37 protein-coding genes (1 of these 37 cut by a window edge) are annotated in these 49,496 nt (G+C 35.5%); 20 read left to right on the top strand and 17 right to left on the bottom strand.

Annotation, left to right across the window (positions count from 1 at the left end; all coding sequences use genetic code 11):
* From fbpC to GQR44_RS03925, 6 genes are all read right to left on the bottom strand, one after another.
* Positions 1–544: the 5' portion of a ferric ABC transporter ATP-binding protein gene (gene fbpC, locus GQR44_RS03900; protein WP_205962954.1), read on the bottom strand. Its footprint begins 530 nt before the window's first position; only the first 544 of its 1,074 coding nucleotides appear in the window; it begins with the start codon at positions 542–544; the stop codon falls past the left edge of the window.
* A gap of 18 nt (positions 545–562) precedes the next feature.
* Entirely contained in the window at positions 563–2,659 is a 2,097-nt protein-coding gene (locus tag GQR44_RS03905; RefSeq protein ID WP_166369451.1) for an iron ABC transporter permease, read from the bottom strand.
* Between the two features lie 167 nt (positions 2,660–2,826).
* Positions 2,827–3,864 carry an ABC transporter substrate-binding protein gene (locus GQR44_RS03910; protein ID WP_028870172.1) on the bottom strand — a complete coding sequence of 346 codons (1,038 nt, stop codon included), beginning with the start codon at positions 3,862–3,864 and terminating at the stop codon, positions 2,827–2,829.
* Between the two features lie 184 nt (positions 3,865–4,048).
* A complete protein-coding gene (locus GQR44_RS03915) occupies positions 4,049–5,377 on the bottom strand; it encodes an MFS transporter (RefSeq protein WP_166369453.1) in 1,329 nt (442 codons plus the stop codon).
* A 189-nt stretch (positions 5,378–5,566) separates the two neighbouring features.
* The gene (locus GQR44_RS03920) at positions 5,567–7,261 is read right to left on the bottom strand and encodes an MASE1 domain-containing protein (RefSeq protein ID WP_166369455.1); all 1,695 of its coding nucleotides are present in this window, start codon (positions 7,259–7,261) and stop codon (positions 5,567–5,569) included.
* Between the two features lie 4 nt (positions 7,262–7,265).
* Entirely contained in the window at positions 7,266–7,892 is a 627-nt protein-coding gene (locus GQR44_RS03925; protein WP_166369457.1) for a response regulator, read from the bottom strand.
* Between the two features lie 447 nt (positions 7,893–8,339).
* Here GQR44_RS03925 and GQR44_RS03930 point away from each other — a divergent pair, with 447 nt between their 5' ends.
* Entirely contained in the window at positions 8,340–9,209 is an 870-nt protein-coding gene (locus GQR44_RS03930; protein WP_166369459.1) for an ROK family protein, read from the top strand.
* Between the two features lie 94 nt (positions 9,210–9,303).
* On the opposite strand, the gene GQR44_RS03935 is transcribed toward GQR44_RS03930, so the two are convergent.
* From GQR44_RS03935 to GQR44_RS03945, 3 genes are all read right to left on the bottom strand, one after another.
* Positions 9,304–11,031 (bottom strand): 5'-nucleotidase C-terminal domain-containing protein, encoded by a 1,728-nt coding sequence (locus GQR44_RS03935; protein WP_166369461.1) that lies wholly within the window; start codon positions 11,029–11,031, stop codon positions 9,304–9,306.
* Positions 11,032–11,517: 486 nt separating this feature from the next.
* Complete coding sequence (locus tag GQR44_RS03940; protein WP_166369463.1) at positions 11,518–12,066, bottom strand: carboxymuconolactone decarboxylase family protein; 549 nt, start codon at positions 12,064–12,066, stop codon at positions 11,518–11,520.
* A 446-nt stretch (positions 12,067–12,512) separates the two neighbouring features.
* The gene (locus tag GQR44_RS03945; protein ID WP_166369465.1) at positions 12,513–13,103 is read right to left on the bottom strand and encodes a TetR/AcrR family transcriptional regulator; all 591 of its coding nucleotides are present in this window, start codon (positions 13,101–13,103) and stop codon (positions 12,513–12,515) included.
* A gap of 483 nt (positions 13,104–13,586) precedes the next feature.
* On the opposite strand from GQR44_RS03945, the gene GQR44_RS03950 reads away from it, so the two are divergent.
* A complete protein-coding gene (locus tag GQR44_RS03950; protein WP_166369467.1) occupies positions 13,587–14,669 on the top strand; it encodes an alpha/beta hydrolase in 1,083 nt (360 codons plus the stop codon).
* Positions 14,670–14,795: 126 nt separating this feature from the next.
* Here GQR44_RS03950 and GQR44_RS03955 read toward each other — a convergent pair whose 3' ends face one another.
* The 3 genes from GQR44_RS03955 to GQR44_RS03965 form a co-directional block, all read right to left on the bottom strand.
* A complete protein-coding gene (locus GQR44_RS03955; protein ID WP_166369469.1) occupies positions 14,796–15,185 on the bottom strand; it encodes a hypothetical protein in 390 nt (129 codons plus the stop codon).
* A gap of 10 nt (positions 15,186–15,195) precedes the next feature.
* A complete protein-coding gene (locus GQR44_RS03960; protein ID WP_166369471.1) occupies positions 15,196–16,149 on the bottom strand; it encodes a DUF808 domain-containing protein in 954 nt (317 codons plus the stop codon).
* 349 nt (positions 16,150–16,498) lie between these two features.
* Positions 16,499–17,344, bottom strand: a complete 846-nt coding sequence (locus GQR44_RS03965; protein ID WP_166369473.1) for an ADP-ribosylglycohydrolase family protein — start codon at positions 17,342–17,344, stop codon at positions 16,499–16,501.
* Between the two features lie 758 nt (positions 17,345–18,102).
* On the opposite strand from GQR44_RS03965, the gene GQR44_RS03970 reads away from it, so the two are divergent.
* From GQR44_RS03970 to GQR44_RS03985, 4 genes are all read left to right on the top strand, one after another.
* Positions 18,103–20,172: a GGDEF and EAL domain-containing protein gene (locus tag GQR44_RS03970; protein ID WP_166369475.1), complete on the top strand. Its 2,070-nt coding sequence runs from the start codon at positions 18,103–18,105 to the stop codon at positions 20,170–20,172.
* A 270-nt stretch (positions 20,173–20,442) separates the two neighbouring features.
* Entirely contained in the window at positions 20,443–20,691 is a 249-nt protein-coding gene (locus tag GQR44_RS03975) for a DUF3297 family protein (RefSeq protein WP_166369477.1), read from the top strand.
* A 467-nt stretch (positions 20,692–21,158) separates the two neighbouring features.
* Complete coding sequence (locus GQR44_RS03980; RefSeq protein WP_166369479.1) at positions 21,159–22,316, top strand: crosslink repair DNA glycosylase YcaQ family protein; 1,158 nt, start codon at positions 21,159–21,161, stop codon at positions 22,314–22,316.
* 475 nt (positions 22,317–22,791) lie between these two features.
* The gene (locus GQR44_RS03985; protein WP_166369481.1) at positions 22,792–23,718 is read left to right on the top strand and encodes a glutaminase; all 927 of its coding nucleotides are present in this window, start codon (positions 22,792–22,794) and stop codon (positions 23,716–23,718) included.
* 406 nt (positions 23,719–24,124) lie between these two features.
* On the opposite strand, the gene GQR44_RS03990 is transcribed toward GQR44_RS03985, so the two are convergent.
* Complete coding sequence (locus GQR44_RS03990) at positions 24,125–24,907, bottom strand: hypothetical protein (RefSeq protein ID WP_166369483.1); 783 nt, start codon at positions 24,905–24,907, stop codon at positions 24,125–24,127.
* 740 nt (positions 24,908–25,647) lie between these two features.
* Here GQR44_RS03990 and GQR44_RS03995 point away from each other — a divergent pair.
* Positions 25,648–26,091 (top strand): hypothetical protein, encoded by a 444-nt coding sequence (locus GQR44_RS03995; protein WP_166369485.1) that lies wholly within the window; start codon positions 25,648–25,650, stop codon positions 26,089–26,091.
* Between the two features lie 343 nt (positions 26,092–26,434).
* Here GQR44_RS03995 and GQR44_RS04000 read toward each other — a convergent pair whose 3' ends face one another.
* Positions 26,435–27,010: a porin family protein gene (locus tag GQR44_RS04000; RefSeq protein ID WP_166369487.1), complete on the bottom strand. Its 576-nt coding sequence runs from the start codon at positions 27,008–27,010 to the stop codon at positions 26,435–26,437.
* A gap of 939 nt (positions 27,011–27,949) precedes the next feature.
* Here GQR44_RS04000 and GQR44_RS04005 point away from each other — a divergent pair.
* From GQR44_RS04005 to GQR44_RS04030, 7 genes are all read left to right on the top strand, one after another.
* Positions 27,950–29,104: a DUF2235 domain-containing protein gene (locus GQR44_RS04005; protein ID WP_166369489.1), complete on the top strand. Its 1,155-nt coding sequence runs from the start codon at positions 27,950–27,952 to the stop codon at positions 29,102–29,104.
* Between the two features lie 369 nt (positions 29,105–29,473).
* Positions 29,474–29,770 carry a hypothetical protein gene (locus tag GQR44_RS04010; protein ID WP_166369491.1) on the top strand — a complete coding sequence of 99 codons (297 nt, stop codon included), beginning with the start codon at positions 29,474–29,476 and terminating at the stop codon, positions 29,768–29,770.
* 107 nt (positions 29,771–29,877) lie between these two features.
* On the top strand, positions 29,878–30,519 hold the full coding sequence (locus GQR44_RS04015) for a hypothetical protein (RefSeq protein WP_166369493.1): 642 nt from the start codon (positions 29,878–29,880) through the stop codon (positions 30,517–30,519).
* Positions 30,520–30,726: 207 nt separating this feature from the next.
* Positions 30,727–31,563, top strand: a complete 837-nt coding sequence (locus GQR44_RS19725) for a transposase (protein ID WP_240923545.1) — start codon at positions 30,727–30,729, stop codon at positions 31,561–31,563.
* Positions 31,564–31,582: 19 nt separating this feature from the next.
* On the top strand, positions 31,583–32,233 hold the full coding sequence (locus GQR44_RS19730) for a transposase (RefSeq protein ID WP_240923546.1): 651 nt from the start codon (positions 31,583–31,585) through the stop codon (positions 32,231–32,233).
* A gap of 222 nt (positions 32,234–32,455) precedes the next feature.
* Positions 32,456–33,355: a hypothetical protein gene (locus tag GQR44_RS04025; protein WP_166369495.1), complete on the top strand. Its 900-nt coding sequence runs from the start codon at positions 32,456–32,458 to the stop codon at positions 33,353–33,355.
* 132 nt (positions 33,356–33,487) lie between these two features.
* Positions 33,488–34,249 carry a hypothetical protein gene (locus GQR44_RS04030; RefSeq protein ID WP_166369497.1) on the top strand — a complete coding sequence of 254 codons (762 nt, stop codon included), beginning with the start codon at positions 33,488–33,490 and terminating at the stop codon, positions 34,247–34,249.
* 3,830 nt (positions 34,250–38,079) lie between these two features.
* Here the strand turns inward: GQR44_RS04030 and GQR44_RS04035 are convergent.
* Positions 38,080–39,339: a Y-family DNA polymerase gene (locus tag GQR44_RS04035; RefSeq protein ID WP_166369499.1), complete on the bottom strand. Its 1,260-nt coding sequence runs from the start codon at positions 39,337–39,339 to the stop codon at positions 38,080–38,082.
* On the bottom strand, positions 39,339–39,749 hold the full coding sequence (umuD, locus tag GQR44_RS04040) for a translesion error-prone DNA polymerase V autoproteolytic subunit (protein ID WP_166369501.1): 411 nt from the start codon (positions 39,747–39,749) through the stop codon (positions 39,339–39,341). The genes GQR44_RS04035 and umuD overlap by 1 nt, the downstream gene beginning before the upstream one ends.
* A gap of 261 nt (positions 39,750–40,010) precedes the next feature.
* Between umuD and GQR44_RS04045 the strand changes: the two genes are divergently transcribed.
* Complete coding sequence (locus GQR44_RS04045; RefSeq protein WP_166369503.1) at positions 40,011–40,379, top strand: ribosome recycling factor family protein; 369 nt, start codon at positions 40,011–40,013, stop codon at positions 40,377–40,379.
* 186 nt (positions 40,380–40,565) lie between these two features.
* On the opposite strand, the gene GQR44_RS04050 is transcribed toward GQR44_RS04045, so the two are convergent.
* A complete protein-coding gene (locus tag GQR44_RS04050) occupies positions 40,566–41,936 on the bottom strand; it encodes a formimidoylglutamate deiminase (protein ID WP_166369505.1) in 1,371 nt (456 codons plus the stop codon).
* A gap of 202 nt (positions 41,937–42,138) precedes the next feature.
* On the opposite strand from GQR44_RS04050, the gene hutC reads away from it, so the two are divergent.
* The 5 genes from hutC to GQR44_RS04075 all read left to right on the top strand — a co-directional run bounded on the left by hutC (position 42,139) and on the right by GQR44_RS04075 (position 49,432).
* On the top strand, positions 42,139–42,897 hold the full coding sequence (hutC, locus tag GQR44_RS04055) for a histidine utilization repressor (protein ID WP_166369507.1): 759 nt from the start codon (positions 42,139–42,141) through the stop codon (positions 42,895–42,897).
* Positions 42,898–43,596: 699 nt separating this feature from the next.
* Complete coding sequence (hutH, locus tag GQR44_RS04060) at positions 43,597–45,129, top strand: histidine ammonia-lyase (protein WP_166369509.1); 1,533 nt, start codon at positions 43,597–43,599, stop codon at positions 45,127–45,129.
* A gap of 142 nt (positions 45,130–45,271) precedes the next feature.
* On the top strand, positions 45,272–46,495 hold the full coding sequence (hutI, locus tag GQR44_RS04065) for an imidazolonepropionase (protein WP_166369511.1): 1,224 nt from the start codon (positions 45,272–45,274) through the stop codon (positions 46,493–46,495).
* A complete protein-coding gene (hutG, locus tag GQR44_RS04070; RefSeq protein ID WP_205962955.1) occupies positions 46,488–47,435 on the top strand; it encodes an N-formylglutamate deformylase in 948 nt (315 codons plus the stop codon). The genes hutI and hutG overlap by 8 nt, the downstream gene beginning before the upstream one ends.
* Complete coding sequence (locus tag GQR44_RS04075; protein WP_166369513.1) at positions 47,435–49,432, top strand: urocanate hydratase; 1,998 nt, start codon at positions 47,435–47,437, stop codon at positions 49,430–49,432. The genes hutG and GQR44_RS04075 overlap by 1 nt, the downstream gene beginning before the upstream one ends.
* Positions 49,433–49,496 lie beyond the last annotated feature (64 nt).

Below are 49,496 nucleotides of genomic sequence, written 5' to 3' on the forward strand. Positions count from 1 at the left end.
CTCGCATGCTACGGCGTAAATTTGCATCTAAATTACTGAGAGGTTCATCAAACAACAACACTTTTGGTTTTAATACTAGCGCACGGGCTAGTGCCACACGTTGTTGTTGACCACCGGATATTTGATCCACATAACGCTCCCCAAAGCCTTCTAAATCTACTAATTTTAATGCTTCATCAACACGTTGTTTAGTTTCAGCTTTAGAGATGCCTAGCATCTTTAATCCATAGGCAACGTTTTGGTGTAATGATAAGTGAGGAAATAGTGCATAGGACTGAAATACCATACAGATATCACGCTGTTGAATCGAAGTATTGGTGACATCCTCACCATCAATAAATATTTGACCGCTGGTGGGCTTTTCCAATCCAGCCACTAAACGCAATACTGTTGTTTTCCCACAACCAGAAGGACCTAATAATGTAACTAAACTGCCTTTTTTGATCTCTAAGTCTAAGTTGCCTATGACTTCTTTATCGTCAAACTTTTTGCAGATATTTTTTAATACTACGAAGTTTTCATTTTCCATTTTACTGTTTTCCATTAATCGTTACTCCAGTCATTATTCTTGGTTGGTTGCTTTAGAACGAGATACACGGGTATCACCAACAAGGAAGTCAAAAATCAAAATAATTGCTAACATCACCACGATCAGGACTGATCCGTAGGAAATAGCGATACCGTATTCACCATCTTCAACACGATTCAAAATATAAGAAGTGGCAACACGCGTTTCCGGTGTAACTAAGAATATAATGGCACTTACTGTGGTCATTGCACGCACAAAGCTATAAATCAGTGTCGATAAAATAGCTGGTTTTAATAACGGAAGTAGAATATGGATAATCGTTTTTAAAGAATTAGCGCGTAAACTTAATGAAGCTTCATCCAATGATTTATCCAATTGTCCCAGTCCTGCTATACCAGAGCGTATCCCAACGGGCACATTCCTCATCACCATTGATATCACCACAATCGCGGCCGTTCCCGTTAGATAAATTGGCGCATCATTAAAGGCTAGTATGTACGACACACCTGCAACTGTTCCAGGTACAGCAAAACAAAGCATGGTTGAGAACTCAATGACTTTTTTGCCACGGAATTGTTGTCTAACCACTATGTAAGCAATCAATAAACCGAAGAAAGCAGTTATTGGTGCGGCAATACCAGCATAAGTCATGGTAGTGATTAAAGAAGGCCAAGCTCCCTCACTCATTCCCATACCAAATAGGTTGATGTAGTTATTAAATGTCAGGCTGTAATCAACACCCCAGTTAACCGTAAAGCTGCCATAAAAGATGCTACCGTAAAGAAGCACATTAAAGGCCATCCAAAAATATAGAAGACCCGATACACCTAGTTTCAACGATGGTGGTAGTGGTTGAACATCACCACGGTAAGACTTACCTGAAATAGTCACGTATGAACGTTTACCAATCCATAGATACTGCACTACAAAAATAGCTAAAGAGAATAACAGTAGCACTGCACCTAAAGTACTTGCCGAAGCATAATCAAGTTGAGCACCCGCAATGTAGAAATAAATCTGTGTTGCTAATACATCAAAACTACCACCCAGTACCAATGGATTACTGAAGTCAGCAAGAGATTGTACGAAGATGATTAAAAAGGAATTAGCCAATGCAGGTTTTAATAATGGCATCACAATTTGAAAGAAGGTTTGGTAACGGTTAGCACGTAATGTATATGACGCTTCTTCTAATGAAGGATGTAAAGATTTCATTGCACCGTCAATAATCATGAAAGACATAGGTGCAAAAGCGAGTACTTGAGCCATCCAAATACCAGTAAAACCATATAACCAGTTAGTTTGTTCTAAACCGAACCAATCGGCCATTAATTCAGTAATATAACCTGAACGACCTAACATTAATGTGACGCCTAAACCCACAACAAAGGGTGGAGTTACAATCGGTAGAATAGAAAATATGCGCGCAATAAATGCAGAACGTTTTGCAATACGCGTAGTATAAATGGCAAAAATGAGACCAAAAAAAGTGGCTCCGATACCAACTGATGTGCCTAACATAACCGAGTTTAATATAATTTGTATAATGTGCGATTTGGTGAGTATTTCAAGGAACTGGAACAGTACAAAATTGCCAGCATCATCCTGAAACATCGGTACAAAAATAGCAATACTTGGATAAATGATAAAAGTAGAGATTAATATAATGATGGAAATGAGTGATGCAATAATAAACACATCACCACCAAGGTATTCCATTCTTGAAAAGGCGAGTGTCATTACTGCGCCAAGGGCAATGAATAGAACAATCGTGGAGTAACCTAAACCTTGTTCAGTATACCAAGATGAAAGTAGCGTTATAAACATACAGAAAATAGAAAAAACAATATCGAACCAATGTTGTTTTTTGGCGTATTTGTTTTGTATTTTACGAGGGCGAATTAATAAACCGAGCGGTAAGATAAACCATAGCCAAGAAATATTAGCTGAGCTCCAGCCCATAGCCATGTTAATTTCTTCAAAAGTGGAATCGAACACCCCATAATCGAGTGAAAAACTGGGGAGGAATATAAAGCCGGCAAGTAACACTAAAACCCAATAAAAAATAGGATCTCGATGTTCAGGAGTAGGCCGGTGACGAGTAGATGATTTATCTGTTATATCATTCATTGTAAAATACCGAGTTAATAAAAAGTTATTTTTAATCAATTTGTTAGATTAAGTATTCCCGAACTGCAGCAAGTGGAAATGTAATTTGTAATCGTGATTGATAATAGAATTAAAATAAAATATTAAGGGGAAATGAGCAGTACTAATACTGCTCATCTAAGTGAAGGTTATTCACCCATTTTTACTTGGTTTACCCATTTATCGATTAAACGTTTACGCTCACTAGATGATCCGTACTTATTCATATCGTAATTAATTAAGGTTAGTTTTTTAGGGTCCAGCGCATTAGGTGATTGCTCTGCGGTTGTGTTGGTTAAAATTTGGAACGATTGACCTTTGTTCCAAGCTAACTCTTGGCCTTCTTTTGATAATACATAATCAACAAAAAGTTTTGCATTATCTAAGTTACGAGCACCTTTAATAATACTCACACCACCAATTTCATAACCGGTTCCTTCACAAGGAGAAATAAGCTCCAATGGTGCACCTTTAGATTGTTCAAGTGAATAGTCATGTAAGAAGCCTACACCGATTGCGATTTCACCACGTGCAGAGTTACGAGATGGTGTTACACCTGATTTAGTGTATTGAGAGATGTTTTTATCTAATGCTTTGAAGTAATCAAACGCTTTATCTTCAGTCCAAAGTTGGATGAAGGTTGCTAATGCAGTGTATGCAGTGCCTGAACTTTGTGGGTCAGAAATTTGAATTTCATCTTTGTATTCTGGTTTAGTCAGGTCACTCCAACAACGTGGGATTTCTAACCCTTTCTCTGCAAGGCGTTCAGTATTCACACCAAAACCAAGAATGCCCATATAAACGGCAGATGAGTAATTACCTTTACGCTTAGCTGGATCTTTGTATTGATCCATAATGAATTCAAGCTGAGGAGACTTATAAGGTTGCAGTAAATCCATTTCACCCGCTTGAGATTGTGGATCTAGCGTACCGCCATACCAAACATCGGCACGAGGGTTCTTTTTCTCTGCTTCAATTTTAGCAAACGTGCTACCAGATCCGTTACGTACAAATGAAGTTTTGACATCATATTTTTCAGAGAATGCTTTAGTTTCTGCAGAACACATTGCATTGGTTGCACTGCAGTAAACAACAAGTCGACCTTCAGCAACGGCTTGTGGTGCAATGGTCATTGTGGAGCCTAGAACACAAGCGGCTAATAAAGTACGTTGAGTGCTAATTTTCATATTCTTTCCCTTCCTTTTTTTGATAAAAAACTAATATTTCACTGTGTGAATAAATAATGCCAAAGCATTTAGTCTCGTTATTCCGTTCAACTATTCTGCTAATACAAATATGAATAATGGTGTTAAAACATTCTAAATTTTCTTTTCAAGAAAACACAAGCGTTAGCAAGTAACAACAATACGGCTACCCATTCGCGTTATCTCGCACATCCTGTGCTTTTACAAAAGGTAAGATTAGTAAACCAATACAAGCTGCAGATAAAGTAATGACACTGAAAAAACCTTCCCAATTAAATCGTTCAATAATTAAAGCAAGTGGGTAGCTAGCAAGTGCTGCGCCTAAATACCCAAATAATCCTACAAACCCAGTTGCTGTCCCTGCTACATTCTTGTGTGAACATTCAGCGGCTGCCATTCCAATCATCATTTGAGGGCCAAATACAAAGAAACCAATGGAAAAAAAGCAACCCGATAGCACCACAAAATTATCTACAGGTGTTAACCACAGGGCAGAAACAGAAGCGAAAATACCCAAAGCAAAAATCAAAATCATTGGAGCGCGGTTACCACGGAAAAATCGGTCTGATCCCCAACCTCCAAATAATGACCCAAGAAAACCGCCTATTTCGAACATGGAAACAGCCGCATTGGCTGAAAAAAGTTCAAATCCATGTCGTTGCATTAAATAAAGGTTTCCCCAATCATTAATAGCGGTACGTACGATATACACCAAAAAATAAGAGCTACATAAAATCCATATATACTTATTACCTAATACATAAACAGTCAGGATTTTTTTAAAACTTAATCCTTTACCTTCTTGTTCGTGTTGCTTTTCAAGTGCATCATTTCGCCACTCGCCGACACTAGGTAGACCTAAACTAGTTGGTTTGTCCTGCATTCTGAAACATAAAACAATGCCAACTAATATTGCCGCAACTCCTGGCATAATGAATCCATAACGCCAGCCCCAAGAGACCGCTATAAAACCAATGACAATAGGGATCAACGCGCCACTTAAATTGTGGCATGTATTCCAAATAGACCACCAAAAACCACGTTCAGAACGAGAATACCAAGTAGTTAATAGCTTGGCACAAGGTGGCCATCCCCAACCTTGAAAAAAGGCGTTCGCTACCCACAATGTGGCAAACATAAATAACGATGAACTCAAACCAAAGGCAATATTTATAATGCCCGTTGCTATCAACCCCAATCCCATAAAATAACTAGGTTTTGATTGATCGCTGACCATCCCGGAAAAAAATTTGGATAGGCCGTAAGTAATATAAAAAAGTGTACCTAAAAAGCCGATATCGGAATGCGCTAACCCAAGGTCGGAAAGTAAAGCTGGCATCGCAAAGTTCAAACTTTTACGCGTAAAATAAAACATGCCGTAACCAAGATACATAGATAACATTAAGTGCAATCGCCAGTATTGATAAGTGGCATTAATCTGTACTTGATTAGTTATCGTTTTAGCGGGTTGCTCAGAGGTTAAAAAACCCATCATGTGTAAATTCTCCTAACTGAAAACGATGGTACTGAATGGTGTTGGTGAAAGAGTGAGACTAATTTCTAAATGACTAAGAAAAATTCCTAGTTTTACTGTGTAAGGCCCAGAGTTGTGGGTTAGGTAACATAATACTTTCCTACTTAACTACCTATTAGATCATTATTAATGGCTTTAGTTGTTGTCATTTTAGTCTGCGCTGGAAAAGGCTTTTACGGGTAAATGAATGGTTATTAGGGTGCCGGGGTAAGAGGTCTTCAAGTTTGTTAACCTTGTTGCCGATTGCTGATGCTGGTCTGCTTGTACTTCTCGGGTTTGTATTCTTATTTTTCCACCCAATGCACTGGTCCGTTCTTTGATCCCCTTAAGCCCTTGCCCCTTATTTTGCCATTGTTCAGGCAATCCGATCCCATTGTCTCGTAATTCTAAGGTAAACACTTCACCGGGTAATAAACTTAATTGCACTTCACTTGCCTGCGCATGTTTACTGACATTGTTTAATAATTCCTGCACAATTCGATATAGCGTAACAGCGGTAATATCATCAAGTTTAGTGGCAGATAAACCAAAATTTAGTTTAAAATCAATACGTCTATCGGCAAAGCGCATTTCTGCACTTAGTTGTCTAATGGCATCTTCTAAGCCTAATTCATCAAGGGAATGAGGGCGCAACTGAGTTAATAGTTGCCGAGTAGAGCTGTGAATTCTTAATGCTAATGTGTTAATCGTGGTTGCGATATCTTGACTATTTTTATCCTGGCTTACTTTGCCTGCAAGCATTGCTTGGATTTGAATCGCTGTAATATTTTGGCCGATTTCATCATGTAATTCACGAGCCACAGACTTGCGAATATTTTCTTCCGCTTGAACTAGTTGCTGTGTTAACTGTTGCTTATTAGAAAGCTCCATTGCTAAATCACAGTTCACCCGTTGTAGTTGTTCAGATAATAAATACTGTCTGCTGATGGCGATCCCTAAACCTAATCCAACTAGCGCTTGGCTAGTCATAAAAATTTGTAATTCTTGATCCGACTCAAAGGTGCCTGTGATTTGTCTCGCGGTAGTTAACAGTATGCTGTTAATCACACCCGCTAATACACCACCTTGCCAACCGTATTTGTAGGCCATAAAAATGTTTGGTAATAATATAATTAACAGTACCAAGGGTTTCATTGTTTCTAATAGCGTTAATTCTGCAACCAGGCCGATACTAAAAAAGCCTATTCCCCAGATGATGGCAGAGGGGCGCAAGCGGATCTCTTGATGGATCAGAATAGGACTTAAAGGTAACCACAATTTATGTTGAAGATAGTCATAAAGCAGGTATAAAAACGGGGCTAACAAAATCCCGCCTGTTAATGCGGAAATGGTCGCTGAAAATACATAACTAAAGGGCAAGTTTAAGGGTTTCGCAAGTAGTAAAAGGGCTAAGCCACAAACTAAACTGTAAAGGATAGTAACGGCAGATAGCGCAAGCAACTTTTGCCAATAGGTCTCTAAATGCTTCCAATAGTGACTAAACGGTATGGCAATAATATAGGGTAAAAAAACAAACATGAATAATAAGTTTTCGTGTTCACTTTCTCCCAAGAGATAAAGTAAACTAGCAACAATAAACAATTCACTCATCATAAAAAGATGCCACAAACTACGCGGCGCGAGGGTGAATGTGATTAATTTTAACCCTGTAGGTAGCAATAAACCCGCTAATAAAATATCTGGCGATAAATAACGGCTAATGTTCCATAAACAAAACCAGCTAATGCTATAAATTAAAAAGCTAAATATATAAACAAAAGCGAGCTTAGAGAGGCTGTGTTCACCAATGATGTAATTGTTGAACACATCTTGATTGGTCTCAGTTAGAGGGGACTTAATCGCCATTTACTTATTCTGCCAATAGTTTATGCCGAAGTGCAAAACGAATTAGATCAACATTATTTTGAAGGTCTAGCTTACTAAGAATATTCGCTCTATGTACGTGTATAGTTTTGTGGCTAATGAAAAGCTCATTTCCAATATTTTTTACATCTTTACCTTGAATCAGGTGATTAAATACTTCTGTTTCGCGCTTTGTTAACGCATTCAATGGTGATGGTGTTGCTGCGGCATTACTTAAGTTAAATAATGCATCCGCGCATAAATAACGATCACCTTTAGCCACGGTTCGGATCGCCGCAACTAATTCTCCTGGTCCACAACGTTTCGATAAATATCCGCTGGCACCAGCTTCAATAGCTTGGCTAACAAAGGAAGCTGAGTCATAAATAGATAAAATAATGGCTTTAAAATTTGGTTGTACTTTGCGTAACTTACCCAATAGCACTAGGCCACTTTCGTCGGGCATTGAAATATCAATAACAGCAACATCTAATGTAGTATTCGCGAGTGCTTGGTAAGCATCTAAAGCACAACCATATTGGCTATGTACTTGTATATCTGGTTCAACACTCAATAATTGGGCAAAGCCAGAACGTACCATAATATGATCATCAACTAACGCGACGGAAATCATCTAAAACCCTTGTAATAAAAACATCTAAAGTGCGTAGGTTACTGCAAGCTTATTGATCCAGCCTAAGCTTGTAGTACCACGGGAGTTTGTTAATGCAATCAGTTGTAAATTAAGGAATAGTAACTGATATTATTTTTTCAGAGTTTAACCTAACTACAGATTAGTTAAGTGATGTTTCATCATAGAAATTAAATTTTTAATGCTAATTTTTTATTGTTAGCCATAAAAAATCAAAGTTATTGCGCTCATAATAGTTGCAGTACTCATAATAGTTACTCTGCTTAGATTACAATGCTAAGAATAAGTGCAAGACTCAAGTTTAGCTGCAATGTTAGATGACTGTCCAAAGCGTCTGTGTTTCAATATTCACAAAACATTAAATATAAAAAGTAAAAACAAAGACAAGCTAAATAGAAATTAAATTGATACATAACAGAAGAGGTTGCCATGAAGTTATTTGGTGCAATAGAAGCAGGTGGTACAAAATTTGTTTGTGCAATAGGTACTGAACAAGGCAACATTTTAGAAAAAGTAATTATTCCAACATCCACTCCAGATGAGACCCTTGCGCAAGTGATCGCTTTTTTTAAAGATAAACCTATTCAAGCATTAGGTGTTGGCTCTTTTGGTCCAATTGACCCTAACCTTGATTCACCCACCTATGGATACATTACAAAAACACCCAAGCCAAATTGGAGCGACTACAACTTAATAGGCGTATTGAAACAACACTTTGATTTACCCATCGGCTTCGATACCGACGTTAATGGTGCCGCGCTTGGTGAGCTAAATTGGGGTGCAGCAAAAGGGTTATCATCTTCATTGTACATTACTGTTGGTACAGGGATTGGTGCTGGCGCGGTGATCGAAGGTAACAGGGTGCATGGTTTATTACATCCTGAAATGGGCCATATTTCTGTGAGAAGACATCCTGATGATAATTATCAAGGTACTTGTCCATTTCACGGTGATTGTCTTGAGGGATTAGCAGCAGGGCCCGCTATAGAAAAGCGTTGGGGTGAGTTAGCAAATACATTACCCGTTGAACATCAAGCTTGGGAAATGGAGGCTTATTACTTAGCACAAGCGCTGGTTAATTATATTCTCATCCTCTCCCCAGAAAAGATAATTATGGGGGGTGGAGTAATGAAGCAAACCCATTTATTCCCTTTAATCAGACAAAAAGTGAAAGAAATGTTGAACGGTTATGTTAGTAAAGCAGAAATTTTGACGCATATTGATCAATATATAGTACCTCCACTATTGGGTGATAATGCTGGTATATGCGGCGGTATTGCACTTGCAATTAAAGCTTAAATATTTTTGACTGAAGTTAGCCATGTAAATAATTAAGCCTTAAATTGCTAAGCAAGCATTAAAAAGAGAGTTAATCTTCTTTTATTTCCGCTCTTTACTGATCTTTTGCTGCAGACTTAAGGATCAGACTGTTTGCGCTATTTTTAATAAAATGGATAAAGCAGTCTGCCATTGAATGTTGAGTAATAATTCCTTCACCTTCCATCATAGTCAATGCATCGTAGCCTTCTTTACCTTTCATGGTATAAGCGGAAGAACTGCCATAATAAAAGCTTTCATGGTCAATCTGTTGCCAACCGTTAGCTTTTGTATAGATAAACAGTTTAGCAATACGTTGACCCGTAGGCCGTTCATTATAATAGCGAAAACTCAGGTTATGAGTATAAGGATAACTTCCAGACCCGCTTCCCATGACTCCATTATTGGTCGCATTATTAATTGCACCCTCTAAAGCCTGCGCAATATATTTCCCCTTGATACGATAAACACCAGTAGGCACAACAAAAGGCAGCAACTTACCTGCAATATCTGCTACTGAAATATTACCGCTGTTTAAAGATGACCTTACGCCACCCGCATTATGGATTGCAAAATCAACTTGATGCCCATTATGATTCATCATATGAACAAATGACTCTGCAACTAGAGGCGCAATATCGCTTCCTCCTTGCACATCTGGTATACGAATATGCCGCATATTCTCAGCGATGGTTGCAATCACGGTACTTTGTAACTCACGGACTCTGGGGATATATTTATCAAGTAGCAAACTTTGCAGTTGTAGATCTTTTTTACACACGACCACATTTTTATGTTGCGCAAGGTAAAGGCTGGCTTTGTTATAGAGTTGATCCTCATGAGTGCTTAACAGGGTTTTATCAGTACATAACCGGCGACCTATTAATAACTCATTTTTTCCATTAAAAGCAGTGACTGAACCATCGGCGGCAAAGTCAATTTCACAATGGCCAAGCGCCTGTGAATGGCATCCTGCTTGAACAATATAAGTATCATTAATTTTTAAACCGTACTCAGACTCTTTTTTAAACCCTAAATCACTTAAATCGCCCTGCAGAACATGAGTATGACCTCCGACTATTAAACTAATACCATCTACTTTGTCTGCTAAATCACAATCACCCTGAAAACCTAGATGGCTTAATAATATTATTTTATTAATGCCCGTTGCTTGAATTGATTTAATAGTATTAATGGCTGTTTGGTAAGAATCAATAAAGGGTGTGTCTAAGTCTACATTTGCGATATCAGCCATCTTGTCGATTGAAAGCCCAAATATTGCAATCGGCTCGCCATCTACAATACGCGTGATCCACTGTGCAGTCTTATCCTTAGGTTGATAAGAGAGTAAGTTTGAACGACCATTTAACCGATGAGACTTAGTGCTTAATTCGTTCGATAAATCCCAGTTACCCGCTAACAACGGAAACGTGATCCGATCCAAAAAGGTCGCAACTGGTTCGTTACCCATATCTAATTCATGGTTGCCAATCGTCATCATATCAATACCTAATGCATTGAGCATTTCGGCATTCGCTTTGCCTTTAAACAAAGAAAAATACAATGTGCCTTGAAAACAATCGCCAGCATGCACAAATAAAAAATCTCGATTATGTGCTAATGCGTTAGTTTTAAGTTGTTTAACCCGCGTCGCGATCCGCGAAAAGCCACCATTACTAACATACGGAGAGATCTTTTCCCCGTCGATATTAAGTTGTAACTGTAATGCCTGGGGTTCAAAGTAAGAGTGCGTATCATTGATATGTGCCAATGTTATTCTCACTGGCTTATTGTTTTTTATCATAAACCTTCATTTTTATAATTTAAATCTAAGTACTGTTTCATTTGATAGTAACGTATTAATCGTGACAATATTATTAATATGTTTTTACTGTATGTTTTTTGCTTAACCTATATTTAATTAAATCACACTCTACCAATAATAATAAACTAATCAATTGAATAGGTAGCACTAAGCTTATATTGGCAAAATATACATGGGTTTTACATTGTAAATTTTTATGCGTGATGTGTTTTATATGAGGGGGATATTAACTAAAGTAGAGGGGGTTACTGGTTTAAGTGCGAGGGGGCGAAAAACCAATTATTATCCACTTACTTACAGTGTAGATATTGTATCGATATTGGTGAACAGCAAGGAACGGTATTATTTAGAGTCTAATAAAATCCCCATTTATATCTGGCTATAAAAAAGGGTACTTGTTGATAACAACAAGTACCCTAAAACTAAAGCAATAGTTTGCTAAGTTTCAAACCGTTAACGTTGTAATTACTTCTTCCAAGCAAATGACTCAAACATTGGATCGACTGGCGTTTCTGCAACATGGTTGACATAGTTACTGATCACTTTTTGAGATAAACCAAGTATAACTTCTAATACTTGTTGCTGACCGTAACCTGCTGAGAAGAATGCTTCCATTGCAGCTGCTGGCACATTACCACGGTCACGTACCATGCTTAATGTGAAGTCTTTTAATGCTTGTAGTTTTGCAGTTGGCAAAGCAGTGTCATTACGTAAAGCGTCTGTAATGGCTGCATCTACTTTCATTGAATGCGCGATTGCTGTGTGTGCAGGAACACAGTAATGACATTCATGTTCTACATTGATTGTTTGCCATACAACCGTTAGCTCTTCTGCATTAAAAGAAGTGTTTGTAAATAATTCATTAAGCTGAGTGTAGGCTTTTAAAAGATTTGGAGATTCAGCCATTGTGCCAAAAAGATTAGGCACAACGCCCATTTGTTTAACTGCACCTTCAAGAATTGCTTTACTGTCTGCTGGAGCCGTTTCTACTGTATGGATTTTAAATTCGCTCATTCTTTTACTCTCTCTAGTGATGAATCATTATCGAAATTAGTTTTTAATGAGAAGTTCATTCTCTTAAGTGAGACTACTATAAACGCTCATGAACGATTGTTCAAGCCGGTTCTGAACAATCGTTCAAATTAAGGGGGCAAAACATACTTATTTATCGTTTTATTTGCATTTTAATTCGCATCCATATTGTAATAAGTATAAAAATGCTAATTGGTTCGAGATAAATACGTTGGGGTTTAAGTTATGAGCTTAAGTAAAATGCAGTGGGGATTAGTTCGCTAATGTAGTTTAAGGCATCTTAATATTATTTAAGGTAGTTGATATAGTTAAATATAGTTGAATATAGTTAAATGTATTGGGAGTACTTAAAAAATAAGTGCTGTAGTGTAAAAAGCCCGTTTAATTACTAAACAGGCTTTAATGAACTTTAAAAGTTTATGCGCATATTAATGGAAAGGTGCACCCACAAATATTTGATCAATAAACTTGTTAACTATTTCTTTGTTATTGTTTAACCGAGCATAAGTTCTTAACCCGATGATTTGTACTTGCAGATAGCTTGCGAGTTCCATTGCATCTTTGCTTTGGTCTAACTCATCGGCATCAATAGCATCTGTAATAATGCCAGCCAGTCTATTTTCTATATTAGAGAGTATTTTTTTTACTTCATCTAAAAGCTCTTTGTTATCACTTTCAGTTAATTCAGACAGCGACTTTACAATCATGCACATACAACTAGGTTTACCATCTAGATTATCTATAATAAGTTTCTTAATAAATAATTTTAGACCTGTTAATGGCGTTGCAGATTGATCTAAACAATCTTGTAATAAGTTACCTGTTTGTGCAGCGTAGTGATTTATTGCTTCTTTGAATAAATTGTCTTTACTGCCAAAAGTTGCGTATATGCTACCTGGACGAAGGTCAATAGCCGTTTGTAAGTTACGCATAGATGTTCCATGGTAACCTTTTTCCCAGTACAAATTAGTCGCTTTTTCAATGACCTCTGTACGATCAAACTTAGCATTTTTACTCATATCGATTTCTTAAATTAATAATAGAACACTCGTTCATTATACATTAACAAATTAATCTTGCCATGCTCTTTGTTCATGATTTACTTTTTACCTGCTAAATTAAATTTACTCAAATGACTCTATATTTTAATCAATAACTGCACTTTAGTGATCTTTAGCTAATCATATTTTCTACCTATTTAAGTATTGTTTTGAAGTGAAAACGTTAAATGTATATATAAAGTCACATATTAATTATTTATATGTGACCTAGTAACCTGTGCTTGATGGTTGATAGGTGTAAGTTTTCAGTGCAGACAGTGATCCGTAAGTTGCATGTGTAGATCGTCGGAGTTGCTATAAAAAGGTTGAAAAATCATATTATGCTGACAGTGACTACATAACGTAGATGATAGTCAAAATAGTTATTTAATGAAGATATGAGCCTGCTCTTTGTGTTTGCAAAATATTAGTTTAATTAGAGACAATCATAAGGAGAGTGCTATGTACTTAATTACTAATCGTAAATTATCTAAAGCAAGCAGTTTAAAATGCTTTGGTAAATCCCCTAATGTTAAAGGACCTAATGAATTACGTTTAGTTAGGGTCGATAAATTAGACAACGGATGGAAAGTAGAACCGCTTGATGACAAACTAACTGCCAGTAAAGTCAAACAACTAAAATCAAAATATCACCTTGATATTGATATTGACAAAGATTGGTATGCGAGCCTTGAAGTCGCCTGTGAACTCTTTGAACGTGCTAGCACAGAGCAAAAATCCATTTTATTTTTTGTACATGGTTATAACAATGACGTTGAGGATGTTTTAAAAGCCGCCTATGAGATTGAATCTTTATACAATGTGATTGTTGTGCCATTTACTTGGCCTGCAAATGGAGGTGGTGTTATTTCAGGAACAGGCGCGTATCTTAGTGATAAATCTGATGCACGAGTTTCAGCTGGTGCACTTAATCGCACCATTGGCATTATTCAACAACTGCATTTGTTATTGACACATTCTTTACAGCTTAGACGTCAAAAAGAGGCATTTAACAAACATCCGGATAACCCAAATGCGGAAGCTTCTCTTTTTACCAAATTAATGGCAGCAGACTGCTCCGTTACAATCAATTTACTCTGTCACAGTATGGGGAACTACGTTCTAAAACATACGCTTTCAACCAGTGAAAACGAAACCTCAGGATTGGTGTTTGATAATATCTGCTTGGTTGCTGCTGATACTAACAATAAAGATCATGCTAATTGGGTAGAAAAACTTGATGTAAGGAAAAGAGTGTATGTTGTTATTAATGAAAACGATTCTGCACTGAGAGCATCACGTATCAAACCGGGAAAAGAACAAAAAGCGCGATTAGGTGCGTATCTGAAAAAACTAAATAGTCCCAATGCCGCGTATATAGACGTTACCGATGTCAACGGCATTGGCACCGATCATACTTATTTTAAGGGAGAGTCGGTCAATGAAAACAATGCACTTAAGGTTATTTTTGAAGGTATGTTTAACGGAAAAGTCGTTGAATCCTTATTAGATTACCAAGTTGATATGAATACCTACAAGTTATAATTGACTATCTGATCAGGTATAGCTTTCTGCATAGTTTTTTGTAAATATAAAAGGCCACTCATTTGGCCTTTTTAATGTTTCATATATGAACTTTAGAACTAAGTGACTCTAAATCTCTGCTAATTATTATTTTTTATCTTTCTTATTAATCTCTTTCTTAACAACTTCTTTCTTGCCAATAAAAGCACTGGGCAGAACCTCAACACCCACTAAACGGCCTAATTTTATGATCATAGGAATAGTAATAGGGGCAAAAGGCAAAACTGCAAACACTCCTAAGCCTATTCCTTTTAATACATTGACCATTTGATCATTGGCCATTTTCATCTCTGCTTTGCTAGCTTGGCCTTGTGTATAATTTTTATAGGTGGTTAACATCAAAATCGTTTCTTGTTTTTCCTGTGCTAGAGCAATTTTTAGCTTAATCATTGCACGCCTAGTTTTTAATCTAAGCGAGAGTTTTTCGATACGCAAAACGCGTAATGGCACTTTGTGAAAATAACGTAAGGTTTTCATTATTGACTCATTATTTTTTAGGTAATAATAATAGTAATTTTGAAGCTAACGTTAGTAATAATAAACATACACCACCCGCAACAATACCGACTAGCCCAGTTAATATGGTTGGGGCAATATATTCAAAGAGATAGCTAAGAGCAAAAAAGTAATGTTCAATATGATGCACAAACTCCGCTATGAAATAGATGTTATGGACGATTATTCCACCGCCGACTAAAAACATCGCGATGGTGCCTACAATGACTAGAAATTTCATTAATAATGGGGCAAAAGCTAATAGAAAATTACCTAGCATCGTTTTTAACGTGTTTTCATTTTCAGTATTTGCACCTTTAAGCAAATATAGGCCTAAGTCATCAAGTTTGACGATCGCAGCCACTAAACCATAAACAAAAACAGTTAAACCAATGGCTAAAGCAATCAGCACCAATACGCGAGTTAATATGTCTGCACCGGCAATAGTACCTAATGCGATTACTACGATTTCGGCTGATAAAATAAAGTCCGTGCGAATCGCGCCTTTAATTTTATCTTGTTCTAAAGCCACGAGGTCGATATTTTTATCCGCATTTGCTTTGATACGTTGTTGTTTAACTTGCTGATTGATGTCTTGTTTTTCATGAAGAGTAAACAAAGAATGCGCTACTTTTTCAAAACCTTCAAAACATAAATATAATCCACCAATGACGAGTAAAAAAGTAATGGCTGAAGGGAAAAAAGCACTGAGCAATAATGCAATTGGTACAATAATAGCTTTATTTAATAGAGAACCTTTAGCAACCGCCCAAACTACGGGTAACTCTCTATCGGCTTTTACGCCTGAAACCTGTTGTGCGTTTAAAGCAAGATCATCGCCCAAAACGCCTGCTGTTTTTTTAGCCGCGACTTTACTCATTAATGCAACATCGTCTAGTACTGCAACAATATCGTCTAGTAACGCTAATAAACTTAATCCAGCCATCGTTATCCTTTTTTATGTAAAGCAATAAATACAAAATTTTTTTTGAGTAGGGCCAGCTAGACAATTATTTAAGCCGACCCGTCACTATATAACAGTAACACTCAAAGGCTCAGTGTTATCTTTATGATTTTTAGAAGTTAATTGAATGAAAAAGGCATAAATCAATACCTATGGTCAAGTAGACATCGAAATTAAACTTTGGTTTACATTGATGTTTTGTCTCTTCTCTTTAAAGCGAAAAGGTCGTTGTAATGCCAATATTTTAATCATAAGTTGCGTACAACTGTCGTTTTAAACCTTAGATTGTATTGGCTATTGTTTTTAATTTTAGTTTTCGGAATGATATTACTTAAGGTAAATAACGTGATAAAAGTTGATGGTTTAATTGTATTAAATAATCTTTACCAAACGGGCCATTTTCAAGATCTCGTGACAGAAATTCAGGTAAATCTTTATCATACTCATCACTGAAAAATGCAATACCACAAGCAATAGAAGCAACACTATCAGTATCTCCTCCCAACATGATTGCTCTATCTAATACTTCTGAAAGGGAGCCCGATTGAGATAAAACGGTTAATACAGCATCAATAGTATCAATGGCATCACATTCCGTTCGATCGACTTTATCTTCAATAAAGAACTCATTGGTCTGTAAACAGACATACTCAAATAAACCCTGTTTACTACCTAGTTTGTTAACGAAATAATAAACAGCTAACGCCACGGCTTGAGAGGCTATTATCCCTTCGTGAGTGTTGTGTGTAACAGTCGCTTGAATGCGCGCTTTTTCCAGCATCTCGGTTTTATCTTTTATTAAACCCAATGGTACCGAACGCATGGCAGAACCATTACGCACACTATCAGCATAGATAGTGTCAATAAATTCATCGGCAGTCTTTGTCTTTAATAAAAAGTGATAGAAGTTATCTGAGTATGTTTGCCTAGGGTCTCGTTTAAATACTTTTAAAAAATACTCTGCAACTAACAGTTCGCTCCACGTGTTTTGTACGTTAAGCATTAGCTCACAAATGGCGAGCGTCATTTGAGTGTCATCGGTATAAGAACCTGCTGGCCGTTTATCTAACCAGGGCTGATGATATTGTGTAAGACAATGTTTTTCTTCAATATAATCTGTTTCAGTAAATTCAAATCCGGCACCATAAGCATCGGCCATTGCAATAACTAATAACATCTTTTCCTTCCTTGGCCTCTCATCGTATATCCCTTGTATTCAAAAACCAGTATTGTTGGAAGACTATATGATTAGCCGTAAAACAGGAATTTACGGTTAATCATTTTCAAAAAAATTGTTTAACAAACAAAATATTCGGGGACTATAGGCAAAATTGTGGTGCATCAATAATAAAACTTATAAGTGATACACTTATATCATGAATAATAACAACAGCATAAGAGTTAGTCGCGACTTGTTAGCTACATCAAATTTCAAATAAATTACCATTTTATTTGAATAAAATTTTCCTATTTAATTTTGGTAAATAATGTCTGTAATAGCATTTTTCATCACTATTATCAGCATTACCTCGATCAACAGTACCTTCATTAAGAATACTTCATCAGCTTACCTTGATCAAAAATACCCTTTAACATCATTGGTTGGCTCATTTCATTATGGCCTAATCTATTAGTTTATTTTGTGTAGCACTTGGTGGCATATAAATTAAAAGTTAATGAATATTCAGGCATTTTATAAAGTATTAGAGCATACCTCTTAAGAGAAGGAAAAAATTAATATCAATTTTACTCAGTAAATAGCATATATCTATATCAATGATATTAAAGACACTTTAACTCATGTATATTAATTGTCATATTTTCATGAAATTGGTTAAGGCATTTTTATTTTACAAATCTAGGCTCGGTTACTTAGGTTTTCATTATTATTTATTCTTTATTCTTTATTATTTATTATTAGTAAAAGGATCCGCTGTGTTTGCAGATATTAATGTAAAGGTCATTATTGGATTATTTTGTTTATCTATAGTTGCAATTTTATCCCACCGATTAGGCATTGTTGATACCAAGTATCCTCTATTAATTAAAAGCAACGATTCTGTAAAACTACTGTTGAAAAGTGCGCATGTCGATTCACATTTTATAGATAATGCGGGAGTATCTTTACAGTGTAAGTTAACCAATCAAGATGGATATGAGTTTTGTGGTGTAGGGATACCATTGACCGATGGCATAAGAAATAATGGTCTAGATTTGAGTGTATACAACCGAATGTCAGTTTCAATAAAATATACCGCACCCGTTGATAATGCCAAATTAAAAATTTCATTTAGAAATTTTAACGACAAGTACTCCAATTTAAAAGACTCGGTGTCATTAAAATTTAATAGTATTTCATATAATCCCAATAGGCATAAACTTCCTGTCGACATTCCTTTCGACGCTCTTCAAGTTGATAATTGGTGGGTTGAACAATACAAAATTGGCTTCACCAATAGCCAAGTTGAATTAACCAATGTTTCTTATTTAGAGATATTAACTGACAGTATGAATGTTATTGGTGATTATAATATTGAAATCCAACGTATCGATTTATATGGAAAATTAATCTCAGAAGCGAACTTACTCAAATTAATTTTATTAATCTGGTTAATCACGATCATCTTTTTGGTCACGCTACAACGTAATATTTTACAACGAATATCGATTACCGATTCATTAACTGGGTTATATAATCGTCAAGGTATCAGTGCCTGGACCAATAAAAAAATATTCATGGGGATGGCTAGACAATGTTTTCATATGTTCTATTTGGATCTAGATGATTTTAAAAAAGTCAATGATACCTATGGCCACCAAGTAGGGGATCAGTTATTAATTAGTTTTTCACATTATGTACAAAATTATTTAGATTCAATCGAAGGTATTCAATTTACCTTTGCAAGATTATCAGGTGATGAATTTGCATTAGTGGTTATAGGTTTAAAAGATCATCAAATAAAAACTTTTGCTAAAAATTTACTTGGGGTTTGGGATGCTCCAATTGCGCTCGAAGAACATGAAACTTACGCCCGTGCTAGTTTGGGTATTGCTAAATTAAGTGCAGATGTAAAAACATTTGACGGTTTATTAGCAAGGGCCGATTCAGCAATGTATTACGCAAAAAAAGAAGGTAAGAATTGTTTCAAAGTCTTTAACGAAACAGTTTCACAAGATATATTTTTCCGTAAACAAACTGCTGAAAAAATTAAAAATGCCATTATCCACGACCAATTTCATTTAAATTTTATGCCTATATTGGATGCTAAAAGCTTAAAAGTAGTCAGTGTCGAAGTATTAATTCGGGCTAATACGCATGAATTATTAGGGATTGGCCCCGATGTTTTTATCCCTATAGCAGAAGAATATAACCTAATTAAAAGCATCGATTTATGGGTTATTGAGACAACGTTTAAAAAAATAACAAAAGAATCCACGTTTTTACAATCACATCCTTTAGTATTTTGTATCAATATCTCATCTGTAGAGTTACATAATCCAATTTTTGTACAACAACTTACTGAGCTAATGTCGTTATACCAAATAGATCCAACAACAATTGAACTTGAAATAACTGAAACTTGTTTGGTTGAAGCGGATCTAATGAGTGTCTCAACACTAGAGGAGATACACAATCTAGGTATTCATCTCACATTGGACGATTTTGGAACAGGGTATACGGCATTTTCACAATTGATTAACTACCCTGTAAGTTGTTTAAAAATAGATAAAACGTTTATTGATAACCTAAATTCAGCGGATAAAACAACATCAACTATGATCAAAGCGATTCTTTCAATTGCAGAGTCATATCAATTAAAGACAGTCGGAGAGGGGATTGAAACCTATCAACAATACGCTTTCCTATTAGAGCAGGGCTGCGATATGCTTCAGGGATATTTATTCAGTAAGCCTCTGCTTTGGAAGGATTTAAGGGATATTTTAAGCGATTCTAATCAACAACCGTTTATCCCTAAAAAAATAGAGTGGCAGAATAGTAAATAATAAATAGTAAAATGCATTTCTTATGTAACTAATTAAGCTAACTAGAATAGTACTCTAAACAAAATAAGCCTTTTAAGATCAAGTTTTTGTTAATGTCATGTTTAATTCTGTTTAAATTACAATAAAGTAACCAAGTTATTATGCGAATCTAGAAATAGCGCCATAGCAATATAAAGTAACATGTTTTTTTATCATAACAAGTATTGAGCGTGGTCGTTATATTGACTACAATTGCGCAGTTTTATTTTTTCTTATCAAAGGTCTTATATAATGAACGACACTAAATCTTTACCCGCTTTACCAGATCGCCTATCAGTTGATCCTCGCAGTCCACATCATGTAGCTGAAATTTTTGAACATGAAATCGGTATCAAACTTAATGGTAAACAACGTTTCGATGTTGAAGAATACTGCATTAGCGAAGGATGGGTAAAAGTACCTGCACATAAAGCATTAGACCGTCGTGGACACCCACTAATGAAAACAGTAAAAGGCACAGTTGAAGCTTTTTATGGTTAAAATGCTGAAATTAAAAGTGTAGCTAAATGTTTAGCTAAATGATTTTTTGTTAGCCTACTATTAATCAATGAATAGGCGGCTTTCGATAAAAATCGTTTGGGCGTTTAAACTTCAAATTACCTTTTTGTAATACTTACTGTGCAAAAAGGTAATCTTCATCTGTAGTTAAATCTTTTCTGTATGTTTTTTAGAAAGACCAAAAATTGAATATAAGTTTATTTTTATGTTTAAGTTACATCTTTCTACACAACAGCACAGCGTTCATATCTGTATAATTCTTTTGTTCACTGATTAATAAAGCTACTTACCTACAAGCTATACCACTATAAGCAAGTAAGATAAGCATAGAAGCAATAGTGTTTTTACTAATTACTAATTACTAATTATTGATTCTCTTAACCGCTTTTTTAGATACTTTCAGTTACTCTCTTAAATGCTCTGGTAAATAAACATCTAAATAGAAATTTATGAAATCACTCTCTTTATCTCAAGCTAAAAAACTATCATTACTTTCTCAAGGTTTACTTTCAAAAGTTTCAAAGACGGGTAATAAGCTAGATAAAACATTAGCTGTGTTTAATAAGCTTGGTTATGTGCAAATAGATACAATTTCAGTGGTGCAACGCGCACATCACCACACGCTTTTTAGCCGCAATTCTCATTACAACATCGATCATTTAGATCAACTGGTGGCAAATAAAGAAGTATTTGAATACTGGTCGCATGCAGCAGCCTATTTACCCATGCAAAATTATCGATTTACTTTGCTACGAAAAGCAGCCCTAAAACGAGGTGAACAAAAACACTGGTTCACCAAAGATAAAAAAATGATGAGTCATGTCCTTACGCGAATAGAGAGCGAAGGACCATTGATGGCGAAAGACTTTGCATCGCAAAATATTAAAAGTAATGGCTGGGGAGCAAAGCCAACAAAACAAGCGTTAGAAATGTTATTTATGCAGGGGGATTTAATGATCACCGAGCGTAAAAATTTTCATAAGGTGTACGATTTAACATCGCGAGTGCTCCCTAATACAATAAATACTTCAATCCCAACCAATGAAGAACATGGGCAGTTTTTAGTCTTAAATTATCTAAAAGCACATGGATTTGGCACATTAAGTGAAATAACTTACTTACTAAAAAATAGTAAAGCACAAATAACCCAAGCACTTAATGAGTTAGTAGAGTCGAAGGCAATAGAGCGTATACTTATTAATAAAACACCTTTTTTTACATGTGATAGTGCTTTAAATTTACTCAATGATAGGCTCAATAAAAAGCAGGCTAAGATTATTTCTCCGTTCGATAATCTACTCATACAACGAAAAAGAGCCCGTACTATTTTTGAATTTGATTATTTATTAGAGTGCTATGTACCAGAGGCTAAACGTCAATTTGGTTATTTTTGTTTGCCTATTATATGGGATGGAAATTTAGTTGCTCGCGCCGATTGTAAAGTAGATAAAACAGAAAATGTACTCAACGTTAACCATTTACATTTAGAACCTAAATTAAAAAACCAAGAAGCCTTTTTTGAAGCACTTGATATAGAACTAATCAGTTTTGCTAAATTTAATGGATGCCAGAGGTATGTCATCAACAAAGTATCGAATACACCATAAATGAGACTCAAAGGTTAATTGCCGTAGCTTTTTTAAAACAGTATCAACCAAAGAAATCGAATCTGTGTACAGAATTTAATGGCTATTTATTAATTTTATGATGAAATTACGAACTGGTTAAGGTAATCAAATCTTGTGTCGAATCTCCAACTGGTGAAAGCATCAGAAATGAGTATTAATTAAAATATAAATTAACAAATCAAGAAGCTTGTGAATGGGTACTCTTATTGTCTCGAGAGTGTTAAAAAGCGCAACCTTTAAAAGAGGGACGAAGGCGGTGATTAATATTAAATATAATTATAAAAATAATTTAACTGCTAACGAGCAAACCTTTTAATGTGGCTACGGTGAATTCATTACTGGTGTAACATTAGTTGGTGAAATAGTTGTTATTTACTAATAACTAAAAACTAAAAGTTCAATTTCATAACACGCCTAAAGGCTACTCAATATTATATATTGGAGCAATGCATAAATGATTAATACTATCGATTACCATCATATTTTTTCTGAAATTGCATCTGAATTCAAAGAGGTTGATGACCTTGGTGCGATCGCAAACTATATACCTGAATTAGGTAAGGTCGATCCAACTAAGTTGGGAGTTCACCTTACTACTGTTGATAACCAACACTATGCATTTGGTGATGCTGACGAACCATTTTCAATTCAAAGTGTGGCAAAAGTATTATCACTGACATTAGCCTTGAAAATTATGGGCGGAGATCTTTGGAATCGAGTGGGTGTTGAACCGTCGGGTTCACCTTTTAATTCTTTGGTGCAGCTAGAATATGAAAAGGGCATCCCGCGAAATCCATTCATCAATGCTGGCGCGATTGTTATTTGTGATATTTTGGTTACTTGTTTGGATGACCCAAAGAATGACTTACTTGCGTTTATTCGAAAAATATCAGGTATTGATAGTATTAACTATTCTTCAAAAGTAGCAGAGTCAGAGAAAAAATGCGGTTATCGTAATTATGCACTAGTCAATTTAATGAAAGATTTCGGTAATATTCATAACGACGTAGATATTGTTTTAGACCTCTATTTCTACCTTTGCTCAATCGAAATGACCTGTAAAGAATTGACTAACGCTTTTATGTTCCTTGCTTCTGGTGGTATGAATCCTATTATAAATGAAAGGGTTATTAGCCTTACGAGAACAAAACGGATAAATTCAGTGATGTTGACGTGCGGATTTTATGACGAAGCTGGTGAGTTCGCTTTTAGAGTCGGTTTACCTGGTAAAAGTGGTGTCGGTGGTGGCATTGTAGCCATACACCCTGGTAAATTTTGTATTGCAGTATGGAGCCCAAAGTTAAATGCCAAAGGTAATTCTTATAAAGGAATGAAAGTGCTTGAAGCACTCACTACCAAAACAAAATGCTCTATATTTTAATTTGGGTTAGTAATGAAGACTGCTATTTTAAAACAATTGCTAACAATAATAAAAATTCTGTAAATATTAGCCGTTATATGAAATTTAAATTGCACGTTCAGGCGTTCAGAAAACTTAATTAAAAGAAAGTTAATGTGATACTGGATCTCACGGTGGAGAAATTTAACCAAACAGTGAATGAAAATAGAATAACTGATTGAATCTAAAATAAATATAAATTATGGTCAGTTGTTATTTGAATCTATGAATCATATGCTCAGCTTGCACAAAACACCACAAAAATAGACACCACCAACGTTGACGAAACCATTATCACAAAGTGTATAAGACCATACATCATAAGCTTTTTTTCTGTGACATTTTGAATAGTTTGATGACGAGTTATTATGGCGAGCCTGTTTGAATTTTACTCACAATCTACCTTATTGTATTTATACTCAATAGGGAAAGTCTGACCTTCTACAGCTTCCTTTATGCTTTTATCAATACGTAAAATATTGTTTTCAAAATCATCGACTAAACGATACCGCATTTCAGTAATTGAGTTTTCACCTAAAATGTATATTTCCTCTTGGCTAGTTTCTCCCCCATCTGCAATAGTAAGTGTGGAGATCGCGTTTACAGTATCTCCTCCAAGACTATTCAGTACTCCTTCAACAACACCTTCATATCCAACGCTGTATTCTGCTGATTGAGAATAACCTGATTTTATACCGGTTACTTTTGTGCCGTAAATATCTAATTTCAATTCACGAGTTTCAGTAACACCTTCTTCACTTCCCTTGTATCGGTAACAAGAGATATTACCAAAATCAAATGCTTCGTTAGGAATCTCATTTACTATAGAAAATATAAAAAGTTCACCTGTTTTTTTTACCTGAACACCGTAACGAGAGGTTTCAGCTGTTGAGATTAAATTAGCTACGGTCAGATCGTCGGTTTCTTTATAAAACCGACCTCCTGAGCCAAAACAAACTCGTGCTTCTGTTGTGTCACACGCTTCGATACTTGAATAATTTCTAATCTCTTCTGGAAGAGCGATATCATCCCAGTTGTTAACAAGCCCCTGTACTGAAGTTTCTGTTGTGGTCTCTACTACAACTTCCGCTTTTTTCGGATTAGAAGTGAAATAGTTGTAACCAAAAAGTCCGGCTAGAACGAATAAAACAATAATAAAAATATTTTTCATAATGGATGAATTACAACAGCTTGAACCAAAAGTGATTGAATTATGAATGTTTTATTCTAAAGTGCAACTTGGTAGATATTTATAACGAGTTATTATGGGTAGTCTGTTTAAATTTATATCGGATCTTGTGGGTAATAATTCTTTAATGTCGCCATTATTTTATTGTATAACTCAACACTGTTTTGCACCACTTGGCGTAAATTCTTTATGATAGATGGATTTACTGTAAATAATGTGAGGTGTTCATATTTAGCTAATACATAAATAGGGCTTTTTTGAGTTCACAAACTACAGCGATTTTTTGTTCTGGATAGCGTTGTTGAGATCCATTGTCCACTCATGTAATGCTTGAGGTTTATGTTTAATGCTTGAGGTTTATGTTTAATGATGGAGTAATTATATATCTCAGTATGATTGTGATGTTCGCATATATAATGCTTTTTATTAGCGCAATCTATTCCGATTAAAACAGCAATATTATCAATATTATCAATATTATACTCTTTCATTTTGAAGCTCCTCCATGTAAAGTAAATGTTGAAATGTGCTTAAGGCTCGTTTCTCGCAGGTATTATAGATAGTCGTTGTAGGCATCCCTGATTATCCGTATTGAAGCTAGTTGCTCTGTTGGTTCTCGATCGTCTTGTTGTTAAAAACATTATAAATGTTTGGCCTTCAATATTCGTAACCAACAGAGGCATATTCCGCTTAATGCAGCGATATTTTAAAAGGAGTTTAAATTGATTCGATGTACACTTGCGACTATTTTATTTAGTTTGTTATTAATTTCTTGTGGTAGTGATGATAAACAAGATGACTCTGTTGTAAATGAGTTGTTGGGAACATGGAAGACTGGATGCCTCGATGATAGTGATGAGTACACTATCACTACATTGGAAGTTAAAGAGAAAACAATTAATTCACAATTTACTTCATATTCGACTAGCTCATGTGAGAATGTACTTACTTCCACGCCTTTAGAGTCAACATATACCTTAGGTGAGGAAGCTACCACCATATTAGGAAATGAAATCAGGAATATCGATATCATGCTACAAAATGGTGACGTAGTTATAGACATTTTTAAGATTGAGCAAGGTTACTTATATTTTGGTGAAGCTCGTGACGATATTTTAAGAGCAGATACCATTGATTTTACGTCTTGGTTCGAAAAACAATATTAAACGATACAACTAGTTAATGTGAAAGTAGATCATTAGTCATTTAATAATATCCGACAGCAATAAGGTTGATGAAGTGTATTAATAATTTTTTCATTCAAAAAAATTAAGTAACTGCAGTAAGTGAATGTTTAGAATATATTACAATTCAAAAGTAAAACTTAATGCTAAGAGTTTAATATTAAGATTTATCTGGTTGAGGAAAATATTCAAAAACGTTACTCGGATACAGATGATTAATTAGGTTTGGGCAAGCGAGGTTTATTCTGGTCAGGGTGTAATACAATTTGTATTACACCCTTTGGACTTTACTTTTAAATCGTTAATTTAAGCACTCTACTTATCACTAGAAACGATATTCAACACCGATACTAGCCTGCTTAAAGTCTGTTTCTGTATCGGAACCGTTAGATACATTATCCAAATTAATTTCTGCATCATACCAAGTGTACTCGGCATTAATTAAAAAACGCTCTGTTACTTTAAACGCTACACCGGCACCAGCAAACACACCTTCATCATCTTTATTGCCAGAAAATCCGACCACGTCATAATCTGTGGAATACCATAACTGACCACCTTTAGCATACAACTCTACTCGATCAGCAATAGGTAATATCAACTTTAATCCTGCGGTATAACCATCTGTTTCAGCGCTAGATAAATTGTTGCCGTAACTACCAAAATCAATATAGCTACCTTCTAGAGCTAAGTAGTTGTTGAAGCGATAACCGATTATGCCTTGGAGAACATCATTGTCGTCGTCAAAGTCATCTTCGCCATCTACTTTTAGGTAACCATAATTACCGCCGACATAAACGCCATTTTCTGCAACGTCTTTCTTGAAGTCATCAGCGTGAGAAAAAGTACTAACAGAGGCTAACGAAATAAGTCCAGCTAAAGTAAGAATCGTATTTTTCATAAGGTACTCCTAGTTAATTACGTGAATTCATTTAACTAGTTACAAAATGGATGCCAACCTTATAAAAGTAACAAAGAGCTGTTTATCTGATTTTTAGATTTAATTTAATATCAATGGGTTAGGTTTATTTTTTTGTGAGTAAATGTTGGAAAACAATATATATGCATTACTTTTTTTATCCGCTAAATAAGACTGTGATAACGTAAAACTGCAATTTTTTCTGATTAAATTGTAATATTTTCAAAGGGTAAGCGGGGGCAGAGTAAACTTAATTTTATTACCTTATGCTTTAAAAGGGCATCCACATTTTCTTTGGATGCATACTTTACCCGTTAGTTTTCTATTTGGCCTTTAAATGCGTCGTTGCCGATTACCATGCCTTTATTGGGAGAACTAATCAAAAATATCGAGTTGACTAATACGTTAATGCACGGGCTACGTTGGCAAATTTCTATTTGTAAGTAGTATTGGTCATTTATTAAAAAATAATTTGTGAGTCGTTTGATATTACAGAGTTACCCAAATTTATTATAAAAAAACATAAATTAGAGATGTAATAATCCCTTGCCAATGATATATCGTGTTTATTCGTATAAGAATATTTAGGCTTATATTAAAGTGATTATTTCTAAAGACCCCCTCCTTTTGTGTGAAAAATATACAATTTTGGGTGTATCTAAAATGTAAAATTACTCTATAGTTTTTATCTGAGTACATTATTTAGTATTTTTACTAAGATAATTTAAAAAAACTACAGATATTTTTTAATTACGAGACTAAATTATTTAGTTATGAATGTTCTCACTAGTCTACCGTATTTAAGTATATTTAATTGTAAATAGCGTAAGAAAAATAACAGAATTTCATTTAGATTCTACAGAATCGATAAAGGTAGCAAAACTTATATATCAGGATCCAGACTAAAAAAGGACTCTTGCAATGACAAACAGTAAAACCGTAAGCAGTAAATTAACCTACTCTGGATCACCTCGTCATTTGCTAGTATTTTTGGATGGCACTTGGAATGATGAAAACGGTAAAGCTAATGATGGGGTGACTACAACCATTTACAAACTTTTTCGCGCTCTGGAAGGGGACCTTACAGAAACCAATATTCCGCATACTATAAAGCATGAGAAACATATTGCCTTATATTTTCGTGGTATCGGAAATGACGATGATAACAGTATGATTGGTTCATGGTTCTTTGGGGCTTTTGGAGGTAGTGAAAAAAGAATTCGAGATCACGCCTTTGTAAGTATTATTGAGCATTATCGGGCTGGTGATAAAATCAGTATTTTTGGCTTTAGTCGTGGTTCTGCAACCGCTCGGCTATTAGCTAGTAACTTGGAAAAAAAAGGTATTCCGGCATCGGTCAGAGTACATAGCAAAAACCAAAAAAATTCCTCAACGGGAGTTACTGAAGCAGTCTATAAAGAGTATTCTAATTTAAGTAAGAAAAAGGAAGATAAAGTACAAGTTCAATTTCTTGGTATTCTAGATACTGTTGGAGCATTTGGTATACCGATTGATTTTGGTTTTGGTTCTCAGAAAATCAACTTGTTCAAGGATCTAACAGTATCTCAAAATGTAAAGCAAGTAGTTCATTGTGTAAGTATTGACGAAAGTAGAGAACCTTTTATTCCTACACTGTGTAATAGGGCAACTAATGTTGATGAGCTATGGTTTGCAGGGGTACATGCTGATATTGGAGGAGGTTACCTACAATCTAACCTTAGTAGAATTCCCCTAAACTATATGGTTTCAAAATTAACTGAAGTCTTTACAGACGACCCCATTGAGTTCAACGAATTACGCTTAATGAAACTTATTGAATATGATTTAGATGATGAATTTCACCTTCATCATCATGGTGATGGTTTTATAAAAGCTAGAAGAGCTATAATTGTCCTGTCTAATGGTGAAGAATCAAAATTCCCCCCCAAAATTCATGTCTCCGTTTTAAAGATAATGGAATCCAAAAAATTATATTTAGCTACCCCTTTTGACAGTTTTACCACAATAGAAAGAATTCAATACTTTCCTAAATCAGTTAATGGGCTACTCGGTAAATATAAAATTATAGAAGAATAAATATTTTATAGTGAGGTAGGGAAGTCCGTATATCATCAGAAAATAAAATACTATAGAGCAAAACTAAAAAAACACCTACTTATATTCAGCTGGCCGCTTTTTCTACCAATTCAAGTTATGCACTTATAATCTGAATCCAAGTTAAATAAAAATAAAAATAAAAATTTATAAAGTTATTTAAGTTATGGAAATTTGACGGAACTTAATTCTACTTATATGTAACTATTAAAAACTGAAATAAACGGTAAATAATGCCTCTTTTAGTATTAAGTATAAACCTTTAGATCGAGGATATAACTCATGGAAAAATATTGCTCTGATTACACCTTACATGTGAAGTGTGTTTTATAATTACAATTCGGGCTGAAAATGAAAAATATTACAGCCTCGTTAGCTTTAATAGAAAAGAGGAGATTATCAATGAAATTTATTCGGTTGTTACTGCTGATTTATTTAGCTAGTTTATCTTTTTTTGCTTCGTCTGGTGATATAGAAATGCCAGCACCAGACAATCCGTTCCCTGTACCAGCACCACCGATGCCTGTACCAGACAATCCGATGCCTGTATCAGCACCAGACAAGTCTAAGAATGAGCTAATACCTTATCCTGATAATCCACATTCGGTTACATTTGATTTGGAAAAAAAGGCGAAAAAATTGAAGTAATATAAAAATGAAGCCGATTTTACAAACGGTGAAATGAATTAAATTAAGAAATTTGGTGGGCTAGAGCTTAATCGCGAAGTCCAATTTTGCAAAAAGGATTATTTACAATGTCTATTAAAGTATTTGGAATTGAGGTAGAGCGTAGAACTGACATATTGGCGCTAGCGGCTTTCATTATTTCTATAGGTAGCATTGTATCCCAAACAGTAAACCTTATAAAAGGGCCTGAAGTAATACTTGATATCCCAAAGCAAATATTATTTATGTCTGAAAAATATCCTGACGGTATAGAGTATCTAAGGTTATCTGCTAACTTAGTTTACTTGAATAAAGGCAGTCCGGGATATGACGATATAACAAAACATGAAGAAGCTTCTGTAAAAGTTGGTGACACAACTTTTACACTGGTTGCACAAGAATATATTTACTCTACCTATGAAAATGGGGAGTTTCGTGTGAAAAAGCTATCGGATGCTTATCCTGTCCAAGTTAAATCTGGTACTGTAGTTTCACACGAAACATACTTTGCGCCATGGCCGAGTGGAGCAAAGAATGAATCTCAGAATTACATTTCATTTGACACCTTTCTATCTTTGCTAAAGCCTCAGGAATATGTAGTTGTCACTATCAAATCCTCCACGTATGAAGGTGAAATGCTAGAAACAAAGTGTAAGATTAAAATTTCTCAGTTCCTACATCATTTGGAATCCAAAAAATGGTCTGCACCAGTTTGCTTAAAAGCTAACTAGGCCATCAAGTCATATTCGTAACCGTTGCTTACGTTTTGCTAGAGTATAATAGCCAACATCACTCACCACTTGTGGCTGTGATGGGCTGTAGAGTTTCTACCATAAGAACGTTTATCACTTTTTTCATTTATGAGTCATTGTACAAAAAACACCTAGATTGAGCTGATCGTCTGTGATCTAATAGTTATTATTCGTTTAGAGATAAACATGATGAGTAAATTCATTCCGATTGATTTTACACAGCAAATTATCCCCGGTACTTTTGAATACGCACTTTCTCATATCGTCGACAAACACCTTGATTTAAGTACTTTTGATAAATGGTACAGCAACGATAAAAATGGCGCGGCTGCTTATCCTCCTTCAGTCATGCTTAAAATAATCTTGTTTGGTTATTCACGAGGCTTGGTCAGCAGTCGTCGCATTGCAAATGCTTGTGAAACCAATATTACCTTTATGAGTTTATCGGGTGACGTACAACCTCATTACACTTCAATTGCCAGTTTTGTCGCTAAAATGAAAGACCAAATTGAACCACTTTTTACTCAAGTATTAATGATATGCGACCGTGAAGGTTTGATAGGCCGTAATATGTTTGCGATTGATGGATGTAAAATTCGTTCGAACGCTAGTAAAGAGTGGAGTGGCACATTTGATGAACTTGAGCGTAAACAAGCGAAGTTGCGCAGAGCAAGTCAGCGCATACTTGCCCGCCATCAAGCACAAGATAGTTTGAGTGAAGATGAAATTACCCATGATTTAAAACAACAGGCTAAACTTGATAAAAGCGCGGATAAAATTAAAGAATTTTTGGCGACCAATGAAGAGAAGTTAGGTAGTCAGAGAAAGCCTGTGAAAAGTAATATCACTGATCCAGACAGTGCCAAGATGACCACGAGTAAAGGTACGATTCAAGGCTACAATGGCATTGCGATTAACGATGATAAACATCAAATCATTTTACAAGCCCAAACATGGGGAAGTGTGGGAGAGCAACAAACCTTAAAACCCGCTATCGAAGACTTGAAAAAAACAACTGACTGAACTCGGTACACCTGAAGCCTTGTGTGAAGCCAAATTTACCGCAGACAGCGGTTTTCATAGTGAAGTCAATCTTGAGTTTATGGCTACAACGGGGCTTGATGCTTACATTGCAGACACTGCATTTAGAAGTCGTAATCCATTATTTAAAGAGAGCGAAACCTATCATACAGAGCAAGAAAAACGACGATTGAAACGCAGTAAAGGCCGAGCGAGATTGTTCAATAGCAAAGACTTTTACTTTGATAAAAAGAAAAATGAATGCCATTGTCCTGCGGGTAAAGAAATGTGGTTAAGTGTTAAAAACATTGAAACCGCCGGTCGGCAATACGTTCGTTTCTCTGGTTATTTGAAGGATTGCCGTGTTTGTCCATTGCAAAAGCAATGCATGCGAAAAGTGCCCACTAAACAAGGTCGGCAAGTTCAATTTGAAACAGGTAAAACAACGAAGCACATTTCTTATACCGATAGAATGCGAGTGAAAATAGACAGTAGCCCAGGCAGGCGTGAATATAGCAAACGACTCGGTGCTATTGAACCTGTATTTGGTAATATCACAGTGAATAAAGGCATGAATAAATTCACACTGCGCGGCCAAGAGAAAGTGAATACCCAGTGGCAGATGTACTGCCTTGTTCATAATATAGAGAAGTTAAGGAATAGTTTACATTAAGCCAAGGGCAAAGGCCTTTAGCCTCAATAATACAGCCTAATTAACCTCATAAACACTCTTACAACTCAATTTAATCAATCATTTATTGAAAAGTGAATAATCTATTTGAATCTCAAGTAAATGTGAATTAATGTAATTTTTATTTTAAATAATCAGGCTGAAAATGAGAAATTCTACAGCCTCGTTAGGTATCACATTAATAGGGCACTAGGGACTTTCATTATGACAAGCATTTGGCGTTTAAATATAAAAACCGCTGCAAAGAAAGGTATTGACCCTAGGCGATTTTGCTTAGACAAAAACATTCTTGGTATAGGCTGGCAAGTAAATCAGACTGGTACTGTTGAATGGGAAGATTACATAGCCGAGGCTCGTCCTAAATATAAAAATAGAGGTCGTAGTTTTTCAGTTGCAATCAATGCAATTAAAAACCGTATGGAAATTGGAGATCTTTGCTGGACTCGTGATCATGATGGGACATACTATTTGGGGAAAATAACTAGTGATTGGAGATATGAAAATACTCCAGAAAATTCTGATGCAGATGTAGTTAACATACGAAATTGCGAATGGCATAAGGTTGGAACTGTTGACGTAGTTCCAGGAAAGGTTGTAAACAGTTATATATCTGGCAGTACCGTTCAGAAAGTTAATGGAAAAAATATTCGTCGTTACTCTCAGTTTTTGGCAAACAAAAAAATGGAAGGAAAAGGCTATGAGCTAGAAAAGTCTACTGACAATTTCCTTAGCCTACTTTCTAGTGACGATTGTGAAGATCTTGTCGCTCTTTATATGCAAAAAATTCATGGTTATATGGCAATTCCTAGCTCTTGTAAGTCTGATACCGCTGCTTATGAATATGTAATGAAACATCCTGACACAGGTAAAAAGGCGGTTGCTCAGGTTAAGCATGGTAATATTAATTTGAACCGAAATAATTATAAAAATCTTGATACGGAGGTTTTTCTGCTTACTACAGGGGGTATTTATACAGGAGCAGAGTCACATAGTATTTGTTGCCTTGATCCCAATGTGATTTTACAGTTTGCTAAAGATAATTATAAATTGATGTCAGATAGGGTTCAAAATTGGATAAGATTTGATGCTGGCTTACATACCTAACAACAATTAAACAAGGACTAAAAACAGCGGGCTATCTCGCTCCGCTCGTATTTTAGCTCACAATTTTTAGTCTGTTAATATGGGCGTTATGAAGCAATTAATCACATTTGTGTATCCGCTAAGAAGAAAAAAATGAAAATAAAAAGACGTTCTCCATTACCCTCGTTACATAACATGTTTGTAGAGAGAGAAGAGTGTCCCTTAGACGGGAGTTTCAGTTACTCTTTTTTCCATGGCCAAACACCATATCGACACCTTGTTTTAAACTCTGAAATAGCATTAAAACTTGCTGCATATCATTTAATTGAGAAAGATTTAAATTCGGCTTACGCTAGCATTAAGTGCCTTATGGAATTGCAAGAAAAAGCATCAATAGACGATCTTAGAGGGATAGGTAATCATGAAAACACTCAATTTGTAATAGCTAAGTCTCTTCATCAAGCCGCTATAGTTACATATGGAAAATGCTTTGCTAGTTCTACTGGAGGCAAAGCTAAATCTTCAAAGAAAAAGTCTCGTGGTGTAAAACTTGATAAAAAGATAATTAGTGATTTTCCACTTGAACAAATCGAAATTCATAATTTTTTAATTGAAACTAGGAATGAATATGTTGCACATGGAGGGGCAACTAATTTAGAGCAGTCATTGTCTTTTGTACTGGTTTCGCCTCAGAATACTATTATTTCTGATGTACATTGCCTTGAAGCTCATTCTGGCGGTGTTGACTATGATCAATATAAAATAATTTTAGACTTAATTACAAGTGTCAAAAAAGTTTTAAGGGTCATGCAAAACAAAAAAAATGAATTGATAATCAAAAGTCACCTAACTCAGATGACAGCTGAAGAAATAAGTGCAGAATCAATATTTACATCAACATTATCCATTGGTTAGCTTCATAATCGGGTAGCCGGAGGTATCTAACCTCCAGCCCCTACACCACCCTGTATGCGGCTCCGGACAGGGCGGTTCAACTATGATGAATTAGTGAATATTAATCCACAAATCCTTTACTGATATCAAACCTTGTCTGGCTAAAAATGCATTACTGATCACTATATTTATCCCTTTGCTTTTCGAACTACATCCTGAAATTGATTACAGTAATAAAAACTTTAAGCTTCCACCATCTGTTAAAGGGATTTTCTTTTCATTACATTATGAATTTCCACCTTCCCAAATTAGGGGGATGGCGAAGAAGAGAATGGTGGAGAATTAATCAAAAATATCGAGTGGAATAATACGTCATTGAATATAGTTCTGAGTAATCAAAATATTAAATCATTTTTAACTGTGTAATCACCATATGAGTTGTATAACAATGTATTAAAAATACAATGAAAACAGTAGGTTGTGTTCCACATGTCTACATATTTTAACTCTCTATTTTTGTCAGATCAATACATCAGGAGGTTTAACAGAGCAGTCGATAAATCTTTTGAAAAATAGAAGGGTAGTTAGATTAATATTTTTATGAATGGAATATCGTTAAAATTAATATGCCCGTTATTTTAATAAAAACCCTTAATCAACTATAAAATTAATTCTGGCTAAGAGCTTAGTCTTGTTAGGAAAAGAAATTATTACTATGTGTAAAAATATTGGGGTGTAAATATGACTTTTATTATCCAGAAAATCTATTTATTTAGTTAGTTAAAAAATTTAATTTGTTTTTAAAATAGTAAAATTAATTAATCGCAAGCCAAGTGTAATGAATAAAAAAGATTCTAACAATTTCAAATTATACAGCCAGTTAACCGTTAATGTGAAAGTTAATCATTGGTTTTTTAAAAATATCCACATCAATAGGTTGATGAAGTTTATCAATTATTTTTTATTAAAAAATAATTAAATACACTGCAATAAGTTAATGTTGTAGAAGATATTAGAATTCAAACATTAATCCATATGGCATAGAGATTAGTATTAAGATTAATTTTCTAATAAAAAATATTCGAATAATATTAAAACTATAAAGCTAGTTAATGTGATAGTTGATCATTAGATTACTTAAAAGTACCCGCATCAATAAGGTGTGATGAAGTGTGTTAATAAATATTTTATCCATGAACAAACCGATTAAGAAACTGAAGTAAGTTTATGTCAAAAGTAAAACTTCATGACTTAGTTTAGTGTTCAGATTAATCTGGTATAGGTAAGCCAGGTTAAATTAAAGTATGCACGAATTTAGTATTTAGAATAATTCGAGTATGTTAGGGAAATATCACAACACCTATAAGGGATCTCATGCTTAATTTACATAGTCATAAGCTTGAAAAGCACAAAAAACATAAAGGATAACAGTATGTTATACATTTTATGTTAAATATAATTATGTTCAATAGTATGGAAATATAAACAAGATCAGATCTGGATCTATAATTCAATTATCAAAAAGTTAACATTGAAAGAAACTATATTTAAACCCTATTTAACATAATATACATTATGCGAAGTGTTGTTAATGTTTACGTTGGGTGGGTATTTCACTCTATTGTGCATTATTCAATATATTGATCTTATTTAATCTAACGTCTTTTAACTAATTTAGATCCAGTTGCGTTATATTTCACGGATTACTCCTTTCCTCATTTATTGATTTTTTATTTGTTCATTATTATTGCTGATTAATAATTGAAACTGTTCTTAATAGTTAAGTACGTTTTTTGTCTGGTAATGTAAATCTGACTTTGGTTTGTTTTATTGTTAACTCATAGTTTGAAAATTAACTAGGAACTTAGCTTATTACCTTACTATTTATATTTAAGGCTGTTAAAACTGCTTATTTTGTTATTCCTTAATTCATATACTTAATAATTACCTTATAAATACGCCAAATATTCTGTTTTACTCTCAATATTGCTTTATTTGATTATAAATTAGGCGCTCTGTGTTGAAATCTGAGAGATTATTAAGGTATTCGTCTATAAGTAGAAAACCTCAGAGCCTTTACTAAACATCTATTTCTTTTTCATTCGTTATGATCTCAAGTCTAACTGATTTTTATTGTCAGTTTTTCAATTATCAGATTAACTCTATTTTTTCTTTTCAATACCAACATGAAATATTAACGCATTATATTGATACTTATATTTATCGTATTTACTTCATACTTCATGAAGTAAAATTTAGATTTATACAGTTATGTTGGTTACTTGTTTTAAAACTATTATTACTTTTATTTTATTGAAAATATAATGGTTAACTTTTTTGTAAGTTAAATTTATTTAAGTAACTTAGATATTAGGATTTAATAACTATTCGTTGCAATCTGGCCGCATATAAATATTTAAAAGTTTATATAAATAACCGGTTAATAAACTTTTATTTTAAAAATTAAGTTTTCCACTAACTATATTTATTTTTAGTCATATGAAGTTTCGATTAAAATTTAAATTAAGATTCCTAATAAAAAATATACAGTTAATTATTTTTTTAAATTAATTTTGGTGTCACATCGTGCCCGTATCACTTCATTAAATATGGATTGTTAATTGTTAATGACATTTAAATTTTAAATAAAATTCAGTTAATTTATTTTTTGAATGCTAAACATAAGCTATAGAAGCTTGATTATCCTTATTTATCTTTTACCTTTGAAACATTACAAATAGACTAGTCAAATACAGATTATCATCTTGTTATTTTCTACGGCCATAGAGGATTTCTTTTATTGGTTATGAAACTCAAAACTTAAATTTACATGTATATTCCATGATATTTTAATAAATGAAGATTTTTTAGTTGTTCAATGCTAACAAAAATAAGCATTATCTCTTCACCTTTTTATTTATTAAAAAATTAATAACTACCCTATTAATTTCAATATATCACTTAAATTACAACTGCTTATTTAAAAATTTTAACGCTAGTATTTAATTTATCATCTTATTTTTAGGTTCAATTTTTTATAACTTAAAAATTACGGAGTCACAGTAAAGGCTAATAAATATGTTGTTGCAGCTCATCATTACCGGTTAAACACTTAAATTTTTATAAAAATAAATTAAAAAAGGCATTTAAAGTTATTAACCAAGTTTTTATTTAATGGATTAATGGTTAAGTTACCTATCGCTATTTACTAAATACATGATCTCTTTGAATGATTACTTACAATTTTATTTTTAGCCCTCCAGAAAGTCCAATCAACACAATCCCAACAGTATAATAATTAACATCCGCCCTTTTAAATCAATAATTTTCGAATAGGCTAAAGTTAATTGAAATATTTTTATTATGTATCTTGTAGTGCATCGATAGAAAATTTTATGTCTGAATTCCCTGTTATTGGTTCAAAGTGAATATATTCAGAATTAACTAGCAGATTAACTGACACATAATATACGTTGCTAATGTAGTAACAGGCTAATAAAAATACTTACACTTACTACTATAATTCTCACCTTTTTATCTTCTGATTAACGTTTTAAATACGCCAGCACACCTTCTTAAAAAATGAAGATTAAATCAAAATAGTTAGTGGTAATGTTTCTTTATATGTTGATTTTTTATAAAATTAAATCGCTTTCCTATATACAAAAGTACTCACTTATTACAGCTAATAAAGGGGGATTTTAGTATTTAAATCGCATTTCTATTAAAATTATTTTAAATTTTATTATATAAAAAATGTTGTAATAAATTTCTTTAAATGAAATTAATTGTCAATATAATCAACATCTTAATTTTAATATAAAGAGCATTATTCGTTTTAACCCTACTAGCTAACAACCAATCTTAGGGATATGTTTCCAGTGTGTTGTGTATTGTGGCGTTAATAACTCTCTGCGCATTGACCATTTTTCTTCAGTGCCTTGAGCTGCAAAAAATAAACTATTTGTACCATAGCGGTGATTAATTCCATCTAATATTTTCATCAATGACGCGTTATGTTTATAAGGGTTGAATAGATCAAATTGTTGGTGTTTTTGACTACTTAAATTCAGTAACCCAACGCCAATTTTGTAATATCGTACACCGGGTTCAAATAGCAGATGTATATTCTCACTGATTGCATGTAACAGTTGTGAAGTATCGTTGGTAGCCTGAGATAAGTGGATAATTACTTTATAACTCGCCGGTGATTTATCAAAGGGACTACTGGCCGCAAACGCTAATAATGTGCTGCATAGTGAATACTGTTCTCTTGCTTTCACACAAGCAATGGCAATATGTTTGGCTAATGCTTGGTTTAGGCTTTGAATATCCGTAATGCGTTGTCCAACACTGCGCGTTGAAAATATTTGTAGTTTATCCGCCCTTACACCATCCCATATTTTACAAGGTTGGCCGTTTAGCTCATTGATTGTGCGTTGTAATTCGACATTAAATAAACTTTTTGGTAGTAATTTAAGGTTAGCTTTACTCAGCTGTAATACTGTTTTGATTCCATTCTGCGCTAACTTTTGATTGGTTTTTTTACCGATCCCCCATACATCAAGTGGTGATAATTGTGCAAAAATATCCTGTTTAAATGCTTCGTTATTTAGCAAACAGACGCCATTAAATCCGGCCCACTTTTTGGCAACATGATTCGCAACTTTAGCTAAGGTTAAGGTTGCGCCTAATCCCACGCAAACCGGTAAGCGGGTTTCTTTCCAAACTGTACGGCGTATTTTTTGCGCCTGAATGGTTAAATCTGTAATGCTATCGCTGCAGTTGCTAAAGTCTAAGAATGATTCGTCAATCGAATAGATGTGTTGCTCTGGTGCAAAGCGCCCTATTACTTGCATCATTTTATGCGACAAGTCTGCGTACAGTTCATAGTTTGATGAACAGACGATGATGCCTGCTTTTTCACAAAGATAACGCACTTTAAAAAAAGGTTGGAATTTTTTAATGCCCAGTGCAAGAGCTTGTTTATTGGCGGCTACAATACAGCCATCATTATTAGACAATACAATGATCGGTTTCCCTCGCCACTCTGGCCGAAACACTTGTTCAGCGCTGCAATAGAATGAGTTGGCATCGACTAATGCAAACATTATAGGTTTGCCGCTAATAATTGACTGCTTCGATGGCAACGAATTGAACGTGTGACGACACCTTCGATTGTAAATTGATCGTCTTCATTAATAGGGATCGTTTTATAACGAGGGTTAGCAGATAGTAATAAACGCTCATTTATATTAATGATCTTACAAATAAACTCACCATTATAATTTGCGACAATCACATCGTTATTTTTAGCTGTTACGTGTCTATCTACAATAAGAATATCACCACTGTATATACCCACACCTTGCATTGAATGACCATCAGCTTTACCAATAAAAGTGGCATTTGGGTGATCGACAAGCAGTGCATCTAAGCTTAATGGTAATTGCAAGTAGTCACTTGCTGGGCTTTCAAAGCCTGTAATGCCTGCACTTGCTGTAATTAGAATGAAGTTCATAACGACTCTCACAATTTAACTGTATAAATAAACAGTTAAATTATAAGTGAGTTTATTATAAGTACAAGCAGAACTTAATGCATGGTGATTGTATTACTGTGGAATTGATGTGCGTTTAACCCTAGGTAGCCTTTAATAACTCAATCGTCTCCCTTTATTTTGGTCTAATTTAACCTGAGTAACTTTATATTACATTTTTTGTTATCATGCTTTTACACTGCCCCCATTCGGCAAAGCGTTAACTTATATTAAAGGTACAATGTGTTAAATAATACTTCAGATTTATTATCTATCAAGTTGAATAATTTTGTTCATCGTATTGATTCTAAATCGTTAATAGTAGAACTGGCTATTCAACATCGATGTACTATAAGGCGTATTCGTCGTTCTAAAAATTGGTCATTGATAGGGGTTGAAAAAGATCTTATTCAAATAAGTCTATATTTTCGTGAAAATAATAGTCGTTGGATTGCAGAAGCGATTGATAAAGCATTACCAAAACCAACTACAGATTTATCCCTATTATTGAAATCGAATCCAGGCATGACAGTTAATGAGTTAGTTGCTGCTTCTGGCTGCTCATTGGTTGAAGCGAGATCTGCAATTGATTCTGCTGAACAATTTATTTGATGTGGTTAGTTAATAATGAAACTTTTTTTTTCAAAAATACACCGTGATGCTGATAAAGCGTGGCTTTGTCTAATCGGCAGAAAATAGTCTAATTAAGTGCTCTATTTTACTGTTTAAAATGGCTTATTACTTCGTTGTCTATTTGTTAAAAAATAACTATTAACACCCAAATATATTAGCAAACCATTATTTATCCATAAACAAACGTTTTAACAAAGCAGTAAACTCAAAACGAGTTTGATCTTCATTAATATGTTTGAAATCCCTGATCACTGGTTTTCCAGCTACGTAAACATGCTTAATTAGGTTTTCATTACACGCAAATAACCACCGATTAATAATATCTTCATTGCTACTTGCGGCAATAAAAGGATGTTGATTATCTAGAACCATAAAGTCTGCACGATGCCCTACTGCTAAACCTAATTTTACTTGTGCCGCTTGATTCCCGCCAAGTCGTGCTTGGTTTAGTAAAAAGTCACCGACATGATTTTGTTGATCACTATAAAGCCGATTACGTTGTTGATCTCGTAGCCGTTGGCCGTATTCGAGCGATCGCAATTCTTCTACTAGTGACAAACTAACATGACTGTCTGAACCAATTCCCCAACGGCCTTGAGCTTGCATAAATTCTACCGCAGGGAAAATGCCATCACCTAGGTTTGCTTCTGTTGTTGGACATAAACCAACGACTGCTTTGCTTTGAGCGATTGTTAATAATTCATTTCTATCAAGGTGCGTGGCATGAACTAAACACCAACGCTGATCGATGCCTATTTTATCACTTAACCATTGCACAGGACGTAGCCCACTCCATGCTAAGCAATCCTGAACCTCTTTTTGTTGCTCTGCGATGTGGATATGAATGGGTGTTTGATTAGATATCGCGCTTGATACTGTTTGTATTTGTTCTTGAGTGACAGCTCTTAATGAATGGAAACAAATGCCTAAATGATGTAATGGATGATCTGCTAATTGTTTTTCACAGGCTTGATGCAATGCTAAATATTGCTCACTATTGTTTATGAATCGCCTTTGCCCGCTATTAGGCACTTGTCCAGCAAAACCTGAATGAGCATACAGTACTGGTAGCAGTGTTAATCCTATTCCAGCTGTATCAGCCGCTTGCATTAACTGCACTGCCATTTCATTGATTTGAGAATAAGCCTGGCCATTTGGTTGGTGGTGCAAATAATGAAACTCTGCTACCTGGGTATAACCCGCTTTGAGCATATCAATATACAATTGAGTTGCAATAATACGCAGATCATTGGGAGTGAGTTTATTAACCACCTTATACATCAATTCACGCCAACTCCAAAAGCTGTCATTAGGATCTAAGCTGACCTCTGCCATACCTGCCATCACACGTTGAAAAGCATGTGAGTGAAGGTTTGCAACAGTGGGTATCACTGGCCCATTTAAATAGATTGCCCCGTTTACCATGGTGTTGATAGTGATGCTTTTGATGCTACCATCGATGACGTCGAAGCGAACATTATCTGCCCATCCATTTGCTAACAATGCTTTTCTTGCAAAATAAATCTGCCTAGCCATGAAATAACCCCACTATCATCGATTACAAAATACACGCTAAAAAAGAGGTTATAAGTGTAGCTGAAACTATCTTGTATATACAAGATAAACTTAGATCTATCTCTATCTGTTATAACCACAAAATACTGGGTATAATTGCTTATCAAAATATTTTTTTTTAAAACGTTGCATTAATGGCCCCTTCATAAACCAAGGTAAAATCGTGATCGAAACTACCAGTAGCATGATGAACAAGCTTTCTCAGTCGATAGAAGATTCTCCAGCACCTATTTATGCACGCGTGAAACAAGCAATCTGTCTGAAAATTAATAGTGGTGAATGGCAAGCCAACCAGCGAGTGCCTTCAGAATCGGAGATGGTTAAGGCATTAGGCGTGAGTCGAATGACGGTGAATCGTGCATTAAGAGAATTAACTGATGAAGGAATTTTAATTAGACAACAAGGCGTCGGCACCTTTGTTGCAAAGAAGAAAACACATTCAGCACTTTCAGAGATCCATAATATCGCCGATGAAATTGCACAACGGGGTAATCAACACCGCGCTGAGTTAATCGAGATAATACGCACTAATGCGAGTATGGAAGAGGCGATCAACCTTTCAGTACGTACCAATCACACGATATTCCGTGCAACCATCGTACATTTTGAAAATGAACTACCGATTCAAATTGAAGAGCGAGTGGTCAATGCGACCCTTGCCCCTGACTATGACAAACAAGATTTTCAACAGAATGAAACCTATGATTATCTAATGAAAGTGGCCCCGATGACAGAGGGCGAACACCTTGTTGAAGCAGTAATGCCTTCAGCTTACGAATGTAAACTATTACAAATTGAAGCCAATGAACCTTGTTTACAAATAAAGCGTCGAACCTGGTGTGATGACCAACTAGTCACTACCGCTCGCTTGCTTTCTCCTAGCTCACGGTTTCAACTATTCGGCCATTTTGGCGGCAAATAACGACCTACTTTATATAAACCTCACTGCTCTTAAGCAATAACAGACTGAATGTTCTGCTATTGCTTTGTCTACTTTGCACTGTTCATACTCATTAAATACTTTAACTTATACTTATTCCACTAAATTGCTGCTCATTGTTGTTGGTTCAAATACTCCAATTCTGCGTTAAAAACTTTACAGAGAGAAACAATTATTTGGCAGACTAAACTCTGTCTTGTTTTCCTGAATAAAAGTCAGATCACATATTTAGAAAATACCCGTCACCATTCAAGATGCAAAAATCAGCAAGCCGTGAGGTGAACAGATTCTAGGCATAAAGGCAAAGATCTAATGGGTTAAATCGAAACTTTATAACAACGAAGATAGTTGCATCACGACTTGTCCTGTGGGTCGTCAACTCGAAAACCAATACTGCATTGCAACATTTGTTAAGGACTATCCATTGTCATCATATTACGTCTTGTCTTGATGTCCGAGTTAGCGACTGAATATGTATCTTGATTGATAACGGGTCTAATTCACATGATTACTTTTACAAATGACTTGCACCGAATATTAAATGCAATTAGTATCGAATTTATAGTTGTATATACATGTATGCCTTATTGTATGTAGTTACATTTACTAAAAAATACAAGTCACTTTTACCTGACAACAGGTAGATGAAACTAAGTAACCAATGTTATGGAGAATTGCACCATGTTTGAATTGACCATTAATCCAGGAAAACTGACGCTTAATGAATTACGCAAGATTAGCCGTGAAGCCGTAAAATTATCTTTGCATGAAAGTGCCATTGAAGGGATCCACGCCAGTAATCAGATCGTTAATGATGTTATTGCCGATGACCGTGCCGTCTACGGAATTAATACTGGATTTGGTCTACTAGCCAACACACGTATTAAAACTGAAGATTTAGATGAGTTACAGCGAAGTATCGTACTATCACACGCGGCAGGCATTGGTAAATTAATGAGCGATGCCACCGTCAAATTGGTGATGACTTTAAAAGTAAACAGCTTAGCACGCGGTTTTTCTGGCATTCGCTTATCGGTAATTGAAGCATTGATTACTTTGGTTAATAAACAAGTTTATCCATGTATTCCACAAAAAGGCTCAGTTGGTGCCTCTGGTGACCTTGCCCCCTTAGCACATATGAGCGCCGTACTTTTAGGTGAAGGACAAGCTCGTTATAAAGGTGAGATTATTTCTGGACAAGCTGCTTTAGCGATTGCAGGGCTTCAACCTATTACACTAGCACCGAAAGAAGGTTTAGCATTGCTTAATGGTACGCAAGCATCAACAGCTTTTGCTTTAGAAGGTTTATTTCATGCCGAAGATTTGTTTGCTTCTGCCATTGTTTGCGGTTCGTTATCCGTTGAAGCTGCGCTAGGTAGCCGCAGTCCTTTTGATGATCGTGTTCACCAAGTTCGTGGTCACCAAGGACAAATAGATGCAGCCGCTGCATACCGTCATCTATTACGTGATAGCAGTGCAATAAGTGAATCTCATGTTGATTGTGAGAAAGTGCAAGACCCGTATTCTTTACGTTGTCAGCCTCAAGTCATGGGCGCTTGTTTAGATCAAATTCGTAATTCAGCTAGAACATTACATATTGAAGCAAACTCTGTTTCTGATAATCCGTTAGTGTTTGCACAAGATGGAGATATTATTTCAGCGGGTAATTTCCATGCTGAGCCCGTTGCGTTTGCAGCAGATAATCTAGCATTAGCAATTGCAGAGATTGGTAGTTTGTCAGAACGCCGTATGGCGTTATTGATTGATAGTGGCTTAAGTAAGTTACCGCCATTTTTAGTTAATAATGGGGGTGTTAACTCTGGCTTTATGATCGCGCAAGTGACGGCAGCGGCATTAGCAAGTGAAAATAAAACCTTTGCGCACCCTGCTTCTGTCGATAGCTTGCCCACTTCCGCAAATCAAGAAGACCATGTTTCGATGGCAACCTTTGCGGCGCGTCGTTTAAAAGATATGTCTGAAAATACTCGTGGAATTTTAGCCGTTGAAATTCTGTCTGCTGCTCAAGGTATTGATTTCCGTGCACCACTTAAATCTTCTGATGCATTAGAACAAGCAAAAGCAGAATTACGCGCACAAGTGCCATTTTATGATAAAGACCGTTACTTTGCGGCGGATATCGAAAAAGCGAATAACTTGTTAATACAAGCCGTACATAATGAGTTGATGCCTGCACAATTATTGCCGAGTCTATGATCTCGTGTTTATAAATAACCATACAAAATCTTGTTTTGGTTAATTAAAAGTAACGTTAACGATTGGCTGGTGTTTAAGGAAAGTATTCTTTTATTGAACATCATTTTTAAGCTTAATATTTCAATATAACTGTGGGGCATTTATGAGTACTTCCCTGAAAATTGATTCACTTTGGACTGGGTTTCATATTGCTACAATGTGCGATGGTCAATATCACTGCATAGAAAACGCTGCGATAGGCGTTACTAACCAACGTATAAGTTGGATTGGAAAGGAAGCCGATTTACCTGCTCATCAATCCCAAATAGAACATGACCTTGGTGGTGGCTGGGTTACCCCTGGCTTAATTGATTGCCACACACACTTAGTTTTTGGCGGTAATCGTGCCACTGAATTTGAACAGAGACTGAATGGTGTAAGTTATAAAAGCATCTCTGAAAATGGAGGCGGTATTGCTGCTTCCGTGAAATCAACACGAGAAGAAACCGAGCAACAATTAATACAATCAGCACAAGTTCGATTACAGGCGCTGATCAAAGACGGTGTGACGACTGTAGAAATTAAATCCGGTTATGGGTTATCTACTGAACACGAAATAAAAATGTTGCGTGCCGCTCGAGCTTTGGCAAGCGAACTTCCCGTTGAAATTAAAACCACTTGTTTAGCTGCGCACGCTTTACCACCTGAGTTTAAAGGCCAAGCAAATGCTTACATTGATTATTTATGTAATGAGTTATTACCTGAAGTCGCTGAATTAGAACTAGCCGATGCTGTTGATGCTTTTTGTGAAAATATTGGTTTTAGCACCGATCAGGTAGCACGTTATTTCAACACTGCACAATCTTTAGGGTTGCCCGTTAAAATCCACGCTGAACAATTATCTTCTCAAGGTGGCACTGAGATGGCTGCCAACTTTAAGGCTCTTTCAGCGGATCATATCGAATATATAACCGAACAAGATGTAAAAGCCATGGCTAACGCAGGCACGGTTGCAGTGTTATTACCGGGCGCATTTTTTACCTTAAAAGAGACACAAAAACCACCTATTGCCCTACTGCGACAATATAACGTACCAATGGCTATCGCTACCGATTCAAACCCTGGGACTTCGCCTGTACTTTCTCTCCGATTAATGATGAACATGGCTTGTACTTTATTTGCACTTACCCCTGAGGAAGCCCTAGCTGGTGTGACCATTCATGCCGCCAAAGCACTTGGATTAGCTGAAACTCATGGTGTTTTAAGTATCGGTAAAGTGGCAGACTTTGTTTGCTGGAATGTACAAAGTCCCGGTGAATTAAGTTACTGGATAGGCGGCGACCTTTTGAAAACACGTGTTAAAGCAGGAGAAATTACTCATGGCTAATTTCTTAGGGGATGATGTAGAGAAGGTAGTAAATAGTGAAGTAAAGCTTGCTGTAGGTGATGCGGAAGAAAAAGTAATAGATAGCGCAGCAAAAAGTATAAAAGAAAACGAAGTAAATAAAATGCGATCACCCTTTAACTTTTTTCAAGGTGATAGCCCAATCCTAGTCAGCATGCCACATTCAGGTACCAAACTTATAACGGGTATGGAGCAAAGGTTGAGCGAACAAGCGAAAGCATTACCTGATACCGATTGGTTTGTTCCTGAACTGTATGATTTTTTAGAAGCGATGAATATCAGCCACATTAGCGCGAATTACTCTCGTTATGTAATTGATTTAAATAGACCCGTTGATGATCGGCCACTGTATACCAGTAAAACAACGGGCCTATTTCCTGACATTCTATTTTCCGACCAGCCGGTATTCTTAGCAGGTCAAACACATTCGGAAACATTGAAAGCGCAAATAAAAAAACAAATTTGGGCACCCTACCATCAAAAAATTACTGATGAGTTAATACGTATTAAAGATAAGTTTGGATATGCCATCTTGTTTGATGCACATAGCATCGCTGCATTTGTACCTATGTTATTTACTGGAAAATTACCTGATTTCAACTTTGGAAATAATAATGGGCTTACTTGTGCGCCTGCGTTGCTAAATATTTTAAATAAAATAATTGCTTCAACACCCTATCAACAAGTGAGTAACGGTCGTTTTAAAGGCGGTTATATCACTCGTTCATTCGGCAAACCGCATCAGCAGATTCATGCCATTCAATTAGAATTATCACAGGCAACCTACCTCAAGGATGACTGTAATAACTATCAACTTGATCCCGCGAAAAAAACACAAGTAAGTGCGCTTTTACAACAACTATTTCAAGCTTTACTCACAGCAGGTAACCCAAGCGATTTAAATATTAAGGAAAACAGATAATGAATTTTAAAGAGATGATTTTAGAAGGGATCCCAAACACATTGCCAGAAAAAAAACAGCGTAGCACCGAGTTAAGCCATGCACCTAAAAGAAAAGATATTTTAAATCCAGCTGAAAAGAAACTAGCAATAAAAAATGCATTAAGATACTTCTCTCCTGAACATCATCAAGTACTTGCTGAAGAGTTTTACGAAGAGCTGCAAAATCACGGTAGAATTTATATGTACCGTTTTATGCCAAATTACAAAATATCAGCAAGGTCAATTGAAGAATTTCCACATCAATCAAAACAAGCAGCGGCTATTATGCTGATGCTGAGTAATAACCTTGACGATGCAATAGCACAACATCCTGAAGAATTAATTACCTATGGAGGGAATGGGTCTGTTTTTTCAAATTGGGCACAATACCTTTTGACCATGAAATATCTGGCTGAAATGACTGATCAGCAAACCTTAGTTTTATACTCAGGACATCCAATGGGCTTATATCCATCAAATAAAGAGGCACCTAGAGTGGTAGTCACAAACGGGATGATGATTCCAAACTATTCTAAACCGGATGACTGGGAAAAATTCAACGCACTTGGTGTGACTCAATACGGTCAAATGACGGCTGGTTCGTTTATGTATATTGGGCCACAGGGTATTGTTCATGGCACCACCATTACGGTATTAAATGCGGTACGAATGATCAAGGACCGTGACCAATCTACATTGCCTATTTTTGTTACTTCAGGTTTAGGTGGCATGAGTGGTGCACAGCCAAAAGCGGCGGTTATTGCGAAAACGATTGGTATTGTTGCTGAAGTTAATCATAAAGCGGCTTATAAAAGGCATCAACAGGGTTGGGTTGACGAAGTGCATGAGGAGATGGATAAGCTGATTGAACGTATTCATTTAGCAATCAAAGTGAACATCCCTGTTTCTTTAGCTTATCTTGGTAATATAGTTGATCTGTGGGAACGCTTAGCAATTGAAGATATTACAATTGACCTTGGTTCGGACCAGACTTCACTACATAACCCTTGGGCCGGTGGTTATTACCCAACAAATTATAGTTTTGAAGAAGCCAATGAGATGATGGCTAATGACCCCGAAAAATTTAAACAAGCAGTACACGACACTTTAAAAAGACATGTAAATGCAATTAATACATTAACGGCTAAAGGCATGTACTTTTTTGATTATGGTAATGCCTTTTTATTAGAAGCAAGTCGTGCTGGCGCGGACATTTTAAATCAAAATGGATCATTTAAATATGCTTCCTATGTGCAAGATATCATGGGCCCTATGTGTTTTGACTATGGCTTTGGTCCATTTAGATGGGTATGCGCATCATCTGATGGTAAAGATCTTGATACCACAGATCAAATTGCAGCAGAAGTATTACTGGCAATGCACAAGACTGCGCCAGCGGAAATAAAGCAGCAGATTGCTGATAACTTACTTTGGATCCAAGAAGCTAAAGAAAATAAGATGGTAGTTGGATCACAAGCTAGGATTCTATATGCCGATGCTGAAGGCCGTATGAGAATTGCCGTCGCCTTTAATAAAGCTATCAAAGAAGGAAGATTAACAGCACCTGTCATTTTAGGACGAGATCACCACGATGTTTCAGGAACTGATTCACCCTATCGCGAAACCTCAAATATCTACGATGGTTCTCAATTTACTGCTGATATGGCAATCCATAATGTCATTGGTGATTCATTCCGTGGAGCAACATGGGTCAGCATTCACAATGGAGGCGGTGTTGGTTGGGGTGAAGTGATCAACGGTGGTTTTGGCATGATGTTAGACGGTTCAGAAGACTGCGATCGTCGTGTTAAATCGATGCTGCATTGGGATGTAAACAATGGTATTTCAAGAAGAAGTTGGGCTAGAAATGATGGTGCGGTATTTGCAATTAAACGCGCCATGGAAGTGGAGCCAAACCTTAAAGTAACTATTCCAAACTTTGCAGATGATGCACTGCTTGATCAACTTATTAATTAACAGGCGGATTCAACATTGAAGTGCATAACGACTAAGCAGCTATAACTACCATATGTTCAGCCAT

The organism is Psychromonas sp. SA13A (genome assembly GCF_011378715.1).
In the GTDB taxonomy this organism is placed as follows: Bacteria; Pseudomonadota; Gammaproteobacteria; order Enterobacterales; family Psychromonadaceae; genus Psychromonas.

Bases quoted from the DNA above. Each gene is read 5' to 3' on its own strand.
- GQR44_RS03965 (WP_166369473.1), bottom strand. From the start codon at position 17,344: ATGTTATTAGTTATTGCAATGGCCGATGCTTATGGTGCCGGATTTGAA.
- GQR44_RS03930 (WP_166369459.1), top strand. From the start codon at position 8,340: ATGAAGTTATTTGGTGCAATAGAAGCAGGTGGTACAAAATTTGTTTGT.
- hutG (WP_205962955.1), top strand. From the start codon at position 46,488: ATGGCTAATTTCTTAGGGGATGATGTAGAGAAGGTAGTAAATAGTGAA.
- GQR44_RS03910 (WP_028870172.1), bottom strand. From the start codon at position 3,864: ATGAAAATTAGCACTCAACGTACTTTATTAGCCGCTTGTGTTCTAGGC.
- GQR44_RS04000 (WP_166369487.1), bottom strand. From the start codon at position 27,010: ATGAAAAATACGATTCTTACTTTAGCTGGACTTATTTCGTTAGCCTCT.
- GQR44_RS03940 (WP_166369463.1), bottom strand. From the start codon at position 12,066: ATGAGCGAATTTAAAATCCATACAGTAGAAACGGCTCCAGCAGACAGT.
- GQR44_RS03915 (WP_166369453.1), bottom strand. From the start codon at position 5,377: ATGATGGGTTTTTTAACCTCTGAGCAACCCGCTAAAACGATAACTAAT.
- GQR44_RS03980 (WP_166369479.1), top strand. From the start codon at position 21,159: ATGAAATCACTCTCTTTATCTCAAGCTAAAAAACTATCATTACTTTCT.
- GQR44_RS04030 (WP_166369497.1), top strand. From the start codon at position 33,488: ATGAAAATAAAAAGACGTTCTCCATTACCCTCGTTACATAACATGTTT.
- GQR44_RS04035 (WP_166369499.1), bottom strand. From the start codon at position 39,339: ATGTTTGCATTAGTCGATGCCAACTCATTCTATTGCAGCGCTGAACAA.
- GQR44_RS03975 (WP_166369477.1), top strand. From the start codon at position 20,443: ATGAACGACACTAAATCTTTACCCGCTTTACCAGATCGCCTATCAGTT.
- GQR44_RS04025 (WP_166369495.1), top strand. From the start codon at position 32,456: ATGACAAGCATTTGGCGTTTAAATATAAAAACCGCTGCAAAGAAAGGT.
- hutI (WP_166369511.1), top strand. From the start codon at position 45,272: ATGAGTACTTCCCTGAAAATTGATTCACTTTGGACTGGGTTTCATATT.
- GQR44_RS03955 (WP_166369469.1), bottom strand. From the start codon at position 15,185: ATGAAAACCTTACGTTATTTTCACAAAGTGCCATTACGCGTTTTGCGT.
- GQR44_RS04015 (WP_166369493.1), top strand. From the start codon at position 29,878: ATGTCTATTAAAGTATTTGGAATTGAGGTAGAGCGTAGAACTGACATA.
- GQR44_RS03945 (WP_166369465.1), bottom strand. From the start codon at position 13,103: ATGAGTAAAAATGCTAAGTTTGATCGTACAGAGGTCATTGAAAAAGCG.
- umuD (WP_166369501.1), bottom strand. From the start codon at position 39,749: ATGAACTTCATTCTAATTACAGCAAGTGCAGGCATTACAGGCTTTGAA.
- GQR44_RS03950 (WP_166369467.1), top strand. From the start codon at position 13,587: ATGTACTTAATTACTAATCGTAAATTATCTAAAGCAAGCAGTTTAAAA.
- GQR44_RS04050 (WP_166369505.1), bottom strand. From the start codon at position 41,936: ATGGCTAGGCAGATTTATTTTGCAAGAAAAGCATTGTTAGCAAATGGA.
- GQR44_RS19725 (WP_240923545.1), top strand. From the start codon at position 30,727: ATGATGAGTAAATTCATTCCGATTGATTTTACACAGCAAATTATCCCC.
- hutH (WP_166369509.1), top strand. From the start codon at position 43,597: ATGTTTGAATTGACCATTAATCCAGGAAAACTGACGCTTAATGAATTA.
- GQR44_RS03990 (WP_166369483.1), bottom strand. From the start codon at position 24,907: ATGAAAAATATTTTTATTATTGTTTTATTCGTTCTAGCCGGACTTTTT.
- GQR44_RS03935 (WP_166369461.1), bottom strand. From the start codon at position 11,031: ATGATAAAAAACAATAAGCCAGTGAGAATAACATTGGCACATATCAAT.
- GQR44_RS03920 (WP_166369455.1), bottom strand. From the start codon at position 7,261: ATGGCGATTAAGTCCCCTCTAACTGAGACCAATCAAGATGTGTTCAAC.
- GQR44_RS04005 (WP_166369489.1), top strand. From the start codon at position 27,950: ATGACAAACAGTAAAACCGTAAGCAGTAAATTAACCTACTCTGGATCA.
- GQR44_RS03985 (WP_166369481.1), top strand. From the start codon at position 22,792: ATGATTAATACTATCGATTACCATCATATTTTTTCTGAAATTGCATCT.
- GQR44_RS03925 (WP_166369457.1), bottom strand. From the start codon at position 7,892: ATGATTTCCGTCGCGTTAGTTGATGATCATATTATGGTACGTTCTGGC.
- GQR44_RS03905 (WP_166369451.1), bottom strand. From the start codon at position 2,659: ATGAATGATATAACAGATAAATCATCTACTCGTCACCGGCCTACTCCT.
- GQR44_RS04075 (WP_166369513.1), top strand. From the start codon at position 47,435: ATGAATTTTAAAGAGATGATTTTAGAAGGGATCCCAAACACATTGCCA.
- GQR44_RS03960 (WP_166369471.1), bottom strand. From the start codon at position 16,149: ATGGCTGGATTAAGTTTATTAGCGTTACTAGACGATATTGTTGCAGTA.
- GQR44_RS04010 (WP_166369491.1), top strand. From the start codon at position 29,474: ATGAAAAATATTACAGCCTCGTTAGCTTTAATAGAAAAGAGGAGATTA.